We start from the raw sequence: 57,671 nt of genomic DNA on the forward strand, positions 1-57,671 counted from the left end.
AGGAATTTTCGCCATTTGGCGTTTTGGGAATGACTTGAATGCTAAGTAGTGTGCTTGCCATGAGAGATCACTTTTCCTTTCGAAATATATAAAATGAACTAATGACTGTTACACTTGCCACTTCGATGACAGAATAACCTTCCAATCGCTGTTATCCCCAGATTTTTTTGATTCCCTTCTCCAAAGGGAAAATCCGGTGATAAAGGCGAACGCTTCGCTTTTTCACGTTATTTCTGTCCTCTTCGTCATCGTGTAAATACTAAGTTCGTTTTATATGGATAATTTTATTGGGGTAAGAACTCGTTTGTATATGCTTTGGATACATCTACCTGCTTATCGAGCAGTTTTTTGCTAAACATCCAATCCGTGTAGTTCTGCCATACTTCCTGCTTTTGCTCACCCCAGCGTGGTGCGTCATCCTGATATTTTGGACTCAGCCACTTCTGGCTTGCGAGTACAAGATCCTTATCCAGATCCGGTACGGCCTTGATCAGAATGTTGGCAGCGTCTTCGGGATGTTCAATCGCATATTGATATCCTTCGGAAGTCGCTTTCAAGAACGCTTTAACCAACTCGGGATCGTCCTGAATCGTCTTTTCATTGGTAACGAGTACAGGTGTGTAGTAGTCCAGTGCATCGGAATAATCTTTCACATATAACATGTCGATCGGTTCGCCGCGCAGTTCGGCTTCAATGCCCGTCCATGCGTAGAAAATCCAGGCAAAGTCGATATCGCGTTTCACAGCGGTGAAGAAGTCTGCATCGCCCATGCTAATATTTTTTACTTTGGATACATCGGCGCCTTCGCCTTCCATAATGGATTGCATCACAGCTTCTTCCACCGGGGAGCCCCAGCCACCATAGGTTTTACCTTCAAAATCTTTGGGGGATTTGATGTTCCGGTCCACCGGAGCGGCAAATCCGGACGTGTTATGCTGAATGACTGCAGCGATGGACACGAGCGGTACGCCCTGTGTGCGGGCCTGGGTTACACTCTCCTGATAACTTACGCCAAAAGGCACTTCGTTCGAAGCTACCATCGTATCCGCGCCTCCGGCACCTGGCTGTACAATCTCGACATTTAAGCCTTCGGCTTTGTAAAAACCTTGATCTACAGCCGCATACAGGCCGGTATGATTCGTATTTGGTGTCCAGTCCAGCACCACTTTAATGTCCTTGAGGGCTGCGTTGTCACCTTCATTGCTGTTTTCGGTGTTGCTGCTGCCATTTTCTCCTGAAGGTGCAGCTTCTTTGCCGCCACATGCGGCCACAGCCACAAGTAGTACGCACAAGAGCATTAGGCCCATCATTTTACGCCATCTCATCTTCATTTCTCTCCTTCATGTTGTCCGGCCAGTGGCGCGGGGTACTCCTTGGCTTCATATCCAAGCTTCTTGCATAAATCGACAGATTTATACCAGCTATGATCCGGATGACGTCACTTTTTTTAGCTCTCTGGCTATATAAAAGAACATTAAAAAAGCGCCCCGTTAATCCGGGACGCGTGCAGGCGTTAGAGATGTGGCACTCAGCAAAGAGGCTGGGCCAATTCGATATACTCCGATTCCTACGCTGGCATGATCCAGATCAGGTCTAAGGGTCAGTATCTTGGTGGGATACACTCTCAGCCGGCCTATTCCGACTCCCCTGGGAAACTATGAAGTTACGGGCATTACTAGGTGTAATTATAGGCCAGAGGCCCACGCATGTCCAGTCAGGAACTGGATAGGGGCACGTATGAATGAATCAAAGAGGCCATTATACATGCGTATAACGACCTCTCTAGATGTGTGATTTTCAACAATTATCGTGGCGAATCATATAAGGAAATCTGACTGAGTGCAAAAGCATCGGATTTCGGGTCATAGCCTACCTGTTTCTGAGTGGTTTCCAGATTCAATCGTTTAAACCGATTATTCGAGATCCCATGCAGTATGGTGAAGGGCTCCAGATCTGTAGTTGTAATTGCTTTGAACATCAAATCACACAAGTCAGCCGGACTAATATACGCGCTCATATCCCTTGCCTCCAGCGCGGGTCCATCCGGTTGGAAATCATCATATGCACCTATACGTATTGCTACACTTTGTAAACCTTCGGTATATGCAAAATAGGAAGCGAGCGATTCACCAAAACATTTGCTAACTCCGTACAAATTCCGTGGGCGTGTCGGCATGTCCGGATAGACTTGAGCATCAATGGGATACCCCTCGATCGTCTGTGCACTGCTTGCCAGAATGACTCTCCGCACACCTTGGTCCTTAGCTGCACGGAATACATTAAATGTACCTTTGATATTGATGTCCAACAACGATTCATAGAATCCGGCATGCGGGGAAGGATCTCCCGCCAGATGTACAACCACATCCATGCCTTCGCAAGCGTGCTGACAGGCTTCGGGATCTGTCACATCAAGTGTCATGATCTCATGGCTTGTCCCTTGATACGTATGCAGTCTGTCGATATTCAAATCCGTTAGTCGCAGGTGAAATGCTTCTGACAAGTGTTGGGACAAGTCACGTCCAATTTTTCCGGCTGCGCCGGTAATTAAAATGTTCATTAAATCAGCTCCAATTCTTAGCGCTGGAAGAACTCGATCCATTCCTTCTCGGGTCCATAGATGAAGAAATAACGGTAACCGTTAGGCAGTGTAATCATCTCTCCATCAATAAACTCGGCCTCAGTTGCCTTAATGCGGTTGTACTCAGACTCAAGGTCATCGACATGGATAGCAAAATGATGCACCGTACCTTCGGAAGGCAGCTTGTCGCTGTATCCCTGAATCAACTCAATCTCAGTCTCATCGCTTCCGTTGAAGCCGAGAAAGGCGAGCTGAATGACACCGTTGGTGTGGGTTACCCGATCTTTCAATTCAAGACCAACAATCTCCGTATAGAAACGCAGCGTGGTCTCTAGATCACGAACGGCAATGCCGACGTGGTCAATGCGCTTTTGAAAACTCATAATCCAAATCCTCCTTATATGCATTGAATCTTTTCTACCATTTTAAGGGATATCATAGGGCTGTACTACGAGGTTGTCAAATAGGATTTTAATTTGGAAAAATTATAATTGTTCACAGAATGTTCACTTATGAGGAGGGGTTCGTCATCTCTATAATTACGAAGGTAAACAGAGAGGATGAGAGAATTGCCAACAACGAAGAAAGAACAGATTATTTTTGGAATGATGATGTGCACAGGAATGGTCATCGTCATGATGGCCTTCAATTTATGGCACAATGGGTTATTGAGCAAGATGTCCGCGCTTGAAATATTGCTTCAGTTCATATTGTGCTTTGTCATTGCATTTCTGGTGGAGTCCTTTATTGTCGGACCTGTAGCGCGAAAAATTGCATTTTCCTTACCTTTTGACAAGTCCAACAAAATCCTGGGCGTGCTGGCTATGTCATTTTTCATGGTCATTGGAATGGTTCTGATCATGTCCTTGTACGGAATGATTTCCGCTTATCTTGCGAATCAGTTAAATGGAGCATCCGTACTAAGTACGTATCTTCATACGATTGCTCGTAATTTCAGCCTGGCGCTTCCTTACCAAATTATTATTCTGGGACCACTCGTTCGATATGTATTCGGTAAATTCATTAAGGATAAAGGGAGTGTAGTCCCTACAACCTAAATAACGTTAGTTCCGATTTAGAGCATCTGAAAGTATTTCCTGGGCAATCGTCCACTGCACTAAGATAAAGAAGTAATTGTTCATTTTCAAATCAAAAAAGACCTCGTAGCATTCACGCTACGAAGCCTATCTTTTTACCAGTTATGATTAATGGAATTTAATTTATCTTCTGTTCGGTAGATATTACGATGCTGAACTCACGGTATGCCTGCGCTGCCATTGATACGCGATCACGCTGATAATCAGCAGACCAACTGCAAAAATGGCAAGCATCCACGCCGACTGGTTAACTTCCAGATGGTCCAAACTCCAGCCTGTAACCAAAGGTAGAATGGCACCACCAACACCACCTGATGCAATCAGGATGCTGGGCGTTGATTCTTCTGTTCCAGGCAGCATTTTGCTGGCGAAGACGAGGGCAATGGAGAACACGCCCGATAGTGCGAGCCCGAGCAACAGGATGATCAGAAATGCCGACCAGATCTGGTTGGTAAAAGGAAAGATCATCAGCAGTACAACTGCTGCAAGACAACTGTACAGAACGTAGACGCGATATTGGAATTTCTCCGCAATATATCCGGCAAACAGTCGTCCAACAGACATGGCGATCCAGAAGCAGGTAACACTAAGCGCAGCACCTGCTTCCTTCATGTTCATTTTCTCAATCAGAATGGCTGGCATGAAGTTGGCAAGGCTCATTTCGGTGCCGACATAGAGAAAGAAAAATACAACAAATAAAGACAGAAGAGCCAAATTACGGCCGCTATAGGTTGAACGAGTTGGTTTAATGTCTGAAGGATTCGTTCCATTTGGCGATTCAGCAGCGTGAGTGTGTCCAGGAGTCTGGTCTGAGCTGCGTCGACTCAGCTCGTTGTCCAGCTCACCGAATGAACTTTTGGCCCAGAAGATAAAAGTCATCGCTGCACAGACGGCAACCACGAGGAACGACATGCGCCAGTAGCCGGCAGAAATCAGACCGCTGGCAATGAGCGGCATGACCATAGCGCCGATACCAAATAACACTTCGAGTCGGCTCATGGCAACCGCCGTATTATCTTTAATTGCAGCAATGATGATTGTACCGATGACAGCCTCGATCATACCGAATCCGAATCCAGCTGCAGGTGCAATAACGAACATCCAGCCCCAAGGAGGCAGCAGCATATAGGATAACTCTGCAATGCAGAGCAGAGCTGTAGCAATTAATATGCCACCTCGTTTACCAAAGCGTTTATTCAACCACGGAGATAAAAGTACACCACCCAGGAACCCGGCAAATTGGGCAAATATCAGTGTGCCTCCCTGACTATAATCCTTGCCATAATGTTCAAGGGCAACGGGCAGGATGGAGCCGAGAACGACGTGGGCAAGTCCGATGAGGAAATAGGACAAGCATCCAATCCAAAGCAATTTTTTCATGAAGAAAAACTCCTTCTAGATATTATGTTATGTAGTAAGTCTGCCATTCAGGAGTATTTCCTAAAAACAAACAATCTCTATCATAACAGGACATGTAAGGGTGTGCACGGATAACTTGCAATGGAGGCTAAAGTTCGTATATACTGAAAAACAACAATTACAGATCGGACCATGCCGTTGAAGAGCATCCAACTCGGAGGCGTTTTCGCCAGGGGAGCGTTATTCCCCAAGTTAACCGGAACCGCCCGTTATCGCGGACCAAGAGGCTGAACCAGAATATTCTGGTTTGGCAAGTTGGGTGGCACCGCGAGCAGAGCGCTCCTCGTCCCAAGGGATGAGGGCGCTCTTTGTATTTTTACAGCCAAAGGAGACGGTGACCATGTTGGAAATGAAGTGGATTCGGGAGCATGCAGAAGAGGTGCAAGCTGCGGCAGTTGGCAAGAGAATGGATATCAGTATTCGTGAATTGTTGGAACGGGACGAAGAGCGCAGAGCACTTTTACTGGAGACGGAAGAAGGGCGTAGAGTTCGTAATTCGTTATCTGCAGATATCGGCAGACTGATGCAAGCTGGTGAGCGTGAACAGGCCGAGGGTTTAAGGGAACAGGTGAAACAGCTGAATGGTCAGTTAGAGCAAGTTGAAGCCAAGCTTGCCGTTATGCAAGAGGAAGTGACAAGGCTGCAATGGTTGGTACCCAATGTTGTATCGCCAGACACGCCAGTGGGTGCATCGGATGAGGATAATGTGGAGCTGAGACGTGTGGGTGAGCTGCCGGTATTCGATTATGAGGCCAAGGATCACGTGGAACTCGGTGAACGGCATGATCTAATCGACATCCCCCGTGGGGTGAAAATCGGCGGAACACGAAGCTATGTGCTCAAAGGAGCAGGGCTTCTCCTGCACCGGGCTGTACAGCAACTTGCGCTTGATCTGCTGCTGAAGCATGGATTTACGCCAATGGAAGTTCCTCTGATGGTGAGGGAGAATACACTCTTGAACACGGGGTTCTTCCCCACAGGACGGGATCAGGTCTATGAATTAGTAGGCGAGAACAAGTGGCTGGTGGGAACATCGGAAGTGCCGCTGGTTTCGTATTATGCGGATGAGATTGTGGATGTGCAGGAGCCAATCAAGCTGGCAGCCACATCGACATGTTTCCGCAGTGAGGTTGGCTCAGGCGGGCGGGATGTACGCGGATTGTACCGGGTGCATCAATTTGCCAAAGTGGAACAAGTCATTATCTGTGCACCGGATGCGGAAGAATCGGAGCGAATGCTGCAGGAAATTACAGGACACGCCGAGGAGTTACTGCAATTGCTGGAACTGCCTTATCGTGTTGTGGCTGTGTGTACAGGGGATATGTCGCAGAAAACGTACAAACAGTACGATATTGAAACCTGGATGCCAAGCCGCAATGCGTACGGGGAGACACATTCGTCGTCGAATCTGCATGATTTCCAGGCTCGGCGTTCGAATATTCGTTGTCGCGATGCCCAAGGTAAGCTTGCCTACTGCCATACGTTGAACAATACGGCTGTGGCTTCACCACGCATTCTGATTCCATTGCTGGAGAATCATCAGCAGGCGGATGGGAGCATTCGTATTCCAGCCGCACTTCAGCCTTATATGGGCGGTGCCGAATATTTGATTTTGCCGCACCAGGATGAAGAGGTTTAAAAGGATTACAAGCTGTGTGGAGAAGTAAAAAGGGAACCCTTGTGAGGGTTCCTTTTTGTTTTACCTGTGATGTTGGGACCAGTGGAGAGTGTTCAGCGCTTTTATGGTACGGTTACCGCAGTACAGGAATGGGGGGAATGGCCAAACCAGATGGGTATGTCACACAGCTGTAACGTACAGATTGTATAGTAGAATGCAGTTTGGAAAGGAGGGGCAGATATGAACCTGCTACTCGCGGATGATGAGCCGTTGATGCTGCAAATATTAAAAGCCTATTTCGTTAAAGAGGGCTTTCAGGTGTTTTTAGCCGAGGATGGGGAAGCAGCCCTGAATCTCTTTTATAATAATCAAATCGATTTGGCGGTTTTGGATTGGATGATGCCAGGACGCAGCGGTGTTGAGGTGTGCCGGGAAATCAAGCGTACGAGTCGTGCGAAGGTACTGCTGCTCACAGCCAAAGGGGAATCGGATGATGAATTTCTTGCCTTGAAGGCCGGAGCGGATGATTATCTGCGCAAGCCGTTTGATTCGCGTATCCTGCTATTGCGTGTAAAGAAGCTGCTGCAACTTTCCTCCAAAATCATTGTGGGAGAACTGACTGTCGATCTGGAAGGCCAGAAGGTTTACCGTCGTGGAGTGGATGTAGGGGCTACCCATAAGGAATTCGAATTAATGAAGGTTCTGGGAATGAATAAGGGGCAGATCGTAACCCGTAAAATATTGCTGGATCAGGTGTGGGGTTTCGATTACTTCGGCGAGGAGCGTACGGTAGACACTCATATCCGCAGACTGCGTGAGAAAGTTGGAGAAGATTCAATCAAAACGTACCGGGGAATGGGTTATTGCCTAGAGGATCAAGATGAGTAAACTGACCCGTAAACTGCTCGTGCGCATAATCAGTGCATTGTGTGTTGTCTTCTTCCTATCCTTTATCGTCAATACGTTTTTCCTGCCTAGCTATTTTTTGTATCAGAAAAAGCAGAAGTTGGCCGAGTTAACGACTGAAATCTCTGCTTCAGAACATGGCGATCAGCTATCACGGATTGAGAGTCTTGAAACGCAATACGAGGTCGCTATCGCTTATGCATCGTTGAAGGATAGTGTGAATGATATTAACGATCAATTGTTATTTCAATATAACCGCAAGGGAATTGCTCTTAGTAAATTTTGGCTGACAGAAGAGAGTATCTCTGCGCTGCGTGAGGGTGCCCGGGTTAATAAATTCTATGATCAGACCAAGCTGAAATCAAGCTTTCTCGTGAACTTTGTGAAGGTGGGGGATTCCGTGTTTGCTGTCGGCGATTCCATCTCCCATTCATCGGAGACGATTCGAATTATTAATCAGTTCAACGCGTATATATGGCTCGGCATGCTGCTGTTGCTTATCCTGCTTTCCGTGTTGTATACTGCCCGGATTGTTAAACCGCTCGCGAAGCTAAGCGAAACGGCTGAAGCCATTTCCAATTTATCGTTTACGAAGGTTGATATAAAGACAGGTGATGAGATTGAGTCTTTAGGGCGCAGCATCAATGTGATGAGCGACAAATTGCAGCAGGCGCAACATTCTTTGGAAATAAAAAACGCCAATCTGCGAACGTTCATCTCGGATATCTCGCATGAATTGAAAACACCGCTTTCCCTGATTCGAGTTTATGCCTCTGGTATTCAGGATGGCTTAGATGACGGAACCTATGCTGGAGTAATTCAGCAACAGAGCGAAGAGCTGGCTGGTTTAATTGACCGTCTGTTGGAGCTATCCCGTCTGCAGGCCGAAGTATATGATTTTGAACCTGTTGATCTTCGCCAACTGCTCACGGAGACCCTTCATACCTATGAAACCGTATTTCAGCAGCATGGCTTGCATGTGGAAGTGGAGGATCGATGGACTGCCGAGACATGGGTGCTGGCTGATCGATGGAAGCTGGAGTCTGTTCTGCACAATTGGATGACCAACGCGGTGAAATATACAAGCGGTGACCGAATAACCGTTACCCTTGAAATGAAAGGGGAAGCGGCACATTTCGGTATCGCCAATGAAACGGATAAGGAAGAGCATGAACAGTGGGATCAGGTTTGGGAGCCTTTCTATGTAATGGATAGTTCGCGCAGCAAAAAGTTTAGCGGGACGGGTCTGGGCTTGTCTATTGCCCGGACGATTCTGGAGAATCACCATGCCGACTATGGCCTTAGCGTAGCCGATGGAGAAGTTATGTTTTATTTTTCTTTACCTTTAATACAACGTTAATGAAGGAGCCGCCATGCAAATGGTGGTTTTTTTGTGTGAGAAGCAACCTGAATTAGAGCCTTTTCATGTTGGGGAAAGCCAATTGTTCCCCTGTCATACTGATGTAACACAATTGCCTTAGGATAGGCCTATCACCAAATCAGAACTTAATTCATGGAGGGATATCCGATGTTCAATAAAACCTTTTTAATAACGGGAGGCACAGGCTCATGGGGAGAAGAGTTGGTCAAACAATTGCTCGTTCAGGAGCCGAAAGAGGTTCGTATTTTCTCACGAAATGAATCGCTTCAGGCTCAGATGAGACAAACCATCTCTGACCCGAGAGTGAAGTTTGTACTGGGGGATATCAGAGACCGATGGGAGCTGGCAGGTGCCTGTAAGGATGTAGATTATGTCTTTCATCTTGCGGCGCTTAAACATGTTCCGGTCTGTGAGGACCAACCGGATTGTGCGGTCAAAACCAATATAACCGGAACGCAGAACGTCATTGATGCTGCAATCGAGAATGGCGTGCGGAAGGTGGTATACGTCTCTACGGACAAAGCAGCGAATCCTTCCAGCATGTACGGGATGACCAAAGCCATCGGGGAAAAATTGATCTTATTAGCTGACAGTCGTTCCGCTACAAGCTTTGCTTGTGTACGAAGCGGGAATGTTCTTGGATCCACAGGCAGCGTAGTACCGTTATTCAAACGCCAGCTTGAGTTGAAGCAGCCACTCAGCGTTACCGATTCCAGAATGACACGTTTTTTTCTTCCCCTTGGAGACGCCGTGGAAATTCTCCTGTCGGCCATGGAGCAATGCGAGGGCGGCGAGATTATTGTACCCCGAATGCCATCCTGCAAAATAACGGATATCGCACAGGTTTTGGCAGAGGATGCTGGGCAAAAGCATGTTCCGATACATTTCATCGGTGCCCGTCCGGGAGAACGGCTTTATGAAACGCTGATTTCAGATTGGGAAAACGTTAAGGAAGTGGAAGAGGAGAAGTCCTACTTTGTTGTCACCGCCTCATCTTCAACCAAATTAACGGATAAAGAGGGTTGTGAGACATCTGTTCTTCCTGGCAGAGGATACCATTCGGAAGATGTCATCATGACCAAGGCAGAGGTTCGCGACATGCTGTGGAGAGGGGGATTTCTGTGTTCAAGCGGAGGATCATATTTACAGGAGGCGGCTCCGCCGGTCATGTAACAGCTAACCTTATTCTGATCTCCAGATTGCTTCAGGAGCAATGGGAAATTCATTATATCGGTTCCAAGCATGGCATCGAGCGCCAATTAATCGGCAAAATCCCGGCTGTTCATTATCATGCGGTTGCAACAGGCAAGCTGAGAAGATATTGGGCGTGGGCGAATATTTCCGATGTGTTCAAAATTATACTTGGAGTGCTGCAGGCTTATCTGCTCATTTTACGAATTAAACCACATGTATGCTTTTCGTTAGGGGGATTCGTGGCTGTTCCTGCTGTAGTGGGTGCCGGGTGGAATCGGGTTCCGGTGCTGATTCTGGAGCCGGATCTTCATCCGGGACTGGCCAACAGGCTGTCACGGCGATACGCTCAAATGATGTGTACTACGTTTATGGATACAGCGACATTCGCTTCCTCTAAGGCGTCAGACAAGACGATGTACGTGGGACCTGTAATCAGGGAGGAGTTGAAGCTTGGCAGCCGAGCACGGGGGATTCATTTTTGCCGATTTGTCTCCGACAGACCTATTCTGTTAATTATGGGTGGCAGTCAGGGTTCGGAAAAGCTTAATCAAATGGTACTTGAAACACTGCCAGAGCTGCTCAAGCGGTATCAAATCATTCATATATGTGGTACAGGTAAATTGAACTCATCCTTCCCACATTTTGCAGGCTACAAGGCATTTGAGTACGTGCATGAAGAACTTGCGGATCTAATGGTTATGGCGGATATAGTTGTGTCACGTGCTGGCTCCAATGCGATACATGAGTGGCTGTTGCTCCGCAAGCCAATGCTCCTGATTCCCCATGCCAACGGCGGATCTCTTGTTGGACAGACGCTGAACGCGAAGTATTTTCAGGAGCGAGGTTATGCAAGAGTTCTCCAGGAAGAAGAGCTGACTTCTCAGACATTCCTGCGAGATATTGACCTTGTATATAAGGAGAGAGATCATATGGTGGGCCATATGAAGGCGAGTGGAACGGACAACGCCGTTGACAAGGTTCTGCAGCTTATTCATACAACGGTTTCTTCGGTAGAAAGAGCTGAACATGAGTAAAAGATTTCCCGAACTGCTGCTGGTCATGTTCTTTTTGCTCATCGTATCGATCCTGATTATCTCAAAACGTTTATTGTATTAAACTATATAAGTAGAACTAAAGATTTTACACTGAACACTCCGATGACAGAATAACCTTCCAATCGCTGTTATCCCCAGATATTTAAAATTTCCTTTTCTCAAGGGGAAAATCCGGTGATAAAGGCGAACGCTTCGCTTTTCCAGGTTTTTTCTGTCCTCTCCGTTTCTGTGTAAATGAATAGTTTAATTTATATAGGATTGCAACCTGTTACAATCCCGTTCTTCTTCTGAATAAAGAGGCATTCTTCAGTCACTTCCTAATGACATGCAGAATGCCTCTACTTATTTGGGATATTCACTTTTATGTAATGAGTTTCCGATATAATATAATAGAAGTAAAATATTGGATTACAGGAGATGAAGATTGCAATGAATGGAATGAAATTAGCAATACGAGGCAGTTTGGCCTTTATTTTAGTATTGGTATTACTGGCTCCTTCGTTTGCCCTAGCAGCCACAGGTGACGTGACATCTATCGAGATTACCAACAGTAGTCCGCAACAGATGAGTGTATCCCAGACAACTACGCTTCAGGTAATGGCGGTTATTGAAGGGTTTGATAATAAGCAGGATGTTACGGGAGGCGTCACATGGTCCACGAGTAACGAAGCTGTTGCCACCATTATTAAAGGCAAAGTGAAGGCTGTGGCAGCGGGAGAAGCGACGATATACGCACAGGTAGATGGCGCCAAAGCGCAATTGCTTGTTAAGGTTCAGGATAAAATTAAAAGCATCAAAGCTTCGCCAAGTTCCTATAATTTTGTCAAAGGTAGTGAAAGTACGCTGCCCAAAGTAAGCATTGTGCGTGCAAACGGTAAGGAAGAGGACGTCACATCTGAGATTGTATGGACGGTATCGAGTGCTTCCGCTGTGCTGGAGAGTGGTAAAATCAAAGGAATCACGCCTGGCAGAGTTCTGTTACAAGGCAAATATGGCTCAGAGACGGTTAAAGTTCCCGTAGCGATCACGGACGAGATTACCAAAGTCGAAGTAACTCCTGCTGTCATGCAGCTGAATATTAAGAAATCGAAAGCGTTGAAGGTAATCGGTACATATGCCAATGGGAAAACAATTAATCTTTCGAAACAGGTAACGTGGACCTCTTCCAACAATAATGTAGCCATCGTCAAGAATGGTACAGTCAAAACACTGACGGAAGGACAAGCCACCTTGACAGGAACTTATCAAAATCAGACAATAAAGGCAGAGGTTACCGTTGTTCCTTTGCTCAAAAAACTGATCACAGGCCAGAAAACACTCATTTTATCGTCACAGGCAAGTACAACACTGAGTGTGATGGCGCAGTATGATACAGGCAAAACCACGATTGTAACGAGCAGTGCCGTATGGAGCAGCACCAAACCAAGTGTAGCCACAGTAACGGGCGGCAAGATTGTGGCCGTAGGTAAAGGCAAAACATCCATCACCGCCAAGTGGGGCAATAAAAAAGTTACTATACCGGTGACGGTAAAATAAAGTTTCAACGAATGAAGTATATCAAATGAAATAAATTCATCATCGTGAACAGAAACAGATGGGGCGTAGACATACGCCCCTTTTAAGTATAAAAAATTGGATGTGATGAAAACTGAATTCTTCAATTATAAGCTCAGATACCAATCTCAGTGGATTGGCTTACATGAAGTATCTTCTTCTGACCCTACTTTCGATACTGACACTTGGGATGATTACCACAGTGGAGGACACGAAGAAACGAGCCCATCTCAAGTACCTGGAACAATACCGATTGAAATTCAATCCTGCAAAGGAGGAAGCATCCGAATGACAGATCAACTGCAACCGGAAAATTGGCCTGCATGGGCGACAGAATCGGTAGAGATTGTTGAGGCCAATCCTATGTGGAGCCTACAGGCTCAGGAAGAGATTCGCCAGCTCAGAGAACTATTACAGCAACTCAATATTCATCGATTTGAACATATCGGAAGCACGTCGATTCCAGGATTGCCCGCCAAGCCCATTATTGATTTGATGGGAGAGGTGCAGTCATGGGAGGACATGGACATGATTGCCGATCAGCTGAATCCGGTAGGCTGGAACTACGTTCCACCTGAACTGGATGGTCGGGAATATAGACGTTTCTGGGTCAGAGTGAAGGATGGCAAGAGGGCTGTACATCTTCATCTGATGCGCCCAGGCCAGGAACGTTGGGATCGTCAAATCCAGTTCCGGGATGTGCTGAGACAGCGTCCGGATCTGGTAGAGGCTTACGCAGCTTTGAAAGCTAAACTTGCTGATGAGAATAAGGATGACAGAGAAGCGTATACCGCTGCCAAAACGGAATTTATTTTACAAGTGCTTGATGAAGGCATTTGATCGATGATGAAGGCATTTTTCAAAGAGAGGCTGATTTATTTCATCGCAGTGATCATAACCATGGCGGCAGGGTTGGCATCCAGACACTATGGTGAACTTTTACCGGATTTTGTGCATGAGCATTTCGGTGATGCCTTGTGGGCAGCGATGATCTATTTTGGGGTACGCATGATTTGGATTAATCGCAGCAAAGAGTTGGCGCTGATCGTGAGCCTGATTTTTAGCTGGGCCGTTGAATGTTCGCAAATGATTCAGATATCTTGGTTGAACGAAGTGCGTTCCACGGTGCTGGGTGCGCTTATTTTGGGACGTGGATTTCTGGTAATGGATCTGCTGAGGTATGCTGTTGGCATTCTGTGTGTGTATGGGATGGATCGTTATTTCCTGAGAAATAAGAAGGCTTGATAATGGGGAGGGACTTAAGTGAATGTAGAGAAGCTTTTTACGGAATCACCCGAATTTGAGACAGATCGGTTGGTACTGAGACGTCTTACGCTCAACGACCTCGATGATTATTTTATGTTTGCCTCCGATCCGAAAGTGAGTCAGCAAAGTTTGTGGAACTGTCATGAGACGTTGGATGACTCCGTTCAATATATTCAAAGAGTGTTAGATAATTATGAGAAGAAAACGGTCTATATATGGGCCTTTATTCTGAAGGAAACGGGGAAGCTGATCGGGCGAGGTGGCATTTTTCATCTGAATGAATCCATGCAAAGTGCTGAACTGGGGTACGCGATTGCCAGCAGTTGTTGGGGCAAAGGCCTCGCAGCAGAAGCGATGCAGCCGATTGTTGAATATTGTTTTCAGGAATTGGACTGCAATCGGCTGGAGGGGACATGCAATGCAGGCAACATCGGCTCTGCACGAGTGATGGAGAAGGTGGGCATGTCATATGAAGGTTTGCTGCGTAAACAGTTGAAGATCAAAGGTGTGTTTATAGATCAAAAATTGTACTCACGTATCCGGGATGATCTATAATACTTCCAATGACGTACAGGATACATAGAAGAAATTGAAGGAGGCGGAACAATGATCTACAGTATTATTTCCCAAGCGGTATGGGAGCAGGTATCCAAGCAGAGCGTGTATGCACCGGATAGCCTGGAGACGGACGGTTTCATTCATTGTTCCACTAAAGAACAGATTCCATGGGTAGCGGCTCAATTTTATCAAGGACGTACGGATTTGTTATTGATTGGTATTGATGAGAGGGCCTTGAAGCCGGAACTGGTGTATGAGGACCTGTATGAGTTGAATGAACTATTTCCACATATTTATGGTGAACTTAATTTGGATGCTGTACGGAAAGTCATTTCCTTTGAACCGAATGAGGACGGGACGTTTTCTTTTCCTGAATAAAGACATTTTGCGAAGGGTTGTGAACGTGTGGATATGAATCAGGTATTTCTGGATACAGCCGAGAAGCAATTTTTGTATTACAAACAGCTTGGTGAAAAGGCCATGGAGCAACTGGAATCTGAGCAACTATTTCAATCCTGGAATGAAGATGCCAACAGTATTGCAGTTATTGTGAAGCATCTATGGGGCAATATGCTGTCCCGTTGGACGGATGTACTGACAACCGATGGAGAAAAGCCATGGCGTGAACGTGATGCGGAATTTGTGAATGATATTTCGACTCGGGAAGAGCTGCTCGCCAAATGGGAGGAAGGCTGGAACTGTCTGCTTGGAGCCATTCGTTCTTTTACACCGGAGCAACTGTCTCATATTATATATATTCGCAATGAAGGACATACCGTCATGGAAGCAATTATCCGGCAATTGGCGCATTACCCCTATCATGTGGGACAGATTATTTATGCAGCCAAAATGCTCAAAGAAACCGAATGGAACAGTCTTTCCATTCCGAGAAACGGTTCTAGCCAATATAATGGTGGCAAATTTGCCAAGCCGAAGGCACGAAAACATTTTACAGATGATGAATTGCGCATAGAAAAAGGTAAAGGTGAGGAACAGCAATGACAAAGATCGCATTGATTCGCCATGGAAGCACGGCATGGAATAAGGAAAAACGTTCACAGGGACAAACGGATAATCCACTGGATCAGGAAGGAAGAGAACAGGCACTATTGCTTGCTGTGAGACTGAGTGAGGAAACGTGGGATGCCATCTATGCGAGTGACCTGGAGCGTGCAAGTGAGACGGCTCGCATCATTGGCGACCGTTTAGGAATACAGGAGATTCATTTGGACCCGAGGTTGCGTGAAATGGGCGGTGGGCAGGTGGAGGGTACGACCGAAGCTGAACGAGTTGCCCAATGGGGAGCGGATTGGAACACTCTGGATTTAGGCCGGGAACTTGCGGATGCAGGTACGATTCGGGGCAGTGCCGCGATAGAAGATATTGTACGACAGCATCCCAATGGAAGAGTGATCGTTGTCAGCCATGGCGCTATTCTCCGTAATACACTGCGAGGTCTGGTGCCTGAACTTGATGTGAGCGCAAAGCTGTCCAACACGTCGATTACCCGGATTTCTTGGGAAACGAATTCTTGGCAATGCGAGCTATACAATTGCAGCGTGCATCTGAATTCCTCCAAGGAGTTGTGATCGATGGATGCTCTGGCATTAAAACAGAAATTGCGGCAGATTCAGTCGGCTAACCTATACGCACATGAAGTGGAACATCCTTACGAACTGGCTCTGCATATGATGCAGCATATTGGCAGTCCAGACCCGGTTCTGCGGGATGAATTGATCTATGTTACGTTTGCGACCTGGATTGGACAGGGTGTATTTTCGGAAGAACAGCTCAGTCAGCTGTTACATATGGCGCTGGATGATCAGCATCTTTTTCATGGTATTGGAGAACAAGGCACGGACAGTGTGTTTACCCGAACCTTCTCTGTGCTGCTCCTGCCTCCAATTCTGAGTGTAGATCGTCAGCGGCCTTTTCTGAAAAAGGAAGATATAGAGGTTATTCATCATCGGTTGACCACGTATCTGGAGCGTGAAAAAGATGTTCGTGGCTATTCCGATGATAAGGGCTGGGCGCACGCACCGGCACACGCGGCAGATGCGGTTGAAGATCTTGCACAGTCGCCTTATATGGAGCGGGCCGCCTTGCGGGAGCTTTTGCATGCGCTCACTGTGAAAATTACCGAATCAAGTGTAGTCTACATCCACGATGAGGATCAACGGATTGCTCATGCAGTGGTCACCATCCTTCGCCGCAATCTGCTGGAGCAAAACGATATTTCGTCTTGGATCGATTCACTGAATCCAAACGATAAGAAGGAGGGGAAATCGCTTCTGGAGATCAGCCAGATGAGCTTGAATGTGCGCGTTTTTCTGCAGACGCTCTATCTTGCCATACGGACCGAAGAAGCAGAGCCCTTTCCCGCTGTTCGTTCACTTGTTTTGCAGGCTTTGGAGAAAAAATGATCAAGGGACTATAAACTTGTGGAGAAGGAGGGTGATAGCATGACTGAACTGTCGTATTCATGGACTGAGGATGTGCTGTCTCCTTTGGGCGAAACAGGGGTTATGATCCGTTGTGGGGACGCGATATCCGAAGCGGTGCACCGGAGGGTGATGTCGGTATGTACTTTGCTGGAAAAGAGCCAACTACCGGGCATCTTGGAGTGGTTACCTTCGTTTGCATCAGTTACGTTTTTCTATAATCCGTTGATCTCCCCGTACCACGAGATATGCAGAATGCTGCTTCATAAATTGAACAAGATGGAAGAGGCAACGCTGGCTGAACCCAGAACGATCATTATTCCCGTATGTTATGGTGGTGAACTGGGTCCTGATCTGGAATATGTCGCTACTGAACATGGGCTTACGCCAGATGAAGTCATAGCTATTCACACATCCGGAGAATACCTGGTTCACATGATCGGATTCGCGCCGGGTTTTCCTTATCTGGGCGGATTATCGGAGAAGATCGCCACGCCCAGACGACCTACACCTCGGCTTCGAGTTGAGGCGGGAACGGTGGGCATTGGTGGCAAACAAACGGGAGTTTATCCGGTGACGACTCCCGGCGGATGGCAATGTATCGGCCGCACACCGCTGGCGCTATTTCGTCCGATGGAAAATCTACCAAGCCTGCTGGCAGCAGGGGATCGGGTTCGTTTTGCATCGATTTCACTTCAGGAGTATCTGGAACAAAAGGAGGGCGAACGATGAGTATTGAAGTCATTCGCCCAGGTTTGTTATCCACCGTTCAGGACGAAGGAAGAATGGGATTTCGCCGGTATGGAATTCATCCGGGCGGGGTTATGGATACCTTTGCGGCCATAGCAGCCAATGCATTGGTTGGGAATTCCCGCGATGCAGCTGTGCTGGAGATGACGATGACGGGACCGGAGCTTCGATTCCATGAAAATCGGCTGATCTCTTTATGTGGTGCGGATCTGACAGCAACCGTGGATGGTCTGTCTGTTCCACTATGGCGTCCGGTCGTGTTGCTTGCTGGAAGTGTGCTGAGATTTGGACGATGCCGTTCCGGTTTGCGGTCTTATATGGCGATTGCTGGTGGAATCGTGGTACCTGAGATCATGGGCAGTAGAAGCACGGATCTCAAGACAGGTTTTGGTGGGTTTAAAGGACGTGCCTTGAAGGTGGGAGACAGGTTGTCTGTGGGGGAAGCTTCTCGTGAAGCGCAAGCGGCGTTGCATGGATTGATTGTAGAAGCTGAAAAGAATAACTGGCGGATGCATGCACCTGCCTGGTATTTGTCCAGCAGGGAATGGCCCGCCTACCATGCTGAACCTGTTATTCGTGTCATGCCGGGCAAAGACAGTGCAGAGTTTAATGAAGATAGTCTGGAACGATTCCATAAAGAACGATATGTAATCTCTCCTCAATCGGATCGGATGGGTTATCGATTGGAGGGAGCAAAGCTAGAACTCGTTCAACCGATGGATCGGCTGTCCGAAGCCGTCACCTATGGTACAGTTCAGGTGCCAGCAGATGGTCAGCCCATCATATTGATGGCCGATCATCAGACTATCGGGGGCTATCCTGTGATCGCACAGGTGGCACGAGTAGATTTACCGATACTGGCACAGGCAAAGCCAGGGGAGCGGGTTACTTTTGAACGGATTACATATGAAGAAGCACAGCAGCTATTCCTGGAACAGGCGTTGGAGTGGCGACTAACCGATCAGCTGATTCGCAGGAGATTGGCAGAAATGGGGGACCATCAATGAACACGGTGGATATCAACTGTGACCTTGGCGAAAGTTACGGGGTGTACCGGATGGCGTCGGATGAGTCGATTCTGCCGCTAATCACTTCAGCCAACATCGCTTGTGGATTTCATGCGGGTGACCCGGCAACGATGCGGCAAACCGTACAGCAAGCATTAGAGCATCAGGTTGCCATCGGCGCCCATCCCGGTCTGCCGGATTTGCAGGGTTTTGGCAGAAGACGTATGGATATTACACCACGGGAAGCCTATGACATGGTTGTGTATCAGATTGGTGCGCTGGATGCTTTTGTCCGTTCATACGGGGGGCGTATGCATCATGTGAAGCCTCATGGAGCCTTGTATAACATGGCTGCTGAAGATAATCAACTCGCTGAGGGAATCGCCGAGGCGCTTTATAAGGTGCAACCGGAACTGTACCTCTATGGCCTGGCCGGAAGTACGCTGATACAGGCAGCGGATCGCATTGGACTGCGCAGTGTCAGTGAAGTTTTTGCGGATCGAACCTACGGACCGGATGGGACCCTAACCCCACGCAGTCAGCCCGGGGCTGTCATTCAGCAGACCGAACAAGCTCTTGCTCAAGTGCTGCGCATGGTGAAAGAGGGAATCGTTGTGTCGACGGAAGGTACACCTGTATCCATAAAGGCAGAGACAATTTGCATCCACGGCGACGGAGCTCATGCCCTTGCATTTGCTCAAGAGATACGTACGTTGCTTGAATCTGATGGAATTAACCTTTCTGCACCTGGAGTTACTAGATGATTGCTAAGGTAACCGAGGGCCAGAGGTCGAACTATACGAGTTTGTAAGGAGTGAGATTAGAGCATGAAACCGATACGTAATTCGGCAAAGGCTGTCATTGTACAGGATGGACGTTTGCTGGTGATCCGGTTGGAGGATCAATATGGTGACGCTTATGTTTTCCCCGGCGGAGGACAGGAGAAAGGCGAAGAACTCAAGGATGCCGTTGCTCGTGAATGTCTGGAGGAGATTGGACAGGCGGTGGACGTGGGAGAATTGCTGCATATCCGGGAGTATATCGGAAAAAACCATGAATTTGCCGAGTGGGATGCCGATGTCCACCAGGTTGAATTTTATTTTGAATGCAGATTGATTGATCCGAAAGCAACAATCTTCGAAGGCTCTAATCCAGACGACCATCAGGTAGCCGTAGAATGGATTTCGCTTGAAGAGCTGTCCAAGGTTCGCCTATATCCGAAAACAATTGGTGAGTTGCTCCAGAATAAGAATTCATCACGCATTTATCTTGGAGATTTGAATTAAAACTGTCACGTTTACGAACGGGTTCATGGATTCACCATAGATGAGGTGGGTACACTATAAGTACAGGCTTATATACAACAATGTGATATAAGCGAAGAGATCAGAGATAGGCAATCAAGTATGCTTATCTTTGAGATTTTAGCTTATCTACCCTAATGTTGAAGAACAATGGAAGTAGTGAAGGGGACGGAATCGATTCTGAAGAAGCGAAGCGTTCGCTTGCATCCTAGATTTTCACTTATATATCCGTTGAATTAAACATTTACACGATAACGGAGAGGACAGAAGAAACCTGAAAAAGCAAAGCGTTCGCCTTTATCACCGGATTTTCCCTTGAGAAAAGGGAGTCAAAAAAATCTGGGGATAACAGCGATTGGAAGGTTGTTCTGTCTTCGTAGTGTCAGTGTAAATCGTCTGCGAGACAACAGCGATCGAAAGAACGATCCGTACCCGTAACGGCCGCCTACAACGTTCTTCAAATATTCCCCCAAATCGAAAGGAGCATGTCCCATGAACCAGACTGAATTGGAACAAAACATTGTAAAAGCATTGGAAAACAACCCTTTTTGCAGCTTCTCCACGGTGGAGAACGGTAAACCGAAATCCCGCTATATGGCGCTTTTCAACGATGGAATGAACATTCATCTGGCGACAAACCGCCGTACGCACAAGGTAGAGGAGCTGGAGAATAATCCAAACGTCAGCCTTTTGCTAGGATATGAAGCGGGCGGCTCCAAGGAAGTGGTTGAGATTGAAGGAACATGCGAAGTGACGAAAAATGAAGGTTTACGCGAACAGGTATGGAATGATGAACTAAAAGCTTGGTTTGACGGCCCGAACGATCCCAATTATGTCATTCTGGACATTACCCCAAAACGGATTGAATACATCGGCAAAGATCATGAGCATCAGGTGTGGGAGCAATAATTTTAGATATTGAAAATCACCTTTTCTAAGTGGAAGGCCGTGCCGACTATTTGGAAAAGACATAGCAAACCGTGAACGCCAGAAGGCTTCACGGTTTTTTGATATGGGTCGATTCAGCTAATATGGATATAGATGTAAGCCACATGTAATATACGTTTTTAACAGCGTGAGTAAACTATTTTCATCCAAAAACATGCAAAAGATGTCGAAATCACGCATGTTATTGTAAACTGGGGTAGGTATGTGCGGATAACGTAAAAAATAATGCTTTTCAATGACTGAACATTGCGTTATGATTTGGAATGTAAACGGTACGCACAGATATGAATAGATGTTCATGTGAGATAAACTAACCTGGAATTCTGAACCATACGATCAGAAAATCAGTACGCACAAACCATGAGATCTTTCGCATTTCTGCGCCTATTCGTTTGCTCACTAATGCATGATTCAATGTACATAACCGGGAGGGGTTATTTTGAGAAAGAGTAAAAAAGTATTATCAAGCCTGACTGCCGCTTTGGTTGCATTAAACGTGCTTGCGGTATTTCCGGTACCTGTATCGGCTGCGGACGCTACCAAGGTTAAATTGCGGATCATGGAAACAACGGACATTCACGACAACCTGATTAACTATGACTACTATTCCGACAAAGAGACAGACCAGTATGGTCTGGCGAAGACAGCTACGCTGATCAAAAAAGCCCGTGACGAAGCGAAGAACAGCTTGCTGTTCGACAACGGTGACCTGATCCAGGGTAACCCGCTCGGGGATTATGTAGCGAAGATTGATCCACTCAAAAAGGGTGAGACTCACCCTGTATATAAAGCCATGAACCTGCTCGATTATGATGCAGGAAACATCGGTAACCATGAGTTTAACTATGGTTTGGATTTCCTTGACATGACGCTGGAAGGTGCGAACTTCCCTTACATCAATGCCAACGTATATGTAGATGACGGTGACGACGATGAGACGAATGACAAGAACTATTTTACCCCGTATAAAATTTTAGACAAAAAAGTTACCGATGAGAGTGGCAAAGAGCACACCATCAAGGTGGGTGTCATCGGATTTGTACCACCACAAGTCATGCAGTGGGACAGCGCTAATCTGGAAGGCAAAGTTATTGCCAAAGACATTATCGCTACTGCGAAAAAATTCATTCCTAAAATGAAGGCTGAAGGTGCCGACATTATTGTAGCTATTCCTCACTCCGGTTTTGAAGATATTCCGCAAACGGATCTGATGGAAAACTCGGTATTGTATCTGAGCCAGGTTGAAGGCATTAATGCCATTCTGTTCGGACATGCCCACAAAGTATTCCCGAGCGCTGATTTTGCCGGCAAAAAAGGTGTAGACCTTGAAAAAGGTACAATCAATGGCGTTCCTGCTGTAGAGCCAGGCTTCTGGGGTGACCACCTTGGAATTATCGATCTGGATCTGGAACTGGTAGACGGCAAATGGAAAGTGGCAGACTCCAAAGTGGAGGCACGACCTATCTATGACACAGCTAACAAAAAAGCTCTGGTAGATGCTGATCAAGAGATCGTTGATGCTGTTCATGACGAACATGAAGGTACGCTTGAGTATGTGCGTGGTCCAGTCGGCGAAACGACAGCTCCAATCAACAGCTTCTTTGCACTGGTTCAGGATGATCCATCCATTCAGATCGTTACCAATGCACAGAAATGGTATGTTGAAAAACATATGCAAGGAACAGAATACGAAGATATTCCTGTATTGTCTGCAGGCGCTCCGTTCAAAGCAGGCGGACGTTCAGGTGCTTCGTATTACACGAATATCCCTAAAGGCACCATTGCGATTAAAAACGTAGCTGACTTGTACGTGTATCCAAATACGGTACATGCCGTATTGGTGAATGGCGCTGAGCTGAAAGAATGGTTGGAATGGTCTGCTGGTCAATTTAACCAGATCGATCCGGCAAAAGGTGGACAGCAACAATTGGTCAATATGGACTTCCCAACGTATAACTTCGACGTTATCGATGGTGTTACGTACCAAATTGATGTAACTCAACCAGCGAAATACGATGGCAAAGCAACGATTGTAAATGCATCAGCTAACCGGATTAAAGACCTGAGCTTCAATGGTAAACCGGTTGATCCAGCACAAAAATTCATCGTGGCAACGAATAACTATCGTGCTTCTTCGTCCAAACTGGCTAACCCAGACGGTAAACGTATCGTCTTGGCTGCACCGGATGAGAACCGTCAAGTGATCATTGATTACATCCGTGAGAACAAAACGATTAACCCGGCAGCAGATGGCAACTGGTCGCTTGCGCCAATTAAGCCTTCTGCAGGTGTAACAGCAGCTGCACTTAACGATCTTGAAGTGGTGTTCGCGTCTTCCCCAGATGCCAAAGCATTGGTTGAAGCGAACCCGGCGATGTCCTTCATTGGGACAAACAAAGACGGTTTTGCTGAGTATGGCTTGAAATTGACAGGAGAAGCAACAACGACTCCAGAAACAGGTGTGGAACCTGCTCCAACGCCTACGAAGCCAGACCCAACTCCAACTAAACCTACAACCAAGCCACAACCTGAGAAACCAGCAGGCGGCAAAGTGGTTCATGTGGTGAAAAAAGGAGATAACCTCTACCGCATCGGCTTGAAATATGGTGTGGACTGGCGCAAGCTGGTTTCCATAAATAAAATTACAAATGTGCACAATCTTAAAGTTGGACAGAAAATTGTAATTCCCGCTTCTTAAGATTAATTAGCGGTAAATGAAGACCGACAGTCATCAGACTGTCGGTCTTTTTCATGCTATGCTGATTCGTTAACTCATCAGTAACCGTCATAGTTGAAGTCATCAAAACAGTAGAGATAAATTTCAAGACCCATGCTATAATATTTACAAACTTTGGGTATATACCAGTAAACATTAATGAGATAGAATCACAAACTGGCAAGGGGGTTCTACATGAATTGCAGTGGCTGCAGTCCAATTCATCCTATAGAGGATCAAGGTACCCTGTATATGCGTCCCATCTCCCCCGCTTTGCTGGAAGCACTGCAAAAGCAGGGAAGACATATCGAACATTCGGATGAACTCATCTGGATGCATTTTTTGAATCTTGAATCTGTACAACGTTGTATTGAGGATATTCTCAAGATTGAAGCGACCCTGCCAGATATGTTAACGGTTCAGGTCACTCCACTGTATGGCCAGGCCGATGCTGATAGCTGGATTAGTCTATCCATGCAGGAAGCTCGCCTCAAACATGCTGATCTGGTTTCTGTTATTCTGGAACATCAATTCAGCAGTCATATGCAGCCAATCGTAGATGCATCGGAGCAGATTATCGGATTTGAATTTTTACTTCGTCCTGCTGAACAGGGTAGACCCTTCAGTGCATATGAATTATTTGAAGTTGCAAGGGATACCGGATTGCATTCTTTTCTGGATCGGACAGCCCGTGTTGCTGCCATCGAGACGAGTGCCGTTCTTTTACCGCATGGTGTCAAACGTTTTGTGAATTTCCTGCCTTCCTCCATCTATAACCCCGAATACTGCCTGACGCACACATTTGAGACGATTGAACGCCTTTCGCTAGACCCTAAGGATTTTGTGTTTGAAGTGGTGGAAACGGAACAGATTCAGCATATGTCCATCTTGCAGCATATTTTTGAGGTGTATCGTTCTCATGGAATGTCGGTTGCCTTGGATGACGTGGGGGCCGGATTCTCGACGATTGAAGTAATGAATCGGCTGAAGCCGGATTTTGTCAAAATAGATCGGAGCCTCATTGATCATTGTGATCATGATTTGAACAAACAGCAGCAAATTATCAATATTGTTGAGATGTCGCGTCAATTTGAGGGGCGGGTACTTGCCGAAGGCATTGAACGAATCGAGGAATTTGATTTCTGTCGATCCGTGGGTATTGATTTGGCACAAGGGTATTATTTTGGTAAACCAACCGCATATCCGCCACAAGGTCCCTACGGAAAAACATCTGCATAAACAATAAAATACGGATGTACCAACAAGTCACTTCGCATGATCGGAGTGGCTTGTTTGTCGTGCTATGTAAATTTATAAATACGCTCATCCAACCGATATATAGGATAGGCCTTTAGATTAGATGGGCGTCTATGTGACACCTTATTTAATTAGGTTGGAGAGGTCTTACATAAAAAAGAAAAAGGGCAGATTTATATTTGGAGGGGGAGAAGCAAAATGGGGAACATTCGGGGGAATGAGCAAGTTAAGGCAGCAATCAAGCCAGCCAAGCCAAAAGATAATAAACCGAAAAAGAAAAACAAAAAGAAAAAAGGCTTCGTCTGGAGCATAAGGAACAAATTATTGGTATCCTTCCTGGCGGTTCTGCTCTTGCCGAGTCTAACCATTGGGATCGTTACGCTGATTATCGCTGATCATACGGTGGAAGACCAACTGATGGACAGTGCCAAACAAAGTGTAGACACAACGAATTCAATCATTGGGACACATGTGGATGCGAAGGTTCATGATATCAATTATTTTGCTAGTTTGATTGTAACTGACATGATTAAAGGACAAAATGAAAGCCCTGAGCTTGAGCTGAAATTGAAACAGTATCTTGGACTGCATCCGGATGCTTTAAATATCTTTGTGGGGACCAAAGAGGGAGTCATGGTCCGTGGCAAGGAATCTGCGGGAAGTTCACAAGGGTCACCTTATGATCCCCGGGAACGAGAATGGTACAAACTTGCAATGGAGAAGCCAGGTACTCCAGTAGTTTCACCTGTATCCAAGAACACGGATGGCATTGCAGTTGTTTTTGTCTCCAAAACGCTTGATGATCAATCGGGTGTTATTGGTTTGTCCATGGATCTAACAGAGCTTCAAAAACAGGCATCCATTAAGGTTGGCAAGGAAGGGTATGTCGTCATCTTGGATGCAGACAAAAATTATGTCGTATCCCCAGTCGTGGAAGCTGGTACACAAGAACAAACAACAACGCTGGATCCAATGTTCGAGAGCAAGGAAGGCGAGTTCAGCTATATCTATAATGATGATCCCAAAACCATGATTTTCTCTACGAATGAGAAAACTGGATGGAAAATTGGCGGTACAATGTTCAAAAGTGAAGTATCCAATGCAAGTAAAGACATTCGGATGGCTACACTCATCGTTATCCTGGCTGCCACATTACTTACTCTGATCTTCATTATCTGGTTTACACGTTCGATGCTGCGTCCGATTAAACGTCTGCAGGAATCCGCCAGATCCGTAAGTAAAGGCGACCTGACGGTAAAATTGGACACAGGACGCAAAGATGAGGTAGGCGATCTGGCGAAGTACTTTGAACGGATGGTCGACAATCTGCGCATGATGATTCTGGGTGTGCAGGAAACGGCAGAGCAGGTATCTGCCTCCTCACAGGAATTGTCCGCTAGTGCGGATCAAACAACCAAAGCTATTGAGCATTCAACGATGGCAATTCAGGAACTTGCCGAGGGTGCCGAGCAGCAAGTGAAGAGTGTAACGGATGGATCGGGACAAATGAGCCAAATGGCGGAAGATGTTCGCATGATGTCTGAGCGAGTACAATCCATTACAACGAATATGCGGCATACATCTGGAGCGGCTTATTCAGGTAATGAGGCTGCAGGTCAGGCAGTAGAGCAGATGAATAGCATTCAAGAAACGGTGGAACAGCTGGCGACGGTGGTTCAGTCACTGAATGTACGCTCTGTTGAGATCGGCAGTATGGTAGATGTGATTGCCACAATTTCGAAACAGACCAATCTGCTGGCTCTGAATGCTTCCATTGAAGCGGCAAGAGCGGGAGATGCTGGCCGTGGCTTCGCAGTTGTAGCGGGAGAGGTACGGAAGCTCGCAGAGGAATCGGGAAGCTCGGCTGCGCAGATTGGTCAACTCGTTCATAATATCCGTCAGGATATGGATGCTGCCCTGAACGCTATGAATGCAGCTCAGACTCGGGTTGGAGACGGAATTCAGGCCGTGAATACGTCCGGACAATCCTTTGCACAGATTCGGGAAGCTGTAGAGGATGCTGTTCATACGTTGGATGATTTGTCCGAAACAACGAAGCAATTGGAGAATGGTGCTTCCCACGTTGCCAAAGCAATGAACGATATTTCGATTGTGACCCAAGAATCTGCTGCGAATACGGAATCCGTCTCGGCATCTTCACAGGAACAGCTGGCATCTGTGGAGGAGATCGCTTCGTCTTCAGCACATCTGAACAGTATGGCGGAGCAACTACAAGGATTGTTGGGTATGTTCAAAATGGTGGAGGACACGCCGAAGGATGGGGACAAGTCCTGACCATTAGGCGATATCTTTTATCTCAGTTTCTATAGAAATTAGAAGGAAATAAAGATAGACATTTCTCCTGCAGCCCTGTATAACTATAGCGTCTGGTTTATCCGCAATAATTGCAGTGTAATCATATCTGGCAGGCCATTCTCATATCATGCTCCAAAACATGATGAATACAGCGGCGCAGGAGGCTTTATGACATTTGTAGCAATTCTGATTTTTGTCCTGACCATCACATTGGTTATCTGGCAACCACGCGGATTAGGTATTGGTTGGTCCGCCATGGGTGGGGCTCTGCTAGCATTGATGTGTGGTGTCGTCAGTCTGAACGATGCATCTGATGTGGCATCCATTGTATGGAATGCAACGCTCGCTTTTGTCGGCATTATCATGATTTCATTAATACTCGATGAGACAGGTTTCTTCGAATGGGCCGCTCTTCATATGGCAAGGTTGGCAGGAGGAAATGGACGTAGGCTCTTTATCTATTCCATTTTGCTCGGCGCGGCGGTGTCGGCGCTCTTCGCCAATGATGGTGCAGCGCTAATCCTCACCCCGATTGTGCTCGCGATGGTACGTGCATTGAAGTTCGATGAGCGCATGGTACTTGCCTTTGTTATGGCTAGTGGATTTATCGCGGATACAACGTCGTTGCCGCTGGTCGTCAGCAACCTGGTGAATATCGTATCTGCGGATTATTTCGGTATTACATTTGTGGAATATGCGGTGCGGATGATTGTGCCTAATCTCTTTTCCATCGTGGCGAGTACCGGGATGCTGTTCTTGTTTTATCGCAAAAGCATCCCGCTTCGCTACGATATTTCTGCAGCACGTGATCCACGGGAAGCTATTCGTGATCCGCGGATGTTCCGCATCGCTTGGTTCATGCTGGTGCTGCTGCTCGTGGCCTATGCCTCCAGTGAGTTTTTGCCGATTCCCGTATCGGTTATCGTCGGTGCCGTAGCTCTTTTGTTCGCTATATTGGCAAGAAAGAGCGAAGCTGTGGACCTGAAACGCGTGATTAAAGAAGCACCATGGTCCATTGTCGTGTTCTCGGTGGGCATGTATATCGTGGTGTATGGGTTGCGTAATGCCGGTTTAACCGATCACTTGAGCCGTTGGCTAGATGCCATCGCAGACCATGGTCTGTTAGCTGCCTCAGTGGGGATGGGCATGATCGCAGCGATATTGTCATCCGTAATGAACAATCTGCCCACCGTGTTAATTAACGCATTGGCGATTCAGGGTGCACACACCGAAGGTATTGTGCGTGAGGCGCTGATCTATGCCAATGTGATCGGTTCCGACTTGGGTCCCAAAATGACGCCAATCGGTTCACTTGCCACATTACTGTGGCTGCATGTTCTGTCCCGCAAAGGTGTAAAGATTACATGGGGATATTATTTCAAGGCAGGCATAATCTTAACCATTCCCACACTATTAATCACCTTGGCCGGATTAGCGTTATGGCTATGGATTCTGGGTTAGTAAAATCGTAATTTACATTAACAATCATCATATGATCCAACTTATTGTAAAAAGCTGCTCTCACACGCTGGTGTTACCTACCAGCTATGAAGCAGTTTTTTTGTTTCTTCTATAGAAGAAACAAATTCTCTTTTTACATTATGCATGTACACAATGGCCAACCTTCTACAGTGCTGGCCTTCTTTTTTGCCATCCCCCAGTCTGAGGATTAAAGTGCCTGAGACACAACCAGCGCTGACACAGCGCAGGGAACGGAACGATTGTGTAAAAGCGAAGCGTTCGCCTTTATCCCCGGATGTATTCCTTGAGAAAAGTAAATCATATAAATCCGGGGATAACAGCGATTGAAACAACGTCCGTTCCCGGAGCGGCCACTTCAGCGCAATTTGTCACAGATGTATTTCAATCCACAGTAAACATTTTTAACATTGCGTTTACAAAACATTGATTTTGAGATGACATAACGCAACTACAATGAATAAAGAGTTGATGGTGAACAAAAATAAAAGCAAATCGCCGTCACTAATTTGGGGGAGGAAAACAAAACATGTTTAAAAAGTTGCCGTTCATTTTGATGACCTTAACGTTCGTACTGGTACTCGCAGCATGCGGATCGAAAAATGACGCTGGTACAGAGGGAAGCAATAATTCCACAGGAGAAACTGCTACTGAACTTAGTGGTAACATTCTCGCTGTTGGATCAACAGCACTGCAACCTCTGGTAGAGCAAGCTGGACAAAAATTTATGGCAGTTGATGAATATAAGAACGTGATGGTACAAGTGCAAGGCGGCGGTAGTGGTACTGGTTTGACACAAGTATCCGAAGGACAAGCTACAATCGGTAACTCTGACGTATTTGCAGAAGAGAAAATCGATGACGCAGCAAAAGTAAGCGAACTGAAAGATCACCAAGTGGCTGTTGTAGCCATCGCTCCAGTAAGCAACAAAGATGCAGGTGTACAAGATTTGACGAAGCAACAACTGATCGACATTTTCTCTGGTAAAATCACAAACTGGAAAGATGTTGGCGGTAAAGATCAAGCCATCGTTATCGTAAACCGTCCTAGCAGCTCCGGTACTCGTGCAACATTCGAGAACTTTGCACTGGGAACAAAAGTGGAAGATATCCAAGGTTCTATTCAGGAAGATTCCTCTGGTACAGTTAAAAAGCTCGTAGCTGAAACGCCGGGCGCAATTGGTTACTTGGCTCTGTCCTACCTGGATGACAGCCTGCAAGTTTTGAAATACGAAGGTGTAGAAGCAACGGTTGAAAACGTAGAAGCAGGAACTTATCCGGTATGGGCTTACGAGCACATGTACACCAAAGGTGACCCGGATGCAGCAACAAAAGCATTCCTCGACTACATCCTGAGTGACGAAATTCAACAAAACGACGTGACGGAGCTTGGTTACATCCCAGTATCCGGCATGAAAGTAAAACGTGACGCAGCAGGCACTGTGACTCAATAATCTTTGAACTTGCGCATACAGCGAGAGAGGCGGACCCAGGTCCTGCCTCTTTGCGCGGTTTGCTCTGGATTAATCCCATATTTTGCATGAATTCTACTATAGAAGGATGGTTGTTATGGAACAGACCGAAGGGGGAACGGTAATGAACAACAAGTTGAAACCGCGCCGGCCCTTGAGAGAAAAGCATTATTGGGAAGAGTGGACGGGACGGATCTATACGTCGATTTGTGTCGTTTTCCTGATCGTTGTCATGTTTTCCATCGTTTATTTTGTAGCGTCCAAAGGCTTGTCTACCTTTTTCCAGGATGGCGTGAGTATGCGCGAATTTTTAACCGGAAAAACGTGGAATCCAACGGGAGAACCTGCTGCCTATGGAGCGTTGCCGTTCATTACCGGTTCATTCATAACAACATTGCTTGCAGCTCTGATTGCAAGTCCACTTAGCTTGTGTGCAGCGCTCTTCATGACCGAGATTGTACCAGGTAAAGGTAAAAAGATATTGCAACCTGCGATTGAGCTGCTGTCCGGTATTCCTTCCGTTGTGTACGGGTTTATCGGTCTCAGTGTTATCGTTCCTTTATTGCGTAGCATGTTTGGCGGAGCCGGCGTCGGGATTGCAGCCGGATGTTTGGTTCTGTCTGTTATGATTTTGCCTACCGTAACAAGTATTATGGCAGATGCACTGTCAGCACTGCCGAAAGGTCTGCGTGAATCGTCCTACGCACTGGGGGCAACACGCTGGCAAACGATCTACCGTGTCATTATCCCGACGGTTCTTCCAGCTTTGCTGACAGGGATTGTACTTGGTATGGCACGCGCATTTGGTGAAGCTCTTGCCGTACAGATGGTCATCGGGAATGCACCACATGTACCGACATCACTGCTCGAATCGGCTTCAACGTTAACGAGTGTAATCACCCTGAGTATGGGTAACACCACGATGGGATCTGTTCATAATAATGCACTGTGGAGTATGGCGCTTGTCCTGCTGGTGATGACCTTTGTCTTCGTCATTCTGGTTCGCCTGCTTGAAAGGAGGAACCGGGTATGAAAATGAAGGCTAAAACGGTAGATAAAGTTGCCACATCCGTTATCGTTGTTCTGGCGCTGTTCATTGTTGTTCTCTTGCTCGGTTTGCTTGGCTTCATTCTGGTACGTGGGATTGGGCAGATTAACTGGCACTTCCTGACCAGTGCACCACAGCTGCTAAAAGGTGGAGGCGGGATTGGACCGCAATTATTCAACTCGATATTCCTGCTTGTTCTGACCTTGATTATTACGATTCCGCTCGGATGGGGCGGCGGTATTTATATGGCTGAGTACGCCAAGCCTGGCCGGATCACAAGTTTTATTCGACTCGTTGTCGAAGTGTTATCCTCGTTCCCATCTATCGTTATTGGTTTGTTCGGACTCTTGTTAATTGTTAATACATTTGGTCTTGGATTCTCCTTATTATCGGGTGCGATGGCCTTGGCTATATTCAATCTTCCACTCATGGTGCGGACAACGGAGCAAGCGTTCCGGGCCGTTCCGAAAGAGCAGAAGGAAGCGGGTCTTGCACTCGGATTGTCCAAATGGAAAATTATTACCTCCATCCTGCTGCCTGTGGCATTGCCTAGCTTAATCACGGGTACGATCCTGGCATCGGGCCGGATCTTCGGTGAAGCAGCAGCCCTGATGTTCACAGCGGGTATGAGTAGTCCACCGCTGGACTTCACGGACTGGAATCCAACGAGTCCAAGATCGCCAATCAATCCATTGCGTCCGGCAGAGACGCTGGCCGTGCACATCTGGAAAGTAAACAGTGAAGGCATTGGCCCGGATTCCAAAGAAGTAGCAGCTGGCGCTTCAGCCGTGCTTGTACTTCTCGTACTGGCGTTCAATCTGAGTGCACGCTGGATCGGTCGGGTGGTTTACCGCCGCATGACAGCTTCGAAATAAGGAGGAACCAACATGGCCATACCTTTTGGTACGGAACAGTTAAGCATATATTATGGGCATTTTCAGGCAGTTAAGCAGATCAGCCTGACTTTTCCCGAAGCCAGTGTAACGGCACTCATTGGACCATCCGGCTGTGGTAAATCCACGTTCCTGCGGTCGCTCAACCGAATGAACGACGAGATTGCCGGTTCCCGCACCGAGGGACATATCTGGATGGATGGCAATGATCTGAATGAGCCGGGCACAGATGTAATCAAACTCCGTCAGAAGATCGGCATGGTGTGGCAGAAGCCGAACCCTTTCCACAAGTCTATCTACAACAATATCGCGTTTGGCCCCCGCTACCGCGGTATTAAGAACAAGAAGGCATTGGATGAAATTGTGGAAAAAAGCTTGCGTCGCGCTGCGCTCTGGGACGAAGTGAAGGACAGACTGAATGAATCTGCCCTGGCCCTTTCGGGTGGGCAACAGCAGCGGCTCTGTATCGCCCGCGCGTTGTCGGTTGATCCGCAGATTTTGCTGCTCGATGAGCCGGCATCTGCGCTTGACCCGGTATCAACGGGTAAGGTGGAGGAGTTGATCTCGGAGCTCAAGAAGGAGCTGCGGATCGTGATTGTTACCCATAATATGCAGCAGGCGGCACGCATCTCGGATTATACAGCTTATTTTTATCTGGGAAGCATGATTGAGCACGGGGATACGGAACATATTTTCACCAACCCGGACAATCGTCTGACTCAAGAATATATTATGGGACGTTTCGGTTAACTGTTAAATTGGATGGAGTATGAGATCGAGATAGATTTATAGAGATAGAAGGAAGCATAACACTCGGGCGAGGTCGTTCGAGGGTTATGCTTTTTTACATCATTCTACATATGGAATAGTTTGCCAAAATAAAAACAATCATGCTACGATATTTGTGAGCACCACCTTTAATTTGATAAGAGAAGGAGATGTGGATCATAACTACCCATAAGATTGCCCATGACACCATGGCAACTGAAATTATCTCGCATTATTCCATAGAAAAGCCTGCAATTTCCTTTATCCGACATAATGAAAATCTAACGTATCAGGTGGTTGATGAATCAACCGGAGAGAAGTACCTATTGCGTATACATAAAGCCGCTTTTGCAAGCATGACGGGTATCCAGCATACACGACCTGCACTTGAAGCGGAGATGAATCTACTTTATGAATTACGGGCTACCAGACCATTGCGGGTGCAGACTCCTGTACGCAATACATTGAATGAGTGGGTCACTGTCTATTTGGACGAAGCAGGAGAAGAGATCTGTTGTACTGTTCTGGAATGGATTGAGGGCAGGGATATTAAGCAGGGAGAACGTCTGACAACAGCGCAGATTCATGATTTGGGTGTACAGTTGCAGATATTGCATCAATATGGACGACGACCAAAGGAAACTCCCAAGCCACTTGAGGGTTCACAGGTGTCTGAAAGCGGACAGCAGATGAATGACCGTGATCAGCATGCTGATAAGGCGATCATCGCAGAGATGTATACCGATAGCGACAGCCCTACCTTGGAGCATACAGAAGTAAGACCAGCCTATGGCTCGATCAAAGAGAATCTGGTCATGCTGGAGCAATTGGAGGAAGGCGTTAGACGTGGCATCTTTACTCCTGAAGATTTTGATCTGATTCGCAAGACGTTTGAGAACATTAACAGGCAAGTCGAAGCGTATCCGCACAATGCCGAAACATGGGGAGTGATTCACGGGGACATCACCCGCGGCAATCTGCTAGTGACGGATCTGGGCATTTCGATGATTGATTTTTGTTTATACGGTTATGGCTACTATCTCTTTGATGCCGGAGGTGCGGCTACGATTTTCAATCGGGAGGAACGGGATGTCTTCCTATCGGGATATACGGAGCAGACAGGACCACTGACGAAGCGTGATATTCGGTTAATGGAAGGATTCATGCTGATCTTTACGTTCGGCTATTTTGCATTTCAGATGGAGAATGAGTCCAGGTACGAATGGATGAAAGAGCGAATGCCTCTTATATGCAGCAAATTTTGCAAACCATATGTACAGAACGAGAGTATTTTCTATGAGTTATAATTTGTGATTTCTAGTGGGTGGGTAGCGCTATGAAGAACATTCGTGCAAAGAGAGTTGCATCGAAGGGGCAGTCTGGTGGCTGGAAGCATGCCGGATTGCTGCTTAGCGGAGTGGGCATATCCAATCTAGGTGATTTCATATATATTGTGGCGATTAACCTGATGGTATTGAATATGACACAGTCTCCAGCGGCAGTCGCAGGGTTGTGGATTATCTCGCCGATTGCTTCGGTGTGCACTAAGTTTTGGTCAGGCAGCCTGATTGATCGTTATGATCAGCGACAGCTGATGATTGGTGCTGATATGCTACGGGCATTGTTGGTGGCGGCGCTCCCACTGATGTCCAGCCTATGGATGATGTACGCAGTGATGTTTCTGATCAGCATGTCTTCATCTATATTTGTCCCTTCCTCTCAGGTATACATTACCCGATTGGTACCTGCTGAACGGCGCAAGCGCTTCAATTCCCTACAAGCCCTGATCAGCTCAGGGGCATTCATTACCGGCCCAGCAGTTGCAGGAGTGATGCTAATTTATTTATCTCCGGCGGCAGCCATTTATGCCAATGCGGTTTCCTTTGCTGCTTCTGCGTTGATTCTAATGTTTCTTCCCAAACTGGGCATTGGAGAACAGAATATAGGGACGGGAAGCAGACTGACACCTCGGATGATTGTCCAGGATTGGAGAGCTGTACTGAGCTTCAGCCGAAAGTCGGGCTACGTGGTCGGTATATATGCCCTGTTCCAGATTATTCTGATGGTCGGCATGTCGCTGGATGCTCAGGAAGTGGTGTTTATCCGTCAGGTGATGAACCTGCCTGAATCACAGTACGGAGCATTAATGAGTATCACCGGAATCGGTTATTTGGCAGGTTCCATGCTGGTTTGGATGTTCGCCAAACATTTGCCGATCCGTCACATGATGGGTGGCGGTGTACTTCTGGTCGCGCTGGGTTATTTTCTGTTCTCCCGTTCATTCTCGTTTGAGCTGGCGGCGGTTGCCTTTATTCTGCTCGGTCTGTGCTCCGCACTGGCGAATACGGGCCTGGTTACCTTTTATCAAAATAATATCCCTGTCGATCTGATGGGGCGAATGAGCAGTGTACTTGGACTAGTGTTAAGTATGCTACAGGTGGCTTCCATTTTGATTGCAGGCGTAGTGGCAGAGCAGTTGTCACTTCGTATGGTATATACAGTTGTATCCGGGGTTATGCTGCTGGCTGCGTTGGGATTGTGGGTGACGAGTATGCTTCCTTCCCGAAGCAGGTATTACGATGAACCATCGAAGCCCAAGGCGATGGTGGGGTGACAGGCAGAAATACGGCAATTCTAGTACAGAATAAAGGTTGCCTGAATACCCAAACCGTTCTGTGGAACATAACATAAATAGTATTAAACACTGATAGTCACTAATAGAAAATGAACAATGTATACGCTTTCGAGATGAAACGCATTAACACATTCATGTGATGAAAGTTTACAGTTTATTCGGTTATCTTGTGTATAAAATGGTAAAAAGCAAATATTCGCAAAGAAATCGTTAAGTTTGTTGACACTGATCTTCCGGTCGATTAATCTTAATGAGAAAGTATTAAAAACTTCAATTATCGTTCTGGTACAAGATCAGAATGGTTCCATACAGCGAATGATAGCGAGCGGGAGAGACCTGAGCTTGTCGAGTAAAATGGCAGCTGTCGGGCACCGAAGGAGCAAGCTGCTACGCACCCGGCGCAGCAGTTAATCTCTCAGGTAAATGTACCATCGTTGGACGCAACTCTGGAGAGTGCGCGAACTGCGCCACCCAAGGGGTATATGGTCAAGCAGCACGGTGTGCAGGGTGACTTCACCTGTGAATACAGGAATGCATCGATCCGCCGCGCTGCTTATCATGAAACTCTCAGGTATCGAGGACAGAGAGAGGGCCTAGGGCCTTCTTCTGTCCTTTTCTCATGTCATCATTCAGTAATAAAGGAACATTATGGGTGTACGTCTGGATGAAAATGACGATTATAAATGGAGGGTTTGCGATGCGTTTTAAAGACGTTTTTTCAATTATTGGTCCGTCCATGACAGGTCCATCAAGTTCACATACGGCTGGAGCGGCAAGATTGGGGCGAATTGCCCGTCAGTGGCTGGGATGCACGCCTGAACGCGCTCGATTAACACTGTATGGCTCGTTCGCCGATACGTATCAGGGGCATGGTACGGATCTTGCGTTAATCGGTGGCCTGCTTGATTATGTGACTGATGATCCACGTATACCGGATGCAGAACAATATGCAGAGGAAGCGGGTATGGAGGTAGAGTTTTTTACAAGCGGCCTGCCTGCTCCTCATCCGAATACGGTCAAGATTGAACTGTGGCATGGAGACCGTCAATGCTCACTAATTGGTGCTTCCATTGGCGGAGGTAGTGTATCGGTGCATGCATTGAATGATTTTCGTGTACAGATCAGCGGAGAGTTTCCCACACTTGTACTGCGCCATTCGGACAAAGCAGGAGTGCTCGCTTCCGTAACCTCCACCATCAGTTCGTCCGGGGTGAACATCGGGTACATGCAAGTGGATCGGAAAGCCCGGGATGGTGAAGCATTAACAGCGATGGAGATGGATGGTGTGCCGAATCCTGAGATGTTGAACCGTCTGCGGTCACTGGATCATATGCTGGACATTCGCGTGATTGATTTGAAGAGAGGGGTCGAGCCTGATGCGGTTTAAACATCTACATGAACTGAATACCATCTGTACAGCAGAATCCAAAACCATCGCCGAGCTGATGATCGAAGAGCAGGTTCAGGAGACGAATATCCCGGAAGCGGATGTTGTACGGCAGATGTCGGATTACTATCAGGTGATGAAGGAAGCTGTACACAAAGGGCTGACAGAAGATACGACATCACGCAGCGGTTTGACTGGCGGAGACGGCAAAAAAATGGCTGAGTACATTCGTAAAGGTGAGACTTGTTCTGGAGATGCTTCTGCACTGGCCATGGCGTATGCCCTTTGTGTATCGGAAGTGAATGCCTCCATGGGCCGGATCGTTGCCACACCAACAGCCGGTTCTTGCGGCATCATTCCGGGTGTGTTTATAAGCTCCCAAGAGCGTTTTGGCTGGAGTGACGAGCATCTGGTGAACGGTCTGTTCTGTGCGGGAGCGATTGGTTATGTCATTGCCAACAATTCATTTATCTCCGGTGCCGAGGGTGGCTGTCAGGCTGAAGTGGGTTCTGCCATCGGTATGGCCGCTGGAGCCATGGTGGAGCTGCGTGGAGGGACGCCGGAGCAAGTGGTTCATGCGGTTGGCCTCGCGTTAAAAAATACATTAGGCCTTATCTGCGATCCCGTCGCAGGCCTCGTGGAAATTCCGTGCATCGTGCGTAACGGACTGGGTGCCGTAACTGCGTTGGCTGCGGCCGACATGGCGCTGGCCGGGGTACGAAGTGCCATCCCGTCTGACGAAGTCATTGATGTCATGCTGGAAGTGGGCAGTGCGATGCCGAGCAGGCACCGTGAAACGGCCCAAGGTGGGCTTGCCCAAACACCGACAGGACGGAAAATGATGGAGAAGCTTGCTAAACCGAAGGCGAAGCGTGCGGAGCCTGAGATTGAAGCTGAGTCTCCTGCTGAAAATGAACCAGAAGCCAAGGCATAACATGCATGAACGTACATGAACTGAATTTAATTCGTGGAGCTTGATCATTAACGGTAATGATCTGCTCCCATTATGATAAAAAAGCCGATACGAATTCTTCCTGGTGAAGAAGCGTATCGGCTTTTTTGTTGTTCCAACAAAGAAAAATAAAAAGGTATTGACGTTTATATATCGTTTAGATATATTATTTATTGTCATATATCAACACGATATATAAGATCGAGAATAAGTTATACAAATTAAGGAGATGGATAACATGAAAAGTGTTTTTCAAACGAGTCTTCTGTTTTTGAAAAATGGAGCTACAGTAGTCGGGTTAATTACAGCCGTACTGTTCCAGGTTTTTTTTAATACCATTTGGCTTAGTGGATATGATCAGGTAAATGCACGGATGAATCAGCTTGCTGTGACCATCGTAAATGAAGATGGGGCTGCGGCTGAGCCTGTGGCAAAGTCTCTTGCAGAGGGGCTTCATTTCGCGATTAAACCTTCGGCAACTATGGAAGAAGCCAGACAGATGTTAACGGACCGGGACGTATACATGATTATCGAGATTCCATCCGGTTTCATGCAGCAGGCGGGAGACTTGTCGGGCCCGGTGGCAGTGAAGTATGTAATGAATGAATCCAACGTGGCTACCGTAAAAAGTGTGATGCAGACCGTGTCCGCACAAGTTACAGCGACGTTGAACCGTGAAGTACAGCAAAACAGCATTCGGGGAGTGCTGAATCAATCAGGTATGGCTGCCGATCAGGCGAATACGATGGCGGCGGGGTTATCTTCCCGGGTGGAGGCAGAAGTGGAACGACTGAATCCAGTTCATAACTTTGCTTTTTCTATGGTACCAATGTTGATTGTGACAGCTACGTTTACAGGTGCAATGCTGCTTGGCATGAATCTGCAAAAGGTTTCTGGTGAACTCAGTAGCAGGGCAGGGAAATGGGAACGCTTTTGGGCGCGCAATATCATCAATGTTGGTGCTGCATTTATCGTATCGCTTGTTGGAGCGGGGATGATGCATGTTATGGGAGTATCATCAGCAGATGGATGGTGGATGTTATGGCTATTTCAGTTGTTGATTACTTTATCTTTTCTATTCGTGGCGCAATTGAGCTTGCTGCTGCTTGGAAATGCTGGAGCATGGTTAAACAGTGCCTTGTTGCCTCTGCTGATGTTGTCATCAGGCGCAACCATTCCGCGCGATGTCATGCCTGACTTCTATCAACAGATAGGTCATTATCTGCCGGCAACCTACGCGGTGGAGGGTATGATGAATCTGGTACTTGGCGGAGATGGGATTAGTCATGATGTTCTGCTTCTGGTAGTGATTGGAGCGGCGACGTTGGTTTTGGGAGCGGTGTGCACATGGATTAAACGCTCAGGTCCTGCACAATCCGGCATACCTTTGGAGTCCAAGACTGCTGCGACACCTGTCGCTCTGACTGGAAACCTGCCTTCACCTGATCGTGGATAACATGGATAACGATAAGCCCCCTTTTGCCGGATAAGCCAATCCGTGAACGTCTGATGATGTTGAACGTATAAGGGAGGATGTGATACGTTAAGAGCAATTGGAAAGGAGCGGTACACCGATGAACACGCAGCATGTCATCCTCGGAATACTGCACAATCAGCCATGTTCCGGATATGAGATCAAGCAATACTTTGAACAATATTTTTCATTTTTCTTCGATGCCAGCTTTGGCACCATTTATCCCACACTTGCGAAGATGGAAAAGTCAGGGTTGTTAACCAAAGAATCCGTTAGACAAGAAGGGAAACCTGACAAAAATGTGTATACCTTAACACCGGAAGGGTCTGCGGAGTTCAATACCTATTTGATGAGTCCACTGGAAGCAGAGGTGTTCCGTTCTGATTTTCTGATGCGTCTGTATTTCGGAGAGCTGGCGGATGAAGATACTGTCGCAGGGTGGGTCCGGTCGGAGCTGAATCGTAAAGAGTTGCTGTATGCCGAGCTGCAGCGCCAGATGAAGCAATTTGGCGAACAGATCTCACCTGCACAGCGTTTGTGTATGCAAGTGGGGCTTGTGCAATATGAGGCTACCATCCGATTGCTCAAGGAACAGCTGACCGCGCCTCAGTAGCTTTCTATAGTATCCGTGTCACTAAATCAATTGACGATCCATCCATAACGCAGAAAGCGCTCTACAGATCAGTAACAGGTCTGTGAGCGCTTATCCGGCGTTGCTTTCACTGCGTTGGAATTGCAAGGATACAACAATATGAAGAAGTTACGCGATATCTGTACTTAGTACAGCATATCCATATGCTGGCAGCTCAACGGCCAGAATTCCCTCTTCCTTGGCTGTACGATAATTCTCGCCAAATAACTCCGTCCATTCCCCGGCACCCGCTTCGAGCTCCACGATAGCTGTTTCTTCCGAACGATTGAAAAGGATCAGAATGCGCTCCTCCTCATCCTGTCGTTCCATCACAAGCTGGCTTCCGCCTTCACGGGCCTGCAGGAATCGAATGCTGCCTTCTGCACGCAGGGCAGGATGGGCATGGCGAAGTGCGATTAGCTTCTGATAAAAGGTGAACAGCTCGCGATCCTGCTTCGTCTCATCCCACTCCATACATTTCCGACAGCCGGGATCATGATCGCCGTCCAGCCCAATCTCATCCCCGTAATAGATGCACGGGGCACCCATATAGCTGAATTGGAACAACGCGGCCAGTTTCATCTTCCGCTGGTCACCCTCACATAAGGTGAGCAGCCGTGGTGTATCGTGGCTATCAAGCAGATTGAACGCCACTTCGCTGGCTTGCAGCGCATAGCGGGACAGTTGTCGACCGATCGAGTTCGCGAACTGTTCGGCGTGCATGGCATCTTTTACAAAAAAACGATTTACGGCTTCCGTAAATGGATAGTTCATAGAGGCATCGAACTGATCACCTTGCAGCCAGGAGGAGGACTCATTCCATACCTCACCCAGGATATAGGCATCCGGATTCGCAGCCTTCACTACACGGCGGAAGTCGCGCCAGAACGCATTATCCACTTCATCCGCGACATCCAGCCGCCAGCCGTCGGTGCCCACTTCCTTGATCCAGTATTCGGCGACCTCCAGCAAATACGCCTTCACCTCGGGATTTTCCGTGTTAAGCTTCGGCATGTGGGCTTCGAATCCGAATGTTTCATACGTAGGAATGCCATCCTTCACGTCCAGCGGGAATTCATGCACATGGAACCAGTCCTTATATTTGGACTTCTCCCCGTTCTTCTGCACATCCACAAACGGCGCAAAAGTCTTCCCAGAATGATTGAACACCGCATCCAATAGCACCCGGATTCCGCGTGCATGGCACAGCTCAACAAGCCGTTTGGCTGTATCTGCATCACCAAAATGCCGATCTACTCGCAAATAATCTTCGGTATCGTATTTGTGATTGGTCGTCGCCTCGAAGATTGGTGTGAAATAAATGGCGTTAATGCCCAACTCTTCAAGGTAATCCAGATGGTCGATGACGCCCTGGAGATCACCGCCGAAGAAGTTAAACGGGGTCGGCTCACCCCCCCAGGGTTCCACTTTTTCTGGATCAAGGTCGGGGTTGCCATTTGCGAATCGTTCAGGGAAGATCTGATAGAAGATCGCATCCTTCACCCATGCAGGCGGTGTAAATACAGCTCCGGGATGGATGTACGGAAACTGGAACATGTGACGAGGATCGTCGGGTTCATGCGTTTGGAAATCCGTTTCGGTCATCCAGATCTGTTCTGTGCCGCTTTTCAGCAGGAAGGAATACTTCAGTCGATGATACGGAGGCTTTACTTGTCCCTCATAATAATCGAACATGGAATCGGATGTATATTTGGTTAAAGGAACCAGCTCTTTGGTGCGATCCCAGGCGTATTTGTCCCCAGTCAGGGCATGTACCTCGGTGAGATCATTCTTTTTGGCACGCAAACGCAGACGAATGGTATCCTTATCGTAGGCGTAGGCCCAGTTCCGTTTTGGTTGATGATAGATGGCTTCCAGCAGCATGTTGAATCTCCTCCCGTCGTATACACACGTAGTATGTGAGCAAGTAGCTGCATTCGATGCAAATCAATCTCGGGATGAATGCCACATGCTTATGTTGTTGAATCAACCTCTCAATCTCTGCATGAATTATGCGAAGCGGATGATTAAGGTATAATTTAAAATAAAAGGATATCCATGGTCGTGTGATCATCATTCGTACATTTTATATAAACAAGATACTTCATTATGTTTCAAATATATAATTAACCCAAAGGGTACAGAAAGGAAACGAATACGCGCATGAAAACGAAACTGTTATACATTGAAGACGATACGGAAATTGCCACATGGGTTAGGGCCGACTTGGAGGAGCGTGGATATGAGGTGGTATGGCTCGGAAGTGGTGAAGGTGCGGCTGAAGCTGCCGGGGGCTGCTCGTTGGTTATTCTGGATGTCATGCTGCCGGGACTGGATGGATTTACGGTAGGACAGCGACTCAAAAAGGAACATCCTGAAGTGCCCATTGTCATGCTCTCGGCTAGAACGTCCATTGACGACAAGCTGCATGGGCTTGATTTTGCCGATGATTATGTAACCAAGCCATTCCATCCCGATGAACTTGCCGCACGGATTGAAGTCCAGCTTCGGAAGGCAGGGACAGCGATCTCGGCCGATACCGTGGTAAAACTGGACCACTTGTCCATCTACGAGAAGGATCACCGGATCGTGAATGAGGAGACAGAGGAAGAAATTATTTTATCGGGCAAACAGTTTCATATCTTCGCCTACCTGCTCAGGCATATGGGCATGATTCGAACCAAGGAACAGATCTACGAAGCCGTTTGGAACGAGCCTTATCTGGACGGGGACAAGACATTAATGGTACATATCCGGCATCTGCGCGAGAAGCTGGAGCGTGATCCGGCGAACCCAACCATCATTCAAACCGTTCGTGGTGTTGGGTATCGTGTGAAGAAGCCATGAGAAGAAAAGCGACGATGCGTGATCCATCCGATAGGAATAGGGGAGTGAAACGTAGTCTTCCAGGCAAACGGAAAATGCGTTTTGGACGGACCTTGATGTCCCGATATATTCTCCTGATCTTGGCAGCGGTTTTGTTTGTGCCGGTCGTTCTCCCCATTACATCCATTATCTATGTGGTGGTGGTGAACAATACAAATAAAGACAATACGGCACCTTATGGCGATAGCACGAAAATTAGCAACCTGTGGACCCGGGAATCCGAGAAGCTGGATGGGGCGACATCTGAAAAAATCAATCAACGTATGGAACAGCTGCATCGTAAATATCCCAAATCTTCGATGTACCGTGTGGACCAAAACGGTGAAACGGCATTTATTCTCGCTGGAGAGGACGTTGATGTATCGGAGTCCACCGTGGATGGAACAACAATGACGACATTGAAATGGACGTTGGATCATCCAAATACAGAGACCCGGATTCCTTCGATATGGAATGCAAACAGCTCCCTGGAATTTATGAAGGAAGCCTCCTATCGTGATCCGCTAACGGTTGTTTCTTTTGTGGGTGGAGATAGTGAAGACAAGGGACAAGGGTTTATGGTGATTGAGGTTCCAAGGTATCTTTTGCAAAAGCCACAGAACAACTGGCCTATGGAACTTTTGTATTTGGGTGGATTGATGATGATCATCTTCCTGTTATTTATCATCATGTCGATCCTGTTCTTTGCGCGAATTCGCAAGCGGCTCATCCGGCTCCAGACGGCGATGATCACTCCGGGTAAGGAAGGCATTCCCCTTCCTGTGGAGATTCGCAGATCGGATGAGATTGGACATCTGGAGGAATCGTTCAACGAAATGGTGCATCAGTTGACAGACAGCCGTCACCGGGAGCGGGAGGAAGAGCAGCTTCGCAAACGTCTTGTCGCGGGATTGTCGCATGATCTGCGTACACCGCTGACCGTCATCCGTGGACATATGCATTCCCTTCACAAAGAACCACTAAGCACGGCTGCGGATACTTCATTGCGTCGTATGGAAGCCAAGATGGATGATTTGAGCGGATTGATCGATAACATGTTATCGTACAACCTGCTCACCAGCGGAAAATATACATTGAAGCTGGAACAGAAGGACGTCCTGCGAATCGTCAGAGAAACGGCAGCGGCCTGGTATCCCGTTTGGGAAAAAGAGCAGTTTGAGATTGATATCGATCTGCCGGAAGAACCGTTGATCTGGCAGGTGGATGAGCAGGGATTACGTCGTGTTCTCGATAACCTGTTTCAGAATGTCATCCGTCATGCAGCGAGTGGAAAATATATTGGCATATCGACAGAACAGATCCATGGGGAGAAGGCTCTTGTTATTCAGGATAGGGGCCCAGGATTGCAGGAAGATTCGGATACCAAGGGAACAGGCCTGGGGTTATCCATCGTGGATCTGCTGATTCGTGAGATGGGGCTGCGGAAGAGGGTAGACAGCTCTGAGAATGGATTGCGGGTATGCCTCTATAGCGGCGGAGGAGCTGGAAAATCAAGGCCGTACCTTTTTTTAAACAAAACTTAAACTTCAGCCGACTTCAGCTTTAACCTTGGAAGGTTACGATGATATCCGAGGTGATTAAACAGTGACTGATAACATTATTCAAACCGCTAACTTATGGAAAACATACCGGGACCGTGCGGCGGTCCGTGAACTTGATCTGCATATTAAAAAGGGAGACATTTATGGCTTCCTTGGTCCCAACGGCGCTGGCAAAACAACAACTATTCGTATGCTTCTTGGCTTAATCAAGCCAACCAAAGGTGTCATCCGTGTATTCGACAAGGATATCCGCAAGGATCGTATGGACATTCTGCGACGTGTAGGTTCGTTGGTTGAATATCCGTCATACTATGGACATCTGAACGCGGTGGAAAATTTGGAAACCTTGCGCCGGATATTGGATGTACCCAAATCAAGGATTGCCGAAGTGCTTTCCATCGTGGACCTGACTCGGGATGCCAAACGTTCCGTGAAAGGTTACTCGCTTGGAATGAAACAGCGTCTGGGGATTGCAAGTGCCTTGTTGGGTCAGCCGGAGCTGCTGATTTTGGACGAGCCGACGAACGGTCTTGATCCAGCGGGCATCCAGGAGATCCGGGAATTAATCAAGCGTATGCCGCTAGAACACGGCATTACCGTCCTGGTGTCCAGCCATTTGCTGAGTGAAGTGGAACAGATGGCGAGCCGGGTTGGCATTATCCGTGAGGGGAAAATGGTCCTTCAAGATACGATCGCCAATCTGCATAGCCAGACGGGCAGCTCCATTCGACTGACCGTTTCCGAGCCGGAAGAGGCGATGAAGCTGGCACGAGAGCAGGGACAATTCGGTCAACGTGAAGGAGCGGCGCTCACGTTCCCGTATATGGATAATAGCGCGATTGCATTGCTGGTCCGTCGATTGGTTGAGCAGGACCATGCGGTTTATCGTGTGGAAGAGCACCGTCAATCCCTGGAAGACTTGTTCATGCGGGTCATCGGTGAGGGGGCAACGGTATGACGGGCCGTGCGTTATCGTCCGACTGGCTTAAAATTCGTGGCAAAGGTATCTGGTTTCTCGTTTTTCTGGCACCCATTGGACTGACGGCAATGCAGGCTTTGAACTTCGGGCTTCGTTTAGGCTATCTGAAAGAACAGTATGGGAATCATCTGTGGGAGGGTTTACTGGACAATGTGGTTGTTTTTGTACCACTTGCCTTGATGCTGGGGGCGACGATTCTCAGCTCGATGATCGCAAATGTTGAACATGAGCAGGGATCATGGAAGCAATTGCTGGCGATGCCAATCACAAGACCTGCGGTGTACCTGGCCAAATTCCTGCTCGCTTGTATGCTGCTCATCATATCCTGCTTGTTATTATCAGCCGGAATTATTGGTCTGGGATTGGTGCTTGGATTCGACGCTGGTGAGATCCCTTGGATACATGCAATCAAGTTGGGTTTATTGCCACTTGCTGGCGCACTTCCGGTGTTATCGCTGGAGCTATGGCTGACGATGGTAAACAAAAATCAGGCTCTTCCGGTCACTCTCGGCATTGTACTCGCGGTAATGGGGATGTTCGCACTCAGTATCTCACCGTACTTTCCGCTTGCTTGGGCACAGATGGCTTGGATCAGCCCGAAACCATTTGTGTATGTCGGTTTGGGTGTAGGGGCGGGGCTCCTAATCATGTTGCTGGGTATGATGCACTTTAGCCGGAAGGATGTGGCCTAAGATGAGTTTTGCAACAACCTATTTCCGAATCCTGTCCTCTGAGCGACTCAAAATGGGTAAATCACCTATCTGGCTTCTGATTCTGCTGAGTCCGTTAATCGCACTGCTTATTGGGCTGCTGTCCACACCATCAGGTCAATGGAATGTGCTTATGGGTTCAATGGTCTTTCTGCACGGTTTGTTATTGCTGCCCATCCTGACCGGCGTATTTACCTCTTTCGTCTGTCGATTCGAGCATGCGGGGGGAGGCTGGAAGCAAATGCTGGTGCTGCCGCTTACTCGTACGGGCGTATATGCAGGCAAACTGACCATTGTGATTTTGCTTCTGGCGGGCACACAATTACTGTTGCTGGGGGCCATCCTGCTGACAGGTACGATCCAGGGCATGACGGATCCCATCCCATGGGGATTGCTTACAGGTAAGCTGCTGCTGGGGCTATTCGCTTGTGTGCCGCTCGCTGCTCTCCAAATGTTCGTTTCCTTGGTATGGAGCAGCTTTGCCGCACCGCTGGCATTGAATTTTGCGTTGACCGTACCGAACATTCTGATCGTGAACTCGGCTACATTTGGCCCGTATTACCCTTGGGCGCAGCCGATGATTCTAATGACACCTTTTGAAGGTGGGGGATTTGGAGCTTACAATGTTCCACTTGGGACCATGCTTGCAGTAGTCGGGGGCAGTGCAGTTCTCTTCATTTTAATTGGAGTTTTATATTTTAGAAAAAAAGAAATTTAATCGTAGAATTTATTCATTAGTTGTGTAATAAATTCCTTTTAAGCAAACATAGACCTCAGTTATTGACGGACTATGTCGCTTAAAGGGGATTTTTTTGTCACTTTTACATGGTTTTGGTGAAGAGATTGTAAGCAAAATGAGATTGGAATCTGGTAAAATAAAAAAAGCTGTTTCTAGGAGGGCTTACATGGTTATTCGAGGGTAGGCCCATTTCGCCGAAAATTATATTTTTTGGTTGTTAGATGAAGATATAGGCTAAGAAAAGAGGGGTAAGCCTTGGATATTAATAAAACGGAAACCCTAAAGCGCATTATTTCTGAGGGAAGTTCTTACCAATCCTTGTTTTTTAATCACCCAGATGCCATATATGTGATGGACATCCATGGAAATTATATTGATGCCAATCCCTCGATTGAGAGGATTTCAGGGTATACATTTGAAGAACTCCGTAGCTTAAATCGAGATAGGATTTGCCCTCCTGAGAGTGAGGAGTTACGAGGAGAATACATTAGTGAGGTACTGGCTGGCCATTCAGTCAGTAAGCCGATCACGTTTTATCATAGAGACGGTTCCCTGAAACAGGCCAAGATTACCTATGTGCCCATAACGGAGAAAGAAGAGATTGTGGGGATATACGGTATTGCCAGGGATGTAACCGAGATCGTGGAAGTAGAACGTAAATTGCATGAAACGCAGGAGAAATATCAGATGTTGGCGGACCATGCTCAGGACCTCATTACCACGAGTTCGCTGGACGGCAAGCTGCTTTATGTCTCTCCTTCGGTCTATTCGTTGCTGGGATATCGTCCGGAAGAGGTAACAGGAAAGTTCCTGAAGGATTACTGTTATCCTGAGGATTACCCTGAACTTCTAGAGATGTCGTCGAGTGGGAATGGCTGCAAGATGCGAGTGCTTCATAAGAAGGGGCACTACATCTGGATGGAAACGCTGGCAAAGCCGGTGGCCGGAGAAGAGGGCAAGAATACTCAGATCGTCAGCGTCAGCCGGGATATTACCCAGCATAAAAATGCAGAAAGACGTCTTAGAGAGAGTCGTCAACGTTACAAATCTCTCTTCGAACATAATCCAGCAGCGGTATACTCGCTGAATCTCGAAGGCAAATATACGGCAGTGAACCGCAATCTGGTCAAAATGCTGGATGTACCTCGGAGCAAATTGATTGGGCAGTCCTTTCTTTCGCATTTGGATAAATGTGAAGTGCATGGCGGGCAAGCATATTTCGAACTGGTGAAGCAGGGGAAACCCCAACACTATGAAACGCGGATCGTGAATTCCAGTGGCCGGAAGGTTGATGTATCTATCATTAATGTTCCCATCATTGTGGACCAGGAACTCGTGGGTGTATATGGGATCTTGTCTGATATTACGGAGCGTAAGGATTATACAGAGCAGATCCAGGAGCTTAGCAAACAGCATGCTCTGATTCTTAACTCGGTTACAGAGGGCATCTATGGACTGGACGCAGATGGCATCACCAGGTTTATGAATCCGGCTGCTGCTTCCATGTTCGGCTACGAAGCGGAAGAGTTTGTCGGCAAAAGCTCGCATCCTATCATTCATCATTCACGTGCAGACGGCAGCTATTTTCCAAAAAGTGAATGCCCTATTCATATGACGGTGATGGACGGGCAGCGTCGCACTGTGAAGGAGGATGTGTTCTGGCGCAAAGACGGAACCAGCTTTCTGGTGGAATACCAGGTTACGCCAATTATCGATGAGGGTCAGATTCGTGGCGCCGTTATAGTGTTCAATGATGTGACGGGTGATCGCGAAATTGTGCGCGCCAAGGAAACCGCTGAACTCGCGGCACAGGCCAAGTCGGAATTCCTGTCCATGGTCAGTCATGAAATTCGTACACCAATGAATGGAATCGTGGGGATGACTGAATTGCTAATCAGCACGGATTTGTCGGAGGAACAGCGAGAATACGCCGAGATCATCCGTGAGAGCGGTGATGCACTGTTAAATATCCTGAATGACATCCTTGATTTCAGCAAATTGGAATCTGGGAAAATGGCTTTGGCCTACGAACCGTTCTCGCTGCGCATCATGTTGGAACAGGTTGCGGAACTTTTCTCGTCTAGAGCGGAAGAGAAGCAGTTGAAGATCCGATATCGTCTCAATCCCGACATTCCTGAGTTTATGGTGGGCGATGCGATGCGTATTCGGCAAATTCTCGTCAATCTGGTGAGCAATGCCTTGAAGTTTACGGATCAGGGGGGCATTGATGTCACGGTAGATATTATTCGTGGCAATCGACCGGAAGCGAGTGTGCTGGACTTTGCGGTGAAGGATACGGGGATCGGTATTCCAGAAGATAAGCTGGATCAGTTGTTCCAGTCGTTCTCTCAACTGCATCCTGTCATTAACCGCAAATATGGCGGGACAGGTCTTGGATTAGTCATCTCGAAGCGACTCGTGGAGATTATGGGGGGCAGTATCAGTGTGGAGAGTGAAGAAGGAAAGGGATCAACCTTCCGGTTCGCTGTGCCTGCCACAAGTGTAGATGGGACTGCAGAGGCAGAGCAATCTGCACGTCAATTCAGCCATGATCGGACACGCCAGGGGGATAAGGTAGCAATACGTATTCTTGTTGCCGAGGATCACCCGGTAAACCGAAAGATTTTATCGGAGTATCTAGAGAAGCTTGGATACCAAGCAGATGTATGCACCAATGGCGTTGAAGCGATTGAAGCCATTTCGCAAAATGCCTATGATATTGTCCTGATGGATCTTCAGATGCCTGTTATGGATGGACTCAAAGCAACAGACCTTGTACACCGATTAATTCCGCAGGAGCGTATTCCAGCTATTATAGCGGTAACCGGAAATGCCAAACGTGAAGACAAGGAAGCTTGTTTGGAGATTGGGATGCGTGACTTCATCAGCAAACCAATCATGCTGAGTGAATTAAAAAGGGTATTGCAGCAATGGGGGCCAACAGATGAACCGCAGCTTGCACCAAGCTGAAGACTCGTACTCCCAAGGTGGATAAAGACAAACAACACAAAAACGCCAATGACGCTTCTGTATCAGGAGGTTATTGGCGTTTTTGTGTTTCTGTTTATTTTGTTATGGACCATCCTTAAATGGCTGAACTGGTCAAACCAGGGTAAGACGATTAATATTGCCTGACAAAACCTCGCAGGAACGCTCGAATTTCTCACGTTCAGATGCATCCAAATTCAATTCGATAATCTCCTGAATCCCATCCCCGCCAATAATGGCTGGAACACCTGCGCATACGTTGCTCTGTCCATACTCTCCATCAAGAATTGCGGAGACAGCAATGATCTTGTGTTCATCGTTGAGAATCGAACGGGTAATATGTGCGAGTGCGTTACCGATTCCGAATTGGGTGGAACCTTTACGAGTGAAAATTTCCCAACCGGCGTCTTTCGTTTTGCGGGCGATATCTTCCAGGTCCAGATGTTTGAAGCGTTCCTTGTGCTGTTCCATAATGTGCATAATCGGTTTGCCTCCGATAGTGACATGGGACCATGCCACGAACTGGGATTCCCCATGCTCCCCGAGAGCATATCCATGCACGCTGCGTGGATCGATGGAGAAGACCTCTGACAACAGCGTTTTGAGCCGGGAGGAATCAATAGACGTACCTGTACCGATGACTCGTTCACGCGGAAGACCGGACAGCTTCCATACCATATAAGTTACTATGTCAACCGGATTGGCCGCGACGACAAAAATCCCCCGGAATCCGCTATTCATGATAGGAACAACGATATCTTTGGCAATGGACTCCGCTTCCTCCAGAATATCCAGACGAGTCTGCCCTGGCTTCGGATTCGCTCCGGCAGTCAGGACTATGACGTCCATGCTGCCGCAATCTGCATAAGTGCCAGCGTATACCTTCGTGCGGTTATGTGTGAAGTCCATACAATGGGAAAAATCCAGCGCCTGTGCAACCGCACGGTCATACGTCCGGTCAACCATCATAATTTCTCTGCATATCGATTGATTAATCATGGAATATGCACAACTTGAACCGACAAGTCCCGCCCCGATCACCGCTACTTTACCTGATTTGCCTAACACTGCTGTTCAGCCCCCATTTACATTTGATTTATCCGTTCGTAATAATACATATGTTAAGTATAGTCCTTTATTTTATGCTAATAGCTGCTTCTACGTTACATAAGATAACACATGGAAAAGCTGTGCAGCAATGATTTCCTCTGTCGCGGGAGCGTATTGGAGTGACGGAGTTAACAAAATTGACATGAATAATTCATCCTCATAAAAAGTGACGGCGTTTGCACCAACGAATTTCGACATGACAGCATTCATGCTCATTGTCGGATGAAGGGTTATTTTTACGAATGAGGCAACTGACAAAAGCTCTTATGAATCCGCAGAAACAGAAGAAAAGCGTCAAAGGGATCTGCAAAGAGACTGACGAATACATACGGACAAGCAAATGAAATATGCGTACTTGATCCATGAGACAGGTTGACCCGATCCGATGACAGTTCCAAAAGGGAACGCTGAAGCCACTACCTTATATTCAAAAAGACTTCATTCCGGGAGGGAATAATAATGATTGAAGAAGTAGGAGCAACGACGGAAACGGCCAAGAGCCTGGGCATTGGTGCCAGTACTCTTCGTAAATATGCGGCAGCGCTTGAGGAACAAGGGTATCGATTCGAGCGTTCCGCCAACAAATCCAGATTGTTCAAGTCGGACGATATCGAGTGCATCGAACGCCTGATGACAGAACTTAGGGAACATAACCTGCCACTTGCAGATGCTGTGGTGACCGTACTGACTCCAGACGTGCCTGTGATGGTAATGGAGGAGGCCTCAGTGGCAGAATGTGCGGCAACAGTGATGCCTGCAATATTTCCTGAGGAACCTGAACTAACTGGAGCATTGAGATCTTATGAAGGTCTGGGACAACTGGTGAGTGAAGTGACTTACGGTGCTGTCGGACAGCAGGATGATCAGGTCCAGCTGCTGCAGCATCGGGTGGACGAACTAGAGTTAACGCTGCAGCATCTGGCGGATACCCATCTTGCTCTCCAGGAGCAGATGGAGAAGCAGCGCCTATGGATGAATGAGAAGCTGGAAGAGGAGCGAGACCGTGAACTGGTCACCAATCTGCGCAGCTTCCAGGGAAGAAAACGCAAACCCAAAGGAACATCGCTTCGAATGTTGTTCGGGCTGCTGCCCAAAAAGCACAAAGAAGCCTGAGAACCCTGTCCATGCTCGTCGTGATTTTACACAGCTAGCTTGGTATAATGAGCCCATACAACAACAAGACTGGCTGCTGATCTGCTCTGCTTTAAACGGAAAACAGGAGATCAGATGGCTGGCGTGGGAGGACCTGTGGAGCTGCGACGAAGCTGGCAAAGACTACTCGGCCTATGGACTGATCGTCCCCGGAGGAAAGGTACGAAGATCGCCGGGCGTTATACGATATATGACTTGCTTGGTATGGGAAGTTATGGACTGACATACCTGTGTACCGATGAACAGACTGGCAAGGATGTAGCGTTAAAAGAATCCAAACCCAGCAAGGGTAGACTCGCTGTACGGTTGCTGGACAGGGAGGCGGATGTGATGAATCGGATAGATCATCCGGCCATCCCTAAGTTGCTGGATGTGTTCACATACCGGGCGCGCAGTTACATTGTCACCGAGTATATCCTTGGGGAGACACTGGAACAGTGCATATTCGAGCAAGGCCGCAAATATACGGAAAAGGATTGTCTGGAGCTGGTAAAGCAACTACTGGCTCCCATTGTGCATGTTCATGAGCAGGGATATATTCATGGGGATGTCCGTATTCCAAATGTCATTTTACGTGACGGGCAGGTGCATTTGATTGATTTTGGCCTGGCGCGGCGCATGGGGGAGCCGTTGTTGCCTGAGCTAAAACGCCGGATGCGTGAATTGCCCGAGCCTGAAGATGAACTGGCTGCGCCGGATCAGGATTTGCAGGATCTCGGTCATTTTCTTTTGTTCATGCTGTATTCCGCTTACGAGCCAGAGAAGGGCCGCAAACCGGCTAGTTGGCAGGAAGAACTCAAGCTTACGCCGGAAGTTCACGATATGCTGGAACGACTGCTTGGACTTCGTCCAGGCTATGAAGGTGGAGCGCTGGAATTACAGGCGGATATTGACCGTGTGCTGATAAAGTTGCGATGAAGAAATAAATAAGGGTTGTTTTGCTAACCATGAAGACGGCTGGCAGAACAACCCTTTTAATACATATACGATGATTTAGCGCCAGTCTAGCTGGAGCTGTATTTCCTGCTTTTATAATAACCGGAGCCGTGGCGGCTATCCCGACGCTTCGCATCCGAAGATGAATAGCGTTGATAGGCACGCTTGCCTGAGGAACTGCTGTGACGTTTATATGAGCGTCTATCCGATGAGCTGTTACGCCTACGATGAGATGAAGATTTAGAATCGAGGAGTTTGCCGATAATCTTTTTGAACATGAAAGTTCATCCTTTCGTCTTCAACCGTTTTAAGCATATACGGGGCTCTGTTGGAGTGGGTTTCGGATTTTTTAAGGGGGATTATATTCATTGGACAGGGGCTAGCCTTATAATAGAATGTTGAGGATTACACGGAATTTTTTATTTTGAGCATTTCGCGTTACAATAGAAGACAGGATGAGATTTTAACGGACAGGAGTAGTTGTAATGATTACGTTGAAGACCAAAGAACAAATCGAACTTATGAAGAAGGCTGGAGAAATTCTTGCCGCATGCCATAGAGAAATTGCTGGAATGATCCGTCCAGGGATCACGACACAGGAAATTGATCAGTTTGCAGAAGCTTTTATGAAGAAAAATGGCGCTACGCCGGAACAAAAGGGATACAACGGGTACCAATATGCGACATGTGCGTCGGTTAATGATGTGATCTGTCATGGATTCCCGGGAAAATATGTACTGCAGGATGGAGACATCGTTACGATTGATATGGTCGTGAATCTGAACGGCTGGCTGGCCGATTCCGCTTGGTCGTATGCGGTGGGTCAGGTGACTCCAGAAGCACAACATTTGTTGGACGTTACCAAAACATCTCTCTACAAAGGGATTGAACTGGCTGTGATCGGCAACCGGATCGGTGATATCTCCAATGCGATTCAGACGTATGCAGAAGGTGAAGGTCTATCGGTTGTCCGTGAATTTATCGGTCATGGGATCGGCGAGAAAATGCATGAGGAACCACAGGTGCCTCACTACGGCCCACCACACCGTGGTCCACGTCTCAAGGAAGGCATGGTTATTACCATTGAGCCGATGCTGAACATTGGTACGTACCGTAGCAAGCTGGACTCGGATGGTTGGACAGCACGTACTCAGGATGGAAGTCTGTCTGCCCAATATGAGCATACGATTGCCATTACAGCAGATGGTCCTGTCATTCTGACTGCTCAATAATTACGCTCAATGTCTCCAATGTGATGATATTTGCATATTTCAAGGCGGCCCACGTTTGTGATCCGCCTGTTTCGGTTTAAACTATTTAGAGGCGATACACATAGAGCCGGTGTTGAATGATATCAGCTGACAGAGGGTTATCCCCTGTCCACTGGCAAGAAGGAGGTCATTTTGGTGTCTGAAAATAAACAGATCGTACTTGCGTCTCGTCCCGAAGGTGCCCCATCCAGAGAAGACTTTAAATTCATTGATGCACCCCTTCCTGAACCGGAAGCAGGACAAGTCCTGGTACGTACGCTATATTTGTCTGTAGATCCATACATGCGGGGCCGCATGAAAGATACAAAATCCTATGCCCCCCCCTATGCGTTGAATGAAGTGATCAAGGGCGGAACGATTGGGCAGGTGGTGGAGTCTTCGGAACCCAATCTGCGCAAAGGGGATTTGGTATCCGGCATGTGGGGCTGGCAGCAGTATGCAGCCGTAAATACGGGAGATATTTCCTTGATTGATACAGAAGAAGCTCCAATTACGGCTTACCTGGGTGCGCTGGGCATGACCGGTTTGACCGCTTATTTTGGCATGGAAGATATCGGTAAGCCGAAGGACGGCGAAACGGTGGTCGTATCGGGAGCAGCCGGAGCGGTAGGTATGATTGCGGGCCAGATCGCCAAGATTGTAGGTGCGCGTGTAGTCGGGATTGCAGGTTCTGACGAGAAATGTGCTTACCTGAAAGAAAAACTGGGATTCGATGTGGTGTTGAACTATAAGCACGAAGAGGATATGTCTGCTGCCATTGAACGGGCTTGCCCGGCTGGCGTAGACGTTTATTTCGACAATGTTGGCGGTGAAATCTCCGATGCGGTACTAAGCCATATTAATCGGAATGCACGTATTCCACTCTGTGGACAGATTTCGTCATATAATTTGGAGAAGCCGGATATCGGCATGCGCCCGCAGACGTTACTATTAACGAATACAGCGTTGATGAAAGGTTTCCTGGTGGGTGATTATGCCAAGTCCTTTAAGGAAGGCCGTGCCAAACTAGCAAAATGGATCAAGGAAGGCCACTTACAGTTTGAAGAAAACATTGTGGAAGGTTTTGACCAGACACCGGAAGCATTTATGGGCCTCTTCTCTGGAGATAACTTAGGCAAACAGCTTGTAAAGGTTGCAGACCCTGAATAGATATAGAATCCCTTGAACATATACCAGGACAGGAAAAGACACGTTCCGCACGGTGAAGTGCACAGAACGTGTCTTTTTAGTTGTTAGGAAGTTGCGATGATGCTAAGATTCCGCAGCAACAACTTCCTTATAGTGCTTGTACATATATACCCGCCAGCGTACGATCATACCGAAGGCCAGAAGGAAGAACAATCCACCCGTTTGAGGAATGCTCACATAACGCTGAATGACTTCGTGCAGGATTAGACGTATTGCCAGCAATCCAAGCAGAATGAACGCGAAGCTTCGTGAACGTGTGGCGAAAATTTCTTCATTAACTCTTTCAAAGCGAGTACTGCGAATGAGGGGGTACGAGAATATAAACCAGCCCACCAACAGCGCGATAATTGCCCATAGAAGCGGGACATGTGTCTGGGGTACAACAAACATGAGAAAACCCGTGCTCATTCCCAGCGGGGGAATAAGTATTTTGCGAATGGTTACCGGACGATGGCTGGCTTTCATTCGAATAAAAATGGCAAGCAGGGCCATGACGAGCATACCCAGAGTTGCACCGATCTGAAGGTAAGACGGACTGATTTGAGCCACGTAAAACTCCCTCTTTCTGGAATAATATGTTATCCGGACATCCGGAACATGATGCGAATTACCGGAATTTTCTGTTTCTATTATATCACAAACAAAGAAAGCCGATAGAATGCTTAGTGTATCATTTACCCGGATTGTATATGCAGGGTTCATTTGAAAAATTTGTATTATTGTACCCACTGTTAGGCGGTTTATTCGAATAAGGAGAATTCAGGAAATGAACGAACATTTAGGGTCATAAAAATCGGTGATTACAAGACAGATAACCAAGTGGGTCATATAGAGCTTGTCATGCGAGTGCACAAACATATGAAACAGATGAAAGAGCGTGGACGTATTATATACATTCCCGATCCGATCTATGGGTGGATGGGCTACAGGAGGAAGGACAGTAAGAACGGAAAGGAGTAATATGCCGATCATAGGAATACCTTGGAACAGAGCAAGGAGGAATACGCTTCATGAATAGAAATCACAGGCCACTCACGGTATGGACTTTGGCTTGCCTGACCGTGGTATCAGTGGTTCTGGTTATCCCCTGGATTTTGTGGCAATCACAGGCACCGACACAGCTTAACATCATGATTGTCGACAAAAGTAAACCGGACTTGTCCTATGTGGGGCATAAGGGACTAGTCTGGATTCTGAATCAGCAGAAGATTGTCCAACAGACAGGGGAACATTATACGTATGAAGAAGACTACTACGGATATGATATACAGAACGGGATCTCCCGGTTTGAACGGAAATTGCCGGATGAGGTGACCGACACGGACCTAATCTATCTGACGGCGAATCATCATATTTCATCTACAGATACGAATGAACGTATACAAGGCAAAGCTTATGAAGGTCTTACGATATATGATGCGCACAAAATTCGTGAAGCTGCAACCAAAGGCGTAACGATTGTCGCTGAGTTTAGCGCCTTGTCGAATGCTGTTTCGAACATGACAAGAGAGCAATTGTATCCGATTCTGGGCATGAAAAGCAGCGGATGGCAGGGGAGATCAGTATCGGATCTGCAGAGCTTGGATGAAGTGCCACAGAAGGTACGAATGAACTATGAGCTTAGGGAGAAAAAGGAGTGGCCCTATCATGGAGCAGGTATTGTACTGATTCATGAGGATGGACGTGTGATTGTACTGAAGCAAGGCCATGATGTAAAGACCGGTGACATAAAGCTCTCCTTTACACAGGAAGGTGGGAAATGGAGTGGAATTACCCGGGATATCCATTACAGCGAATGGTTTGACATCATTGTGCCTGAGCAACAGGCTACTGTACTGGCCTGGTATAAGACGGATCTAACGGAGAATGGTCAGCAGAAACTGATGGACGCAGGTATTCCGTTGGAATTCGCTGCTCTTATCCGGCATGAGGGATATAATCGGACATATTATATGGCAGGGTCCTTCGGTGAGCTGGAGCATTATTCGTTCTGGCGCCGTATCAAGGGATGGGATGTGGTAAAAACGAAGCTCACACCGAATCAAAAGGGTGTCCCGGATCGGTT

The 57,671-nt window shown here is 47.3% G+C and carries 52 protein-coding genes and 2 riboswitches (2 of these 54 cut by a window edge); of the genes, 44 read left to right on the plus strand and 8 right to left on the minus strand.

Annotated features, from left to right (window positions below; translation table 11 throughout):
* The 4 genes from BLV50_RS22730 to BLV50_RS22745 form a co-directional block, all read right to left on the minus strand.
* A protein-coding gene (locus tag BLV50_RS22730) for a thiamine-binding protein (RefSeq protein WP_024632265.1) crosses the window boundary here: on the minus strand, window positions 1–61 show its 5' end (the start). Its footprint begins 230 nt before the window's first position; the window shows 61 of its 291 coding nt (coding positions 1–61); the start codon lies at window positions 59–61; its stop codon lies off the left edge, out of view.
* A gap of 223 nt (window positions 62–284) precedes the next feature.
* Complete coding sequence (locus BLV50_RS22735; protein WP_090810163.1) at window positions 285–1,325, minus strand: ABC transporter substrate-binding protein; 1,041 nt, start codon at window positions 1,323–1,325, stop codon at window positions 285–287.
* A gap of 221 nt (window positions 1,326–1,546) precedes the next feature.
* Window positions 1,547–1,659: riboswitch (TPP riboswitch) on the minus strand.
* Between the two features lie 145 nt (window positions 1,660–1,804).
* Complete coding sequence (locus BLV50_RS22740; RefSeq protein ID WP_072734946.1) at window positions 1,805–2,560, minus strand: NAD-dependent epimerase/dehydratase family protein; 756 nt, start codon at window positions 2,558–2,560, stop codon at window positions 1,805–1,807.
* 17 nt (window positions 2,561–2,577) lie between these two features.
* Window positions 2,578–2,964, minus strand: a complete 387-nt coding sequence (locus BLV50_RS22745; RefSeq protein WP_064642680.1) for a VOC family protein — start codon at window positions 2,962–2,964, stop codon at window positions 2,578–2,580.
* 186 nt (window positions 2,965–3,150) lie between these two features.
* On the opposite strand from BLV50_RS22745, the gene BLV50_RS22750 reads away from it, so the two are divergent.
* Window positions 3,151–3,639: a DUF2798 domain-containing protein gene (locus BLV50_RS22750; RefSeq protein WP_063566240.1), complete on the plus strand. Its 489-nt coding sequence runs from the start codon at window positions 3,151–3,153 to the stop codon at window positions 3,637–3,639.
* 183 nt (window positions 3,640–3,822) lie between these two features.
* On the opposite strand, the gene BLV50_RS22755 is transcribed toward BLV50_RS22750, so the two are convergent.
* A complete protein-coding gene (locus BLV50_RS22755) occupies window positions 3,823–5,058 on the minus strand; it encodes an MFS transporter (protein WP_090810165.1) in 1,236 nt (411 codons plus the stop codon).
* A gap of 379 nt (window positions 5,059–5,437) precedes the next feature.
* Here BLV50_RS22755 and serS point away from each other — a divergent pair, with 379 nt between their 5' ends.
* The 32 genes from serS to BLV50_RS22915 all read left to right on the plus strand — a co-directional run bounded on the left by serS (window position 5,438) and on the right by BLV50_RS22915 (window position 40,088).
* Complete coding sequence (serS, locus tag BLV50_RS22760; RefSeq protein ID WP_072734944.1) at window positions 5,438–6,736, plus strand: serine--tRNA ligase; 1,299 nt, start codon at window positions 5,438–5,440, stop codon at window positions 6,734–6,736.
* Window positions 6,737–6,955: 219 nt separating this feature from the next.
* Window positions 6,956–7,603, plus strand: coding sequence for a response regulator transcription factor (locus BLV50_RS22765; RefSeq protein WP_090810167.1), 648 nt, complete (start codon window positions 6,956–6,958; stop codon window positions 7,601–7,603).
* Window positions 7,596–8,981, plus strand: coding sequence for a sensor histidine kinase (locus tag BLV50_RS22770; RefSeq protein WP_090810169.1), 1,386 nt, complete (start codon window positions 7,596–7,598; stop codon window positions 8,979–8,981). Before BLV50_RS22765 ends, BLV50_RS22770 begins: the two co-directional genes overlap by 8 nt.
* A gap of 168 nt (window positions 8,982–9,149) precedes the next feature.
* Complete coding sequence (locus BLV50_RS22775) at window positions 9,150–10,175, plus strand: polysaccharide biosynthesis protein (RefSeq protein ID WP_063566235.1); 1,026 nt, start codon at window positions 9,150–9,152, stop codon at window positions 10,173–10,175.
* On the plus strand, window positions 10,124–11,230 hold the full coding sequence (locus tag BLV50_RS22780) for an undecaprenyldiphospho-muramoylpentapeptide beta-N-acetylglucosaminyltransferase (RefSeq protein ID WP_090810172.1): 1,107 nt from the start codon (window positions 10,124–10,126) through the stop codon (window positions 11,228–11,230). The genes BLV50_RS22775 and BLV50_RS22780 overlap by 52 nt, the downstream gene beginning before the upstream one ends.
* A gap of 459 nt (window positions 11,231–11,689) precedes the next feature.
* Window positions 11,690–12,787, plus strand: coding sequence for an Ig-like domain-containing protein (locus tag BLV50_RS22785; protein WP_256338026.1), 1,098 nt, complete (start codon window positions 11,690–11,692; stop codon window positions 12,785–12,787).
* Between the two features lie 306 nt (window positions 12,788–13,093).
* Window positions 13,094–13,645, plus strand: coding sequence for a GrpB family protein (locus BLV50_RS22790; protein WP_090810176.1), 552 nt, complete (start codon window positions 13,094–13,096; stop codon window positions 13,643–13,645).
* A 60-nt stretch (window positions 13,646–13,705) separates the two neighbouring features.
* The gene (locus BLV50_RS22795; RefSeq protein WP_256338027.1) at window positions 13,706–14,050 is read left to right on the plus strand and encodes a ribosomal maturation YjgA family protein; all 345 of its coding nucleotides are present in this window, start codon (window positions 13,706–13,708) and stop codon (window positions 14,048–14,050) included.
* An 18-nt stretch (window positions 14,051–14,068) separates the two neighbouring features.
* Window positions 14,069–14,626 (plus strand): GNAT family N-acetyltransferase, encoded by a 558-nt coding sequence (locus tag BLV50_RS22800; RefSeq protein ID WP_072734938.1) that lies wholly within the window; start codon window positions 14,069–14,071, stop codon window positions 14,624–14,626.
* 51 nt (window positions 14,627–14,677) lie between these two features.
* Window positions 14,678–15,007: a DUF952 domain-containing protein gene (locus BLV50_RS22805; RefSeq protein ID WP_063566229.1), complete on the plus strand. Its 330-nt coding sequence runs from the start codon at window positions 14,678–14,680 to the stop codon at window positions 15,005–15,007.
* Between the two features lie 27 nt (window positions 15,008–15,034).
* Entirely contained in the window at window positions 15,035–15,631 is a 597-nt protein-coding gene (locus tag BLV50_RS22810) for a DUF1572 family protein (RefSeq protein ID WP_090810178.1), read from the plus strand.
* Window positions 15,628–16,218 (plus strand): histidine phosphatase family protein, encoded by a 591-nt coding sequence (locus BLV50_RS22815; RefSeq protein ID WP_072734937.1) that lies wholly within the window; start codon window positions 15,628–15,630, stop codon window positions 16,216–16,218. Before BLV50_RS22810 ends, BLV50_RS22815 begins: the two co-directional genes overlap by 4 nt.
* A 3-nt stretch (window positions 16,219–16,221) precedes the next feature.
* On the plus strand, window positions 16,222–17,052 hold the full coding sequence (locus BLV50_RS22820) for a DUF2785 domain-containing protein (protein WP_090810180.1): 831 nt from the start codon (window positions 16,222–16,224) through the stop codon (window positions 17,050–17,052).
* Between the two features lie 39 nt (window positions 17,053–17,091).
* Window positions 17,092–17,802 carry a 5-oxoprolinase subunit PxpB gene (pxpB, locus tag BLV50_RS22825; protein ID WP_090810182.1) on the plus strand — a complete coding sequence of 237 codons (711 nt, stop codon included), beginning with the start codon at window positions 17,092–17,094 and terminating at the stop codon, window positions 17,800–17,802.
* Window positions 17,799–18,827, plus strand: coding sequence for a 5-oxoprolinase subunit C family protein (locus tag BLV50_RS22830; protein ID WP_090810184.1), 1,029 nt, complete (start codon window positions 17,799–17,801; stop codon window positions 18,825–18,827). The genes pxpB and BLV50_RS22830 overlap by 4 nt, the downstream gene beginning before the upstream one ends.
* A complete protein-coding gene (locus BLV50_RS22835; RefSeq protein WP_090810186.1) occupies window positions 18,824–19,591 on the plus strand; it encodes a LamB/YcsF family protein in 768 nt (255 codons plus the stop codon). Before BLV50_RS22830 ends, BLV50_RS22835 begins: the two co-directional genes overlap by 4 nt.
* Window positions 19,592–19,654: 63 nt before the next feature.
* Window positions 19,655–20,113 carry an NUDIX domain-containing protein gene (locus BLV50_RS22840; protein ID WP_063566224.1) on the plus strand — a complete coding sequence of 153 codons (459 nt, stop codon included), beginning with the start codon at window positions 19,655–19,657 and terminating at the stop codon, window positions 20,111–20,113.
* 510 nt (window positions 20,114–20,623) lie between these two features.
* Window positions 20,624–21,040: a pyridoxamine 5'-phosphate oxidase family protein gene (locus BLV50_RS22845; protein ID WP_063566223.1), complete on the plus strand. Its 417-nt coding sequence runs from the start codon at window positions 20,624–20,626 to the stop codon at window positions 21,038–21,040.
* Window positions 21,041–21,518: 478 nt separating this feature from the next.
* Entirely contained in the window at window positions 21,519–23,777 is a 2,259-nt protein-coding gene (locus tag BLV50_RS22850) for a bifunctional 2',3'-cyclic-nucleotide 2'-phosphodiesterase/3'-nucleotidase (protein ID WP_090810188.1), read from the plus strand.
* Between the two features lie 213 nt (window positions 23,778–23,990).
* Window positions 23,991–25,034: an EAL domain-containing protein gene (locus BLV50_RS22855; RefSeq protein WP_090810190.1), complete on the plus strand. Its 1,044-nt coding sequence runs from the start codon at window positions 23,991–23,993 to the stop codon at window positions 25,032–25,034.
* Between the two features lie 216 nt (window positions 25,035–25,250).
* A complete protein-coding gene (locus BLV50_RS22860; protein ID WP_090810192.1) occupies window positions 25,251–27,347 on the plus strand; it encodes a methyl-accepting chemotaxis protein in 2,097 nt (698 codons plus the stop codon).
* Between the two features lie 189 nt (window positions 27,348–27,536).
* The gene (locus BLV50_RS22865) at window positions 27,537–28,829 is read left to right on the plus strand and encodes an arsenic transporter (protein ID WP_090810194.1); all 1,293 of its coding nucleotides are present in this window, start codon (window positions 27,537–27,539) and stop codon (window positions 28,827–28,829) included.
* Between the two features lie 547 nt (window positions 28,830–29,376).
* Entirely contained in the window at window positions 29,377–30,300 is a 924-nt protein-coding gene (locus tag BLV50_RS22870; protein WP_063566219.1) for a phosphate ABC transporter substrate-binding protein, read from the plus strand.
* 142 nt (window positions 30,301–30,442) lie between these two features.
* Window positions 30,443–31,351: a phosphate ABC transporter permease subunit PstC gene (gene pstC / locus BLV50_RS22875; RefSeq protein ID WP_090810399.1), complete on the plus strand. Its 909-nt coding sequence runs from the start codon at window positions 30,443–30,445 to the stop codon at window positions 31,349–31,351.
* 2 nt (window positions 31,352–31,353) lie between these two features.
* Complete coding sequence (gene pstA, locus BLV50_RS22880; protein ID WP_063566305.1) at window positions 31,354–32,241, plus strand: phosphate ABC transporter permease PstA; 888 nt, start codon at window positions 31,354–31,356, stop codon at window positions 32,239–32,241.
* A gap of 12 nt (window positions 32,242–32,253) precedes the next feature.
* Window positions 32,254–33,009, plus strand: coding sequence for a phosphate ABC transporter ATP-binding protein PstB (gene pstB, locus BLV50_RS22885; RefSeq protein WP_063566217.1), 756 nt, complete (start codon window positions 32,254–32,256; stop codon window positions 33,007–33,009).
* Between the two features lie 227 nt (window positions 33,010–33,236).
* Window positions 33,237–34,334, plus strand: coding sequence for a phosphotransferase enzyme family protein (locus BLV50_RS22890; protein ID WP_218135420.1), 1,098 nt, complete (start codon window positions 33,237–33,239; stop codon window positions 34,332–34,334).
* A gap of 29 nt (window positions 34,335–34,363) precedes the next feature.
* The gene (locus tag BLV50_RS22895) at window positions 34,364–35,641 is read left to right on the plus strand and encodes an MFS transporter (RefSeq protein ID WP_090810198.1); all 1,278 of its coding nucleotides are present in this window, start codon (window positions 34,364–34,366) and stop codon (window positions 35,639–35,641) included.
* A gap of 337 nt (window positions 35,642–35,978) precedes the next feature.
* Window positions 35,979–36,102: riboswitch (glycine riboswitch) on the plus strand.
* 257 nt (window positions 36,103–36,359) lie between these two features.
* Window positions 36,360–37,049 (plus strand): L-serine ammonia-lyase, iron-sulfur-dependent subunit beta, encoded by a 690-nt coding sequence (sdaAB, locus tag BLV50_RS22900; protein ID WP_076290630.1) that lies wholly within the window; start codon window positions 36,360–36,362, stop codon window positions 37,047–37,049.
* Complete coding sequence (sdaAA, locus tag BLV50_RS22905; protein ID WP_064642635.1) at window positions 37,039–37,983, plus strand: L-serine ammonia-lyase, iron-sulfur-dependent, subunit alpha; 945 nt, start codon at window positions 37,039–37,041, stop codon at window positions 37,981–37,983. Before sdaAB ends, sdaAA begins: the two co-directional genes overlap by 11 nt.
* A 256-nt stretch (window positions 37,984–38,239) precedes the next feature.
* Window positions 38,240–39,457 carry a YhgE/Pip domain-containing protein gene (locus BLV50_RS22910; protein ID WP_177031239.1) on the plus strand — a complete coding sequence of 406 codons (1,218 nt, stop codon included), beginning with the start codon at window positions 38,240–38,242 and terminating at the stop codon, window positions 39,455–39,457.
* A gap of 118 nt (window positions 39,458–39,575) precedes the next feature.
* Entirely contained in the window at window positions 39,576–40,088 is a 513-nt protein-coding gene (locus BLV50_RS22915) for a PadR family transcriptional regulator (RefSeq protein ID WP_063566211.1), read from the plus strand.
* Window positions 40,089–40,235: 147 nt separating this feature from the next.
* Here the strand turns inward: BLV50_RS22915 and BLV50_RS22920 are convergent, their stop codons facing one another.
* Complete coding sequence (locus tag BLV50_RS22920) at window positions 40,236–41,990, minus strand: alpha-glycosidase (RefSeq protein ID WP_090810202.1); 1,755 nt, start codon at window positions 41,988–41,990, stop codon at window positions 40,236–40,238.
* A gap of 279 nt (window positions 41,991–42,269) precedes the next feature.
* Here BLV50_RS22920 and BLV50_RS22925 point away from each other — a divergent pair, with 279 nt between their 5' ends.
* The 6 genes from BLV50_RS22925 to BLV50_RS22950 all read left to right on the plus strand — a co-directional run bounded on the left by BLV50_RS22925 (window position 42,270) and on the right by BLV50_RS22950 (window position 49,931).
* Window positions 42,270–42,953, plus strand: coding sequence for a response regulator transcription factor (locus BLV50_RS22925; RefSeq protein WP_063566209.1), 684 nt, complete (start codon window positions 42,270–42,272; stop codon window positions 42,951–42,953).
* Window positions 42,950–44,515 carry a HAMP domain-containing sensor histidine kinase gene (locus BLV50_RS22930; protein ID WP_090810204.1) on the plus strand — a complete coding sequence of 522 codons (1,566 nt, stop codon included), beginning with the start codon at window positions 42,950–42,952 and terminating at the stop codon, window positions 44,513–44,515. Before BLV50_RS22925 ends, BLV50_RS22930 begins: the two co-directional genes overlap by 4 nt.
* Before the next feature lie 61 nt (window positions 44,516–44,576).
* Entirely contained in the window at window positions 44,577–45,491 is a 915-nt protein-coding gene (locus tag BLV50_RS22935; protein ID WP_090810206.1) for an ABC transporter ATP-binding protein, read from the plus strand.
* Window positions 45,488–46,204 (plus strand): ABC transporter permease, encoded by a 717-nt coding sequence (locus BLV50_RS22940; RefSeq protein WP_090810209.1) that lies wholly within the window; start codon window positions 45,488–45,490, stop codon window positions 46,202–46,204. The genes BLV50_RS22935 and BLV50_RS22940 overlap by 4 nt, the downstream gene beginning before the upstream one ends.
* A 1-nt stretch (window position 46,205) precedes the next feature.
* Window positions 46,206–46,940, plus strand: coding sequence for an ABC transporter permease (locus BLV50_RS22945; RefSeq protein WP_090810211.1), 735 nt, complete (start codon window positions 46,206–46,208; stop codon window positions 46,938–46,940).
* A 276-nt stretch (window positions 46,941–47,216) separates the two neighbouring features.
* A complete protein-coding gene (locus BLV50_RS22950; protein WP_090810213.1) occupies window positions 47,217–49,931 on the plus strand; it encodes a PAS domain-containing hybrid sensor histidine kinase/response regulator in 2,715 nt (904 codons plus the stop codon).
* A 132-nt stretch (window positions 49,932–50,063) separates the two neighbouring features.
* On the opposite strand, the gene BLV50_RS22955 is transcribed toward BLV50_RS22950, so the two are convergent.
* Window positions 50,064–51,017 carry an L-lactate dehydrogenase gene (locus tag BLV50_RS22955; RefSeq protein ID WP_064642616.1) on the minus strand — a complete coding sequence of 318 codons (954 nt, stop codon included), beginning with the start codon at window positions 51,015–51,017 and terminating at the stop codon, window positions 50,064–50,066.
* A gap of 501 nt (window positions 51,018–51,518) precedes the next feature.
* On the opposite strand from BLV50_RS22955, the gene BLV50_RS22960 reads away from it, so the two are divergent.
* The 4 genes from BLV50_RS22960 to BLV50_RS22980 all read left to right on the plus strand — a co-directional run bounded on the left by BLV50_RS22960 (window position 51,519) and on the right by BLV50_RS22980 (window position 55,567).
* Window positions 51,519–52,172 carry a MerR family transcriptional regulator gene (locus tag BLV50_RS22960; protein WP_079695818.1) on the plus strand — a complete coding sequence of 218 codons (654 nt, stop codon included), beginning with the start codon at window positions 51,519–51,521 and terminating at the stop codon, window positions 52,170–52,172.
* A 114-nt stretch (window positions 52,173–52,286) separates the two neighbouring features.
* Entirely contained in the window at window positions 52,287–53,129 is an 843-nt protein-coding gene (locus BLV50_RS22965) for a serine/threonine protein kinase (protein ID WP_090810215.1), read from the plus strand.
* A 503-nt stretch (window positions 53,130–53,632) separates the two neighbouring features.
* On the plus strand, window positions 53,633–54,379 hold the full coding sequence (gene map, locus BLV50_RS22975) for a type I methionyl aminopeptidase (RefSeq protein WP_063566201.1): 747 nt from the start codon (window positions 53,633–53,635) through the stop codon (window positions 54,377–54,379).
* A 174-nt stretch (window positions 54,380–54,553) separates the two neighbouring features.
* Complete coding sequence (locus tag BLV50_RS22980) at window positions 54,554–55,567, plus strand: NADP-dependent oxidoreductase (protein WP_063566200.1); 1,014 nt, start codon at window positions 54,554–54,556, stop codon at window positions 55,565–55,567.
* A 102-nt stretch (window positions 55,568–55,669) separates the two neighbouring features.
* Here the strand turns inward: BLV50_RS22980 and BLV50_RS22985 are convergent, their stop codons facing one another.
* Complete coding sequence (locus BLV50_RS22985) at window positions 55,670–56,155, minus strand: CcdC family protein (RefSeq protein ID WP_170867906.1); 486 nt, start codon at window positions 56,153–56,155, stop codon at window positions 55,670–55,672.
* A 461-nt stretch (window positions 56,156–56,616) separates the two neighbouring features.
* Between BLV50_RS22985 and BLV50_RS22990 the strand changes: the two genes are divergently transcribed.
* Window positions 56,617–57,671: the 5' portion of a hypothetical protein gene (locus BLV50_RS22990; RefSeq protein WP_090810217.1), read on the plus strand. 76 nt of this gene lie beyond the right edge of the window; only the first 1,055 of its 1,131 coding nucleotides appear in the window; it begins with the start codon at window positions 56,617–56,619; the stop codon falls past the right edge of the window.

It is taken from the genome of Paenibacillus sp. 276b (assembly GCF_900107875.1).
In the GTDB taxonomy this organism is placed as follows: Bacteria; Bacillota; Bacilli; order Paenibacillales; family Paenibacillaceae; genus Paenibacillus; species Paenibacillus marchantiae.

Excerpts from the sequence above, each read along its gene's own strand:
- BLV50_RS22840 (WP_063566224.1), top strand. The coding sequence starts at position 19,655 with ATGAAACCGATACGTAATTCGGCAAAGGCTGTCATTGTACAGGATGGA.
- BLV50_RS22865 (WP_090810194.1), top strand. The coding sequence starts at position 27,537 with ATGACATTTGTAGCAATTCTGATTTTTGTCCTGACCATCACATTGGTT.
- serS (WP_072734944.1), top strand. The coding sequence starts at position 5,438 with ATGTTGGAAATGAAGTGGATTCGGGAGCATGCAGAAGAGGTGCAAGCT.
- BLV50_RS22940 (WP_090810209.1), top strand. The coding sequence starts at position 45,488 with ATGACGGGCCGTGCGTTATCGTCCGACTGGCTTAAAATTCGTGGCAAA.
- BLV50_RS22815 (WP_072734937.1), top strand. The coding sequence starts at position 15,628 with ATGACAAAGATCGCATTGATTCGCCATGGAAGCACGGCATGGAATAAG.
- pxpB (WP_090810182.1), top strand. The coding sequence starts at position 17,092 with ATGACTGAACTGTCGTATTCATGGACTGAGGATGTGCTGTCTCCTTTG.
- BLV50_RS22755 (WP_090810165.1), bottom strand. The coding sequence starts at position 5,058 with ATGAAAAAATTGCTTTGGATTGGATGCTTGTCCTATTTCCTCATCGGA.
- BLV50_RS22740 (WP_072734946.1), bottom strand. The coding sequence starts at position 2,560 with ATGAACATTTTAATTACCGGCGCAGCCGGAAAAATTGGACGTGACTTG.
- BLV50_RS22785 (WP_256338026.1), top strand. The coding sequence starts at position 11,690 with ATGAAATTAGCAATACGAGGCAGTTTGGCCTTTATTTTAGTATTGGTA.
- sdaAA (WP_064642635.1), top strand. The coding sequence starts at position 37,039 with ATGCGGTTTAAACATCTACATGAACTGAATACCATCTGTACAGCAGAA.
- BLV50_RS22835 (WP_090810186.1), top strand. The coding sequence starts at position 18,824 with ATGAACACGGTGGATATCAACTGTGACCTTGGCGAAAGTTACGGGGTG.
- pstB (WP_063566217.1), top strand. The coding sequence starts at position 32,254 with ATGGCCATACCTTTTGGTACGGAACAGTTAAGCATATATTATGGGCAT.
- BLV50_RS22765 (WP_090810167.1), top strand. The coding sequence starts at position 6,956 with ATGAACCTGCTACTCGCGGATGATGAGCCGTTGATGCTGCAAATATTA.
- BLV50_RS22845 (WP_063566223.1), top strand. The coding sequence starts at position 20,624 with ATGAACCAGACTGAATTGGAACAAAACATTGTAAAAGCATTGGAAAAC.
- BLV50_RS22745 (WP_064642680.1), bottom strand. The coding sequence starts at position 2,964 with ATGAGTTTTCAAAAGCGCATTGACCACGTCGGCATTGCCGTTCGTGAT.
- map (WP_063566201.1), top strand. The coding sequence starts at position 53,633 with ATGATTACGTTGAAGACCAAAGAACAAATCGAACTTATGAAGAAGGCT.
- BLV50_RS22830 (WP_090810184.1), top strand. The coding sequence starts at position 17,799 with ATGAGTATTGAAGTCATTCGCCCAGGTTTGTTATCCACCGTTCAGGAC.
- BLV50_RS22895 (WP_090810198.1), top strand. The coding sequence starts at position 34,364 with ATGAAGAACATTCGTGCAAAGAGAGTTGCATCGAAGGGGCAGTCTGGT.
- BLV50_RS22925 (WP_063566209.1), top strand. The coding sequence starts at position 42,270 with ATGAAAACGAAACTGTTATACATTGAAGACGATACGGAAATTGCCACA.
- BLV50_RS22930 (WP_090810204.1), top strand. The coding sequence starts at position 42,950 with ATGAGAAGAAAAGCGACGATGCGTGATCCATCCGATAGGAATAGGGGA.
- BLV50_RS22855 (WP_090810190.1), top strand. The coding sequence starts at position 23,991 with ATGAATTGCAGTGGCTGCAGTCCAATTCATCCTATAGAGGATCAAGGT.
- BLV50_RS22775 (WP_063566235.1), top strand. The coding sequence starts at position 9,150 with ATGTTCAATAAAACCTTTTTAATAACGGGAGGCACAGGCTCATGGGGA.
- BLV50_RS22960 (WP_079695818.1), top strand. The coding sequence starts at position 51,519 with ATGATTGAAGAAGTAGGAGCAACGACGGAAACGGCCAAGAGCCTGGGC.
- BLV50_RS22795 (WP_256338027.1), top strand. The coding sequence starts at position 13,706 with ATGGCGGCAGGGTTGGCATCCAGACACTATGGTGAACTTTTACCGGAT.
- BLV50_RS22965 (WP_090810215.1), top strand. The coding sequence starts at position 52,287 with ATGGCTGGCGTGGGAGGACCTGTGGAGCTGCGACGAAGCTGGCAAAGA.
- BLV50_RS22945 (WP_090810211.1), top strand. The coding sequence starts at position 46,206 with ATGAGTTTTGCAACAACCTATTTCCGAATCCTGTCCTCTGAGCGACTC.
- BLV50_RS22735 (WP_090810163.1), bottom strand. The coding sequence starts at position 1,325 with ATGAGATGGCGTAAAATGATGGGCCTAATGCTCTTGTGCGTACTACTT.
- pstA (WP_063566305.1), top strand. The coding sequence starts at position 31,354 with ATGAAGGCTAAAACGGTAGATAAAGTTGCCACATCCGTTATCGTTGTT.
- BLV50_RS22820 (WP_090810180.1), top strand. The coding sequence starts at position 16,222 with ATGGATGCTCTGGCATTAAAACAGAAATTGCGGCAGATTCAGTCGGCT.
- BLV50_RS22805 (WP_063566229.1), top strand. The coding sequence starts at position 14,678 with ATGATCTACAGTATTATTTCCCAAGCGGTATGGGAGCAGGTATCCAAG.
- BLV50_RS22920 (WP_090810202.1), bottom strand. The coding sequence starts at position 41,990 with ATGCTGCTGGAAGCCATCTATCATCAACCAAAACGGAACTGGGCCTAC.
- BLV50_RS22790 (WP_090810176.1), top strand. The coding sequence starts at position 13,094 with ATGACAGATCAACTGCAACCGGAAAATTGGCCTGCATGGGCGACAGAA.
- BLV50_RS22770 (WP_090810169.1), top strand. The coding sequence starts at position 7,596 with ATGAGTAAACTGACCCGTAAACTGCTCGTGCGCATAATCAGTGCATTG.
- BLV50_RS22910 (WP_177031239.1), top strand. The coding sequence starts at position 38,240 with ATGAAAAGTGTTTTTCAAACGAGTCTTCTGTTTTTGAAAAATGGAGCT.
- sdaAB (WP_076290630.1), top strand. The coding sequence starts at position 36,360 with ATGCGTTTTAAAGACGTTTTTTCAATTATTGGTCCGTCCATGACAGGT.
- BLV50_RS22915 (WP_063566211.1), top strand. The coding sequence starts at position 39,576 with ATGAACACGCAGCATGTCATCCTCGGAATACTGCACAATCAGCCATGT.
- pstC (WP_090810399.1), top strand. The coding sequence starts at position 30,443 with ATGAACAACAAGTTGAAACCGCGCCGGCCCTTGAGAGAAAAGCATTAT.
- BLV50_RS22860 (WP_090810192.1), top strand. The coding sequence starts at position 25,251 with ATGGGGAACATTCGGGGGAATGAGCAAGTTAAGGCAGCAATCAAGCCA.
- BLV50_RS22870 (WP_063566219.1), top strand. The coding sequence starts at position 29,377 with ATGTTTAAAAAGTTGCCGTTCATTTTGATGACCTTAACGTTCGTACTG.
- BLV50_RS22890 (WP_218135420.1), top strand. The coding sequence starts at position 33,237 with ATGGCAACTGAAATTATCTCGCATTATTCCATAGAAAAGCCTGCAATT.